This is a genomic window from Streptomyces sp. NPDC054932 (genome assembly GCF_053610205.1).
Genome location: NZ_JBSGXU010000045.1, coordinates 1 through 49,455 on the forward strand (window position 1 = coordinate 1; position 49,455 = coordinate 49,455).

General features: G+C 73.0%; 40 protein-coding genes and 1 pseudogene. 27 read left to right on the top strand and 14 right to left on the bottom strand.

Translation table 11 applies throughout. The annotated features are described in order from the left end of the window. Positions 1 to 364: 364 nt before the first annotated feature. The 4 genes from ACWGE1_RS15240 to ACWGE1_RS15255 are packed head-to-tail and all read left to right on the top strand — an operon-like array spanning position 365 to position 4,647. Positions 365 to 1,228: an NTP transferase domain-containing protein gene (locus ACWGE1_RS15240; protein ID WP_453420968.1), complete on the top strand. Its 864-nt coding sequence runs from the start codon at positions 365 to 367 to the stop codon at positions 1,226 to 1,228. Then, positions 1,225 to 2,535, top strand: coding sequence for a molybdopterin molybdotransferase MoeA (locus tag ACWGE1_RS15245; protein ID WP_453420969.1), 1,311 nt, complete (start codon positions 1,225 to 1,227; stop codon positions 2,533 to 2,535). The genes ACWGE1_RS15240 and ACWGE1_RS15245 overlap by 4 nt, the downstream gene beginning before the upstream one ends. After that, positions 2,523 to 3,623 carry a potassium channel family protein gene (locus tag ACWGE1_RS15250; RefSeq protein ID WP_453420970.1) on the top strand — a complete coding sequence of 367 codons (1,101 nt, stop codon included), beginning with the start codon at positions 2,523 to 2,525 and terminating at the stop codon, positions 3,621 to 3,623. Before ACWGE1_RS15245 ends, ACWGE1_RS15250 begins: the two co-directional genes overlap by 13 nt. Before the next feature lie 46 nt (positions 3,624 to 3,669). Then, positions 3,670 to 4,647, top strand: coding sequence for an NAD(P)H-quinone oxidoreductase (locus tag ACWGE1_RS15255; protein WP_453420971.1), 978 nt, complete (start codon positions 3,670 to 3,672; stop codon positions 4,645 to 4,647). A gap of 164 nt (positions 4,648 to 4,811) precedes the next feature. Here ACWGE1_RS15255 and ACWGE1_RS15260 read toward each other — a convergent pair whose 3' ends face one another. The 3 genes from ACWGE1_RS15260 to pdhA are packed head-to-tail and all read right to left on the bottom strand — an operon-like array spanning position 4,812 to position 8,310. After that, complete coding sequence (locus ACWGE1_RS15260; protein WP_453420972.1) at positions 4,812 to 6,158, bottom strand: dihydrolipoamide acetyltransferase family protein; 1,347 nt, start codon at positions 6,156 to 6,158, stop codon at positions 4,812 to 4,814. Continuing rightward, positions 6,158 to 7,126, bottom strand: a complete 969-nt coding sequence (locus ACWGE1_RS15265) for an alpha-ketoacid dehydrogenase subunit beta (protein WP_327388540.1) — start codon at positions 7,124 to 7,126, stop codon at positions 6,158 to 6,160. The genes ACWGE1_RS15260 and ACWGE1_RS15265 overlap by 1 nt, the downstream gene beginning before the upstream one ends. Positions 7,127 to 7,173: 47 nt before the next feature. Continuing rightward, complete coding sequence (gene pdhA, locus ACWGE1_RS15270) at positions 7,174 to 8,310, bottom strand: pyruvate dehydrogenase (acetyl-transferring) E1 component subunit alpha (protein WP_453420973.1); 1,137 nt, start codon at positions 8,308 to 8,310, stop codon at positions 7,174 to 7,176. A 178-nt stretch (positions 8,311 to 8,488) separates the two neighbouring features. Between pdhA and ACWGE1_RS15275 the strand changes: the two genes are divergently transcribed. Then, positions 8,489 to 9,067 (top strand): Lrp/AsnC family transcriptional regulator, encoded by a 579-nt coding sequence (locus tag ACWGE1_RS15275; RefSeq protein WP_453420974.1) that lies wholly within the window; start codon positions 8,489 to 8,491, stop codon positions 9,065 to 9,067. A gap of 72 nt (positions 9,068 to 9,139) precedes the next feature. Here the strand turns inward: ACWGE1_RS15275 and ACWGE1_RS15280 are convergent, their stop codons facing one another. Next, on the bottom strand, positions 9,140 to 9,727 hold the full coding sequence (locus tag ACWGE1_RS15280; RefSeq protein WP_453420975.1) for a TetR/AcrR family transcriptional regulator: 588 nt from the start codon (positions 9,725 to 9,727) through the stop codon (positions 9,140 to 9,142). Then, positions 9,724 to 11,235, bottom strand: a complete 1,512-nt coding sequence (locus tag ACWGE1_RS15285) for a 3-hydroxyacyl-CoA dehydrogenase (RefSeq protein WP_453420976.1) — start codon at positions 11,233 to 11,235, stop codon at positions 9,724 to 9,726. Before ACWGE1_RS15285 ends, ACWGE1_RS15280 begins: the two co-directional genes overlap by 4 nt. 124 nt (positions 11,236 to 11,359) lie before the next feature. Here ACWGE1_RS15285 and paaN point away from each other — a divergent pair, with 124 nt between their 5' ends. Beyond that, complete coding sequence (gene paaN / locus ACWGE1_RS15290; RefSeq protein ID WP_453420977.1) at positions 11,360 to 13,042, top strand: phenylacetic acid degradation protein PaaN; 1,683 nt, start codon at positions 11,360 to 11,362, stop codon at positions 13,040 to 13,042. Positions 13,043 to 13,048: 6 nt separating this feature from the next. Here paaN and ACWGE1_RS15295 read toward each other — a convergent pair whose 3' ends face one another. Beyond that, the gene (locus tag ACWGE1_RS15295; RefSeq protein WP_453420978.1) at positions 13,049 to 13,699 is read right to left on the bottom strand and encodes a MerR family transcriptional regulator; all 651 of its coding nucleotides are present in this window, start codon (positions 13,697 to 13,699) and stop codon (positions 13,049 to 13,051) included. A gap of 108 nt (positions 13,700 to 13,807) precedes the next feature. Between ACWGE1_RS15295 and ACWGE1_RS15300 the strand changes: the two are divergent. Then, positions 13,808 to 14,728 (top strand): annotated as a pseudogene (locus tag ACWGE1_RS15300) (hypothetical protein); the annotation flags it as partial. Here ACWGE1_RS15300 and ACWGE1_RS15305 read toward each other — a convergent pair. From ACWGE1_RS15305 to ACWGE1_RS15315, 3 genes are all read right to left on the bottom strand, one after another. After that, the gene (locus ACWGE1_RS15305; protein WP_453420979.1) at positions 14,708 to 15,478 is read right to left on the bottom strand and encodes a TrmH family RNA methyltransferase; all 771 of its coding nucleotides are present in this window, start codon (positions 15,476 to 15,478) and stop codon (positions 14,708 to 14,710) included. The pseudogene ACWGE1_RS15300 and the gene ACWGE1_RS15305 overlap by 21 nt on opposite strands. 86 nt (positions 15,479 to 15,564) lie before the next feature. Further along, on the bottom strand, positions 15,565 to 16,710 hold the full coding sequence (locus tag ACWGE1_RS15310) for an HTTM domain-containing protein (RefSeq protein WP_453421003.1): 1,146 nt from the start codon (positions 16,708 to 16,710) through the stop codon (positions 15,565 to 15,567). Positions 16,711 to 16,736: 26 nt separating this feature from the next. Next, a complete protein-coding gene (locus ACWGE1_RS15315; protein ID WP_453420980.1) occupies positions 16,737 to 17,399 on the bottom strand; it encodes a DUF5819 family protein in 663 nt (220 codons plus the stop codon). A 135-nt stretch (positions 17,400 to 17,534) separates the two neighbouring features. Here ACWGE1_RS15315 and paaA point away from each other — a divergent pair, with 135 nt between their 5' ends. From paaA to ACWGE1_RS15345, 6 genes are all read left to right on the top strand, one after another. Further along, entirely contained in the window at positions 17,535 to 18,596 is a 1,062-nt protein-coding gene (gene paaA, locus ACWGE1_RS15320) for a 1,2-phenylacetyl-CoA epoxidase subunit PaaA (protein ID WP_453420981.1), read from the top strand. Beyond that, complete coding sequence (gene paaB, locus ACWGE1_RS15325; RefSeq protein WP_030009045.1) at positions 18,593 to 18,877, top strand: 1,2-phenylacetyl-CoA epoxidase subunit PaaB; 285 nt, start codon at positions 18,593 to 18,595, stop codon at positions 18,875 to 18,877. Before paaA ends, paaB begins: the two co-directional genes overlap by 4 nt. Then, positions 18,874 to 19,617, top strand: coding sequence for a 1,2-phenylacetyl-CoA epoxidase subunit PaaC (gene paaC, locus ACWGE1_RS15330; protein ID WP_453420982.1), 744 nt, complete (start codon positions 18,874 to 18,876; stop codon positions 19,615 to 19,617). The genes paaB and paaC overlap by 4 nt, the downstream gene beginning before the upstream one ends. Then, positions 19,611 to 20,117: a 1,2-phenylacetyl-CoA epoxidase subunit PaaD gene (paaD, locus tag ACWGE1_RS15335; RefSeq protein ID WP_453420983.1), complete on the top strand. Its 507-nt coding sequence runs from the start codon at positions 19,611 to 19,613 to the stop codon at positions 20,115 to 20,117. Before paaC ends, paaD begins: the two co-directional genes overlap by 7 nt. After that, positions 20,118 to 21,221, top strand: a complete 1,104-nt coding sequence (locus ACWGE1_RS15340) for a 2Fe-2S iron-sulfur cluster-binding protein (RefSeq protein WP_453420984.1) — start codon at positions 20,118 to 20,120, stop codon at positions 21,219 to 21,221. Positions 21,222 to 21,328: 107 nt separating this feature from the next. Continuing rightward, the gene (locus tag ACWGE1_RS15345; RefSeq protein ID WP_453420985.1) at positions 21,329 to 22,471 is read left to right on the top strand and encodes an acyl-CoA dehydrogenase family protein; all 1,143 of its coding nucleotides are present in this window, start codon (positions 21,329 to 21,331) and stop codon (positions 22,469 to 22,471) included. Positions 22,472 to 22,522: 51 nt separating this feature from the next. Here ACWGE1_RS15345 and ACWGE1_RS15350 read toward each other — a convergent pair whose 3' ends face one another. The 5 genes from ACWGE1_RS15350 to ACWGE1_RS15370 all read right to left on the bottom strand — a co-directional run bounded on the left by ACWGE1_RS15350 (position 22,523) and on the right by ACWGE1_RS15370 (position 27,751). After that, positions 22,523 to 22,867 (bottom strand): rhodanese-like domain-containing protein, encoded by a 345-nt coding sequence (locus ACWGE1_RS15350; RefSeq protein WP_327263469.1) that lies wholly within the window; start codon positions 22,865 to 22,867, stop codon positions 22,523 to 22,525. 69 nt (positions 22,868 to 22,936) lie between these two features. Beyond that, the gene (locus tag ACWGE1_RS15355; RefSeq protein ID WP_453421004.1) at positions 22,937 to 23,698 is read right to left on the bottom strand and encodes a hypothetical protein; all 762 of its coding nucleotides are present in this window, start codon (positions 23,696 to 23,698) and stop codon (positions 22,937 to 22,939) included. A 225-nt stretch (positions 23,699 to 23,923) separates the two neighbouring features. Beyond that, entirely contained in the window at positions 23,924 to 25,324 is a 1,401-nt protein-coding gene (locus ACWGE1_RS15360) for a DUF2252 domain-containing protein (RefSeq protein WP_453420986.1), read from the bottom strand. 57 nt (positions 25,325 to 25,381) lie between these two features. Next, positions 25,382 to 26,041, bottom strand: coding sequence for a response regulator (locus ACWGE1_RS15365; RefSeq protein WP_453420987.1), 660 nt, complete (start codon positions 26,039 to 26,041; stop codon positions 25,382 to 25,384). A 9-nt stretch (positions 26,042 to 26,050) separates the two neighbouring features. After that, complete coding sequence (locus ACWGE1_RS15370) at positions 26,051 to 27,751, bottom strand: histidine kinase (RefSeq protein WP_453420988.1); 1,701 nt, start codon at positions 27,749 to 27,751, stop codon at positions 26,051 to 26,053. 246 nt (positions 27,752 to 27,997) lie between these two features. On the opposite strand from ACWGE1_RS15370, the gene ACWGE1_RS15375 reads away from it, so the two are divergent. The 14 genes from ACWGE1_RS15375 to ACWGE1_RS15440 all read left to right on the top strand — a co-directional run. Further along, positions 27,998 to 28,408, top strand: coding sequence for a hypothetical protein (locus ACWGE1_RS15375; RefSeq protein ID WP_453420989.1), 411 nt, complete (start codon positions 27,998 to 28,000; stop codon positions 28,406 to 28,408). A 101-nt stretch (positions 28,409 to 28,509) separates the two neighbouring features. Beyond that, positions 28,510 to 29,691: a sensor histidine kinase gene (locus ACWGE1_RS15380; RefSeq protein ID WP_453420990.1), complete on the top strand. Its 1,182-nt coding sequence runs from the start codon at positions 28,510 to 28,512 to the stop codon at positions 29,689 to 29,691. A 77-nt stretch (positions 29,692 to 29,768) separates the two neighbouring features. Further along, positions 29,769 to 30,479, top strand: coding sequence for a response regulator (locus tag ACWGE1_RS15385; RefSeq protein WP_453420991.1), 711 nt, complete (start codon positions 29,769 to 29,771; stop codon positions 30,477 to 30,479). Positions 30,480 to 30,690: 211 nt separating this feature from the next. After that, positions 30,691 to 32,496, top strand: coding sequence for a fatty acyl-AMP ligase (locus tag ACWGE1_RS15390; RefSeq protein WP_453420992.1), 1,806 nt, complete (start codon positions 30,691 to 30,693; stop codon positions 32,494 to 32,496). Beyond that, on the top strand, positions 32,493 to 34,364 hold the full coding sequence (locus tag ACWGE1_RS15395; protein ID WP_453420993.1) for an acyl-CoA dehydrogenase family protein: 1,872 nt from the start codon (positions 32,493 to 32,495) through the stop codon (positions 34,362 to 34,364). The genes ACWGE1_RS15390 and ACWGE1_RS15395 overlap by 4 nt, the downstream gene beginning before the upstream one ends. Beyond that, positions 34,361 to 36,085: an acyl-CoA dehydrogenase family protein gene (locus tag ACWGE1_RS15400; protein ID WP_453420994.1), complete on the top strand. Its 1,725-nt coding sequence runs from the start codon at positions 34,361 to 34,363 to the stop codon at positions 36,083 to 36,085. The genes ACWGE1_RS15395 and ACWGE1_RS15400 overlap by 4 nt, the downstream gene beginning before the upstream one ends. Before the next feature lie 131 nt (positions 36,086 to 36,216). Beyond that, entirely contained in the window at positions 36,217 to 36,486 is a 270-nt protein-coding gene (locus ACWGE1_RS15405) for an acyl carrier protein (protein WP_453420995.1), read from the top strand. Continuing rightward, positions 36,483 to 37,814 carry a condensation domain-containing protein gene (locus tag ACWGE1_RS15410; protein ID WP_453420996.1) on the top strand — a complete coding sequence of 444 codons (1,332 nt, stop codon included), beginning with the start codon at positions 36,483 to 36,485 and terminating at the stop codon, positions 37,812 to 37,814. Before ACWGE1_RS15405 ends, ACWGE1_RS15410 begins: the two co-directional genes overlap by 4 nt. A 70-nt stretch (positions 37,815 to 37,884) precedes the next feature. Next, positions 37,885 to 40,146 (top strand): MMPL family transporter, encoded by a 2,262-nt coding sequence (locus tag ACWGE1_RS15415; protein WP_453420997.1) that lies wholly within the window; start codon positions 37,885 to 37,887, stop codon positions 40,144 to 40,146. A gap of 257 nt (positions 40,147 to 40,403) precedes the next feature. Beyond that, the gene (gene sbnA, locus ACWGE1_RS15420) at positions 40,404 to 41,387 is read left to right on the top strand and encodes a 2,3-diaminopropionate biosynthesis protein SbnA (RefSeq protein WP_453420998.1); all 984 of its coding nucleotides are present in this window, start codon (positions 40,404 to 40,406) and stop codon (positions 41,385 to 41,387) included. Positions 41,388 to 41,389: 2 nt separating this feature from the next. Further along, positions 41,390 to 42,379, top strand: coding sequence for a 2,3-diaminopropionate biosynthesis protein SbnB (sbnB, locus tag ACWGE1_RS15425; RefSeq protein ID WP_453420999.1), 990 nt, complete (start codon positions 41,390 to 41,392; stop codon positions 42,377 to 42,379). An 80-nt stretch (positions 42,380 to 42,459) separates the two neighbouring features. Further along, entirely contained in the window at positions 42,460 to 42,678 is a 219-nt protein-coding gene (locus tag ACWGE1_RS15430; RefSeq protein ID WP_453421000.1) for an MbtH family protein, read from the top strand. A gap of 47 nt (positions 42,679 to 42,725) precedes the next feature. After that, positions 42,726 to 47,777, top strand: a complete 5,052-nt coding sequence (locus tag ACWGE1_RS15435; protein ID WP_453421001.1) for an amino acid adenylation domain-containing protein — start codon at positions 42,726 to 42,728, stop codon at positions 47,775 to 47,777. Continuing rightward, positions 47,774 to 49,455: condensation domain-containing protein (locus ACWGE1_RS15440; protein WP_453421002.1), on the top strand; the 1,682-nt coding region annotated here is incomplete at its 3' end. The genes ACWGE1_RS15435 and ACWGE1_RS15440, both read left to right, overlap by 4 nt.

A 49,455-nucleotide genomic window follows, 5' to 3' on the forward strand; every position in this document is an offset into this window, starting at 1 on the left:
CGCGGCAAGCGTGCGTGCCAGGCCCCGCCGAGCAGACGGGACTTTGCGGACACGACCTAGCCACCGGCGGACAGCGGAGGAAGCGGGTCCGGCTCACGCCCCACCGGCGCGGCCCGGACCCGCTTCCACGTTCCCTCAGCCCGCCGGCGTTCGAGACGCCCCTTCAGCCGCCCCCTCAGCCCCGCCGGCGTTTGAGGCACCCCCTCAGCCCCGCCGGCGTTTGAGGCGCGGGGGTTCGGGGGCAGCGCCCCCGGCAACGGCGCCGCACCCGGCACATGACACACGGCACATGGCGCACGGCGGGAGTAAGTCCCCGGTAAGTGCGGCTCCCCGCGGGGGACATGGTCACCGCATACTCAAGGGCATGAGCTACGACGCGATCGTGCTGGCCGGCGGCGCCGCGCGGCGACTCGGCGGGGCCGACAAGCCCGCGCTGAGCGTCGGCGGCCGCGCACTCCTCGACCGCGTCCTCGACGCCTGCCCGGACGCCCGGACCACCGTCGTGGTCGGCGGCCGGCGGCCCACCGCCCGCCCGGTCGACTGGACCCGCGAGGACCCGCCCGGCGGCGGCCCCGTGGCCGCGCTGGACGCCGGGCTGCGCCGGACCACCGCCGAGCGGGTCCTCGTCCTCTCCGCCGACCTGCCGTTCCTCGACCGGGAGACCGTACGGGCCCTGCTCGACGCCCCCGGCGCGGACGGGGCGATGCTGCGCGACCCCGACGGCCGGGACCAGCCGCTGGTCGCCGCGTACCGGGCCGAGCCCCTGCGCCGCGAGATCGCCCTGCTCGCCGCCGAACACGGCAGCCTCACCGGGCTCCCGCTGCGCGCGCTCACCGCCGAACTGGACCTCGCCCGGGTCACGTCCCGGCCACTCGCCTCCTTCGACTGCGACACCTGGGAGGATCTCGCCGCCGCCCGCGCACGGATCAGGGAGCATGGAAGCGTGCTGGAGCAATGGATCACCGCCGTCAAGAACGAGCTGGGCATCGACCTCGCCGTCGACACCAACACCCTGCTCGACCTCGCCCGGGACGCCGCCCACGGCGTCGCCCGGCCCGCCGCCCCGCTGACCACCTTCCTGGTCGGCTACGCGGCCGCCCACGCCGCCGCCACCGGCGCCGACCCCGCCCAGGCCGTCGCCGAGGCCTCCCGCAAGGCGGCCGACCTGGCGCTGCGCTGGGCCGACGAGGCAGCGGCCGACGCCGCCGAACAGAACGGCTCGGGATGACCCCCACGAACTCCGCCGAGCAGGCCCTCGACGAGGCCCTGGCCCTGGTCAGCCGGGCGGCCCCCGAGGGCGGCGGCGCGGGCGGCCACCGCGCCGCCGCCTGGCAGCGGGCCCGGGACACCGCCGCCCACGCCGGGAGCCGGGTGCGGCCCCGTACCCACCGCGTGCCGCTCGCGGACGCCCTCGGCGAGGTCCTGGCCGACGCCCTGGAGGCGCTGACCGACCTGCCGTCCTTCGACACCTCCGCCATGGACGGCTGGGCCGTCGCGGGCCCCGGCCCCTGGAGCGTGCGGGCCGGCGGCGGCGTCCTGGCCGGCTCCGACCGCCCGGAGCCCCTCACGGACGGCGAGGCCGTACGGATCGCCACCGGTGCCCGGATCCCCGCCGACACCACCGCCGTCGTCCGCAGCGAGCACTGCCGCGAGGCCGGCACCCAGCTCTTCGCCGACCGGCCCGTCCTCACCGGCCAGGACATCCGCCCGCGGGGCCAGGAGTGCCGCTCCGGCGACCTGCTGCTGCCCGCGGGTTCGCTGGTCACCCCGGCCGTGCTGGGGCTCGCCGCGGCCGCCGGATACGACGAGCTGACCACCCGGCCCCGTCCGCGCGTGGAGATCCTGGTGCTCGGCGACGAGCTCCTCACCTCGGGCCGCCCGCACGAGGGGCTGGTCCGCGACGCCCTCAGCCCCATGCTCGGTCCCTGGATCGACCGACTCGGCGCCGAGGTCATCGGCACACGGCGGCTCGGCGACGACCCGGCGGGGGCCGCGGCCCTGCTGGAGGCCGTCACCACGAGCACCGCCGACGTCCTCGTCACCACGGGCGGCACCGCCTCCGGGCCCGTCGACCACGTCCACCCCGTGCTGCGGGAGGCGGGCGCCGAACTGCTGGTCGACGGGGTGGCGGTCCGCCCCGGGCACCCCATGCTGCTGGCCCGCCTCGGATCCGGCACGCCCGAGGGGGAACCGGTGCGCCACCTGGTCGGGCTGCCCGGGAACCCGCTGGCCGCCGTCTCCGGGCTGCTGACCCTCGCCGAACCCCTGCTGCGCGCCCTCGCCGGCCGCCGGGGGCGCCCCCGCTACACCGCGCCGGTGCAGGGCGAGGTACCCGGCCACCCGTACGACACCCGGCTGGTGCCGGTCCTGCTGAGCGACGAGCACGCGGTGCCGCTGCGCTACCACGGCCCCGCGATGCTGCGCGGTGTGGCGGCCGCCGACGCGCTGGCCGTCGTACCGCCGAAGGGCGCGCGGTCCGGGCAGGAACTGGAGATTCTCGATCTGCCCTGGGCTTCTGGAGGATGTTTCACGTGAAACTGCACGGCCAGGACTCCATGGCCCGCGGCGCCGACGAGAAACTCGTCTCCCGGCGCATCAAGCTGCCCAAACGCGTCGTCGAGAACCCGCTGAGGCAGGTCACCAAGCGCCTGCTGATGGCCTTGTTCGTGCTCTTCCTGACGGTCTTCATCGTGTGGCTGGACCGCGACGGCTACCACGACAACGCCAACGAGCAGGTCGATCTCCTCGACTGCTTCTACTACGCCACGGTGACGCTGTCCACGACGGGCTACGGCGACATCGTGCCGTACAGCGACAGCGCACGACTGATCAACATCCTGCTGATCACCCCGCTGCGCGTGCTGTTCCTGATCATCCTGGTCGGCACCACCCTGGAAGTCCTGACGGAACGGACGAGGGAAGAGTGGCGGCTGAAGAGCTGGAGGAAGAACTTGCGTGAGCACACGGTCGTCGTCGGCTTCGGAACGAAGGGCCGCTCGGCCCTGCAGACGCTGCTGGCCACCGGCCTCTCCAAGGAGCAGGTCGTCATCGTCGACCCCAGCGCCAAGGTGATCGACACGGCGAACGCGGAGGGATTCACGGGCGTGGTCGGCGACGCCACCCGCTCCGACGTCCTGCTCCGCGCCGAACTGCAGAAGGCCCGTCAGATCGTCATCGCGACCCAGCGGGACGACACGGCGGTCCTGGTCACCCTGACCGCCCGGCAGCTCAACCGCGGGGCGAAGATCGTCGCGGCGGTGCGCGAGGAGGAGAACGCCCCGCTGCTGCGCCAGTCCGGCGCGGACGCGGTCATCACGAGCGCGAGCGCGGCCGGCCGGCTGCTGGGCCTCTCGGTGCTCAGCCCGAGCGCGGGCACCGTGATGGAGGACCTGATCCAGCAGGGCAGCGGCCTCGACCTCCTCGAACGACCCGCCCGCAAGGCCGAGGTCGGCAAGTCGGTACGGGACACCGAGGACCTGGTGGTGAGCGTTCTGCGCGGGCACCGGCTGCTCCCGTACGACGATCCGCACGCGAGCCCGATCCAGCTGACGGACCGTCTCATCACCATCGTGCGGGCGACGCCGCCCGCCTCGCCGCAGGTGAAGTTCGGACCTGCCGATTAGGACGTCTCCTTCGGATCCTGCCGGGCCGTGGCGTAGCCTCCGGGCCATGCATGCGATCACCATCGAGCAGCCCGGCGGCCCCGATGCCCTCGTCTGGGCCGACGTACCCGATCCGGTGCCGGGCGAGGGCGAGGTACTCGTCGAGGTCGCGGCGAGCGCCGTGAACCGCGCCGACGTGCTCCAGCGGCAGGGGTTCTACGATCCGCCGCCCGGCGCCTCGCGCCATCCGGGGCTGGAGTGTTCCGGACGGATCGCCTCGATCGGACCGGGGGTGTCCGGCTGGTCCGTGGGCGACGAGGTGTGCGCCCTGCTGGCCGGCGGCGGATACGCCGAGCGGGTGGCCGTGCCCGCGGGCCAGCTGCTGCCGGTCCCGGGGGGCGTGGACCTGGTGACGGCGGCCGCGCTGCCCGAGGTCGTCACGACCGTGTGGTCCAACGTGTTCATGGTGGCGGGCCTCCGCCCCGGGGAGACCCTGCTGGTGCACGGCGGGTCCAGCGGGATCGGGACGATGGCGATCCAGCTGGCGAAGGCGGTCGGCGCGACCGTCGCCGTGACGGCGGGCGGCCCGGAGAAGCTGGCGCGCTGCAAGGAGCTGGGCGCGGACATCCTGATCGACTACCGCGAACAGGACTTCGTGGCCGAGCTGCGCGCGGCGACGGGCGGGGCCGGGGCCGACGTGATCCTGGACATCATGGGGGCGAAGTACCTCGCCCGGAACGTGGACGCGCTGGCCGTGAACGGGCGGCTCGCGGTGATCGGGCTCCAGGGCGGGGTGAAGGCCGAGCTGAACCTCGGCGCGCTGCTGGCCAAGCGGGCGGCCATCACCGCCACCTCACTGCGGACCCGCCCGCTGGAGGAGAAGGCGGCCATCGTCGCGGCCGTACGCGAGCACGTGTGGCCGCTGGTGGCAGCGGGGCGGGTGCGGCCGGTGGTGCACGCGGCCTTCCCGATGCGGGATGCGGCCGAGGCCCACCGGGTGCTGGAATCCAGCGCCCACGTGGGCAAACTCCTGCTCACGGTCTGAACCGGGGCGGGGTTCCCGCTGCGCGGAGCCTGCCCCGCCCCGCCCTTTCTCCGTTTCCCGGGCTCTTCCCGGACCCGGTCCTCAGACGCAGGACGGCTGGAGGATCCAGCCTTGCCGGCGTTTGAGGCGCGGGGTCCGGGGCGGCGCCCCGGGAAGCGGAACGGCTACAGGCTGCGCAGCAGGACCGCCGGGGACTCCACGCAGTCGGCGACGTGGCGGAGGAAGCCGCCCGCCGTGCCGCCGTCGCAGACCCGGTGGTCGAAGGTCAGCGACAGCTGGACGACCTTGCGGACCGCCAACTGACCCTCGTGGACCCAGGGCTTGTCGATGATCCGGCCCACGCCGAGCATCGCCGCCTCGGGGTGGTTGATGATCGGTGTGGAGCCGTCGACACCGAACACCCCGTAGTTGTTCAGGGTGAAGGTGCCGCCCGTCAGGTCCGACGGGGCCAGCTTCCCGGCCCGGGCCAGCTCGGTCAGCCGGGCGAACTCCGCCGACAGGGACTCCGGGTTGCGGTGCTGCGCGTCCCGGACCACCGGAACCACCAGGCCCCGCTCGGTCTGCGCGGCGAAGCCCAGGTGCACCGACGGGAGCCGGACGATCTCCTTGGCCGCGAGGTCCACGGTGGAGTTGAGCTCCGGGTACCGGGCCAGGGCGGCCGTGCAGATCCGGGCCAGCAGTGCGAGCACCGAGATCTTGGGCCCGCCCACGGCGTTCATCGCGGCGCGGGCCGCCATCAGCTCGGTGGCGTCCGCGTCGACCCAGCAGGTGGCGTCCGGGATCTCCCGGCGGCTGCGCGACAGCTTCTCGGCGACCGCCCCGCGCACGCCCTTGAGCGGGATCCGCTCGCCCTGCACCGCAACGGCCGGGGCCGCGGCGGGGGCCGGTTCGGGCGCCCGCAGCGCGGCCAGTGCCGCCTCGACGTCCGCCCGCAGGATCAGTCCGTCGGGCCCGGACCCGCGCAGCGCGCGCAGGTCGACCCCGCCGTCCTTGGCCAGCTTGCGCACGAGCGGCGAGATCACGGGGACCGGACCGGCCGGGACGGCCGCGACAGCCGCGACGGCCGCCACGGGTGCGACGGGCGCCGCCGCCGGCACGGTGACCGGCGCTGCGGCCTGCGCCGAGACCGCGGCGGTGACGGGTCGCACCCGTCGCCGACGCGCCGGGCGCGAGTGGTCCTCGCCGTAACCGATCAGGGGCCGGGGCCCGCTGCCGGAGCCCTCGGCACCGGCCGCCGGCGCCGCCGGGGCCTCCGGGAGCGACGACGCCCCCACCGCCACGGTGATCAGCGGTGCTCCGACGGGCAGTTCCGTGCCCTCCTCCCCGAAACGGGCGGTGACCACACCGCCGTAGGGGCACGGAACCTCCACCATCGCCTTGGCCGTCTCGACCTCGACCACCGGCTGGTCGATGGCGACGACATCGCCCACCGCGACCAGCCAGCGGACGATCTCTGCCTCGGTCAGGCCCTCCCCGAGATCGGGAAGCTTGAATTCCATTACCTGCGGCATCAGTTCTCCCACTGCAGGCGGGCCACGGTGTCCAGGATCCGGTCGACGCCCGGCAGGTGGTGCTTCTCCAGCATCGGCGGCGGATACGGGATGTCGAAGCCCGTCACCCGCAGCACCGGCGCCTCGAGGTGGTGGAAGCAGCGCTCCGTGACGCGGGCGGCGATCTCCGCGCCCGGGCCGCCGAAGCCGTTCGCCTCGTGGACGACCACCGCGCGCCCGGTGCGGCGTACGGACTCCACGACCGTGTCCTCGTCGAAGGGGACGAGCGAGCGCAGGTCCACGACCTCCAGGTCCCAGCCCTCCTCGCGCGCCGCCTCGGCCGCCTCCAGACAGACCGGCAGCGAAGGACCGTAGGTGATCAGCGTGGCGCTCGTGCCGGTCCGTCGGACCAGTGCCTTCCCGATGCCCGGCACGGCCGCCGGCGCCTCGGGCCGCCAGTCGGCCTTCGACCAGTAGAGCCGCTTCGGCTCCAGGAAGACCACCGGGTCGTCGCTCGCGATCGACGCGCGCAGCAGCCCGTACGCGTCCTCGACGGTCGCCGGGGTCACCACGTGCAGGCCGGGGGTGGCCACGTAGTACGCCTCGGAGGAGTCGCAGTGGTGCTCCACACCGCCGATCCCGCCGCCGTACGGCACCCGGATGGTGATCGGCAGGGGCATCGCGCCGCGGGTGCGGTTGCGCATCTTCGCCACGTGCGAGATGAGCTGCTCGAACGCCGGGTACGCGAAGGCGTCGAACTGCATCTCCACCACGGGCCGCAGCCCGTACATGGCCATGCCGACCGCCGCGCCCAGGATGCCCGCCTCGGCGAGCGGGGTGTCCGTGCAGCGCTCCTCGCCGAACTCCTTCGCGAGCCCGTCCGTGATCCGGAAGACCCCGCCGAGCGTCCCGACGTCCTCACCCATGACGTGGACCGTCGGGTCCTCGGCCATCGCGTCGCGCATCGCCCGGGTCAGGGCCTGCGCCATCGTCGAGGGCTTGGCCCCCGACTTCGCGGACTTCGCCGCCACCGTCGTCACGCCTGGTCCTCGGCTTCCAGCTCTGCGCGCAGCATGGCCGCCTGCTCACGCAGTCGGTCGGTCTGCTCCGCGTACACGTGCGCGAACAAGTCCATCGGGTCCACCACCGGGTCCGCGTTCATCCCCTCGCGGAGCGCCGCGGCCATCACCTCGGCCTCGTCGCGCGCCGCCTGGACGGCTGCTTCGTCGATGATCCCGCGCGCGGTCAGTTCGCGCTCCAGCAGATCGATCGGGTCGTGCGCCTTCCATGCCTCGACCTCGGCGTCACCGCGGTAGCGGGTCGCGTCGTCCGCGTTGGTGTGGGCCTCCATGCGGTAGGTGACGGCCTCGATCAGGGTCGGACCACCACCGGCCCGGGCCCGGCGGACCGCCTCGGACAGCACCTCGTGCATCGCGGCGATGTCGTTGCCGTCGACCAGCCGGCCGGGCATTCCGTACCCCACGGCCTTGTGGGCCAGCGTCGGGGCGGCGGTCTGCTTGGCGAGCGGGACGGATATCGCGAAGCCGTTGTTCTGCACGAGGAAGACCACCGGGGCCTGCCAGACCGCGGCGAAGTTCAGTGCCTCGTGGAAGTCGCCCTCGCTGGTGCCGCCGTCGCCGACCATGGCGAGCGCGACGACCTCGTCGCCGCGCAGGCGGGCGGCGTGCGCCAGGCCCACCGCGTGCGGCAGCTGGGTGGCGAGCGGGGTCGAGAGCGGGGCTATGCGGTGCTCACGCGGGTCGTATCCGGTGTGCCAGTCGCCGCGCAGCAGGGTCAGTGCCTGTACGGGGTCCAGTCCGCGCGCCACGGCCGCCAGGGTGTCGCGGTAGCTCGGGAACAGCCAGTCCTGGTCCTCCAGGACCATGGCGGCCGCGATCTCGCAGGCCTCCTGGCCGACGGTGGAGGGGTAGACGGCGAGCCGGCCCTGCTTGGTGAGCGCCGTGGCCTGGGCGTTGTAGCGGCGGCCGCGCACCAGCTCGGCGTAGCAGCGGCGCATCAGCTCCGGGTCGAGCCGGTCCGCCGCCTCGGTGCCCAGCACCCGGTAGGGCTCGGGGTCCGGCAGCAGCGGCGCGGCGTCCGTACGGGGGCTCCAGGCGGGCGGCGGGGTGGAACGGTGGGACGCACCGGCACCGGGCAGCTCTTGGACCGTCATGGCGGCGTACACCTCCTCGTGGGAAGCGGGCAGGGGGTGCCCCGGGTGTGAGGCCCCTCACCTACCGATTGTTCGGTTGTCTGCGCAATTTGGCTACAGGCGGCTTCAGGCTGTGGACAAACTGGCGTCGGGGCCCTGGGATGGATGCAGGACGTCCAGGAGAGGGAGGCATCGGGCAATGCCGGATGAACAAATGGCCGGAACGGGTTCCGCACCGACCGTGCCGGGGGGCGCACCGGGCGCCCCGGGAGTCCCTCCTGTCGCACCCCGTCCCCTGGATCCGATCGACCGGTCGATCATGCGGCTGCTCCAGGCGGACGGCCGCGCGTCGATACGGTCGGTGGCGGAACAGGTGCACGTCTCGCGGGCGAACGCCTACGCCCGGATCAACCGGCTCATCGACGACGGGGTGATCCGCGGGTTCACGGCCCGCGTCAACCACGAACGCGCAGGCCAGGGCGCATCCGCCTATATCACCCTGAAGATCGTCCAGAACTCGTGGCGGACGGTCCGCGAGCAGCTGCGCGAGCTGCCGGGCGCCGCGCACATCGCGCTGGTCAGCGGGGATTTCGACGTCCTGCTGCTGGTGCACACCCCGGACAACCGGACCCTGCGCGAGCTGGTCCTGACCCGGCTCCAGGCCATTCCCGAGGTCCTCTCGACGCGGACGCTGCTGGTCTTCGAGGAAACGGATCTCCTGGACACGGGCCCGGGCCCGGGCCCGGTCGGCGGCGCCCCGGCGATCGCCGAGGAGTAGCCCGTCCGGGCAGGACAACGCCCCCGGTGCGGCCCGTACGGCCGTTCCGGGGGCGGTCGGTGCCCGGAGGGGTCAGCGGACGGTGCGCAGGCCGTCGAAGGCCATGTGGACGACCGCGTCCGCGAGCTGGTCGGGGCCCGTGCCCGAGTGCGGGCGGTACCACTCGACCAGGGAGTTCACCATGCCGAAGAGCAGGCGGGTGGCGAGGCGGATGTCCACGTCCGCCCGGAGGTCTCCGTCCGCCGCGGCGGCCTTGAGCAGGTCGGCGACCTGGTGGTCGAACTCGCGGCGGCGTTCCAGCGCCCACCGCTCGGTGCGGGTGTTGCCGCGCACGCGCAGCAGCAGCGTCACGTACGGCAGCTCCCCGACCAGCACCTCGACCGTGCGGCGCGTGACGTACTCGACGCGTTCGACCGCCCGGCCCCGTACCGCGCCCGGCTCCTCCAGGATCGCGAAGAGCCCGTCGAGGGCGCGGCTGACGGCCCGCCGCAGCAGCTCCTCCTTGCCCGCGACGTGGTGGTAGATCGAGGACTTCGAGATGCCCGCGGCCTTGGAGAGGTGCTCCATGGAGGTGCCGTCGTAGCCGCGCTCGTTGAAGACCTGGACGGCGACCGTGAGGAGTGTCTCGGGGGTGTAGGTGTCCCGCTTGGCCGTCGTCACTCGGCCCCCTCCTCGTCGTCCGCGGCGTAGCCCAGCTTGAACAGGGCCAGGGAGGGCGCGTACCGGCCCCCGGGACAGCGCTCGTCGAGGTGGTGCAGCAGGTCGTAGGCCCAGTCCCGGCCGAGCCGCTCGTGCCATTCGACGGGGCCCAGCGGGTAGTTGACGCCGAGCCGCATCGCCGTGTCGATGTCCTCGGCCGAGGCCGCGCCGCGGGCGACGGCGTCGGCCGTGAGGTCGATCAGCATCGCGACGGTCCGCGCGACGATCATGCCGGGGACGTCGCCGATCACGGAGACCTTCTTGCCCAGCTTCTGGAAGAGGCCGATCGCCTCGGCGAGGGTCCGCTCGCTGGTGTCCTCGCTGGCGGAGAGCGCGATCCGGGTGGCACCTCGGTAGTCGAGCGCGAGGTCGAAGTAGACGACGTCCGCGAACTCGACGGAGGTCTTGCCGTCCGCGAGGACCAGCTGGCCCTCGCCGGGCAGCTGGATGTACGGGCCCCCCTGCTCGGTGGCCGCGACCGCGATCCCGGCCTCCTCCAGCAGGTCCACGAGGTCGGCGGCCGGGCCGAGGTCACCGACGACGGTGACCTTCGCCGGGGCCTCCTCGGGCGCCGCGGTGTGCGGGAGCGCCGGCTCGGCGTCCGGGCCGTACGGGTACCACCCGTGCCCGGACTTGCGGCCGAGGCGGCCCGACTGGACGAGGCGGCGCTGGGCGAGGGAGGGGGTGAACTTGGGGCTGCGGAAGAAGGACTCCCAGACCGAGCGGGTCACGGCCTCGTTGACGTCCTGGCCGATCAGGTCGGTCAGCTGGAAGGGGCCCATCTTGAAGCCGCCGCTCTCGCGGAGCACGGCGTCGATGGTGGCCGGGTCGGCGCCCTGCTCCTCGTACACCGCGAAGGCCTCGGCGTAGAAGGGGCGGGCGATCCGGTTGACGATGAAACCGGGGGTGTCTGCGCAGCGGACCGGCGTCTTCCCCCAGCCGAGGACGGTGCGGTACGCGCGCTCGGCGCAGGCCGGGTCGGTCGCGAAACCGCTGACCACCTCGACGAGCGGAAGCAGCGGGGCCGGGTTGAAGAAGTGCAGGCCGAGGAAGCGGCCGGGGTGCGCGAGGCCGGCGGCGAGCTCGGTGACGGAGAGGGAGGAGGTGTTGGTGGCCAGCAGCGCGTCCGGGGACACCACCTCTTCGAGCGCGGCGAAGAGCGTCTGCTTCACGGTGACGTTCTCGACCACCGCCTCGATGACGAGGGCGGCCCCGGCGAGGTCCGCGAGGTCGCCGGCCGAAACGATCCGGCCGATCGCCTCCTCGGCCTCGGCGCGGTCCAGACGGCCCTTGGCGGCCATCCGCTCGACCCTGTCCTGGACGATTCCGACGCCGTCGGCGGCGAGGCCGGCATTGATGTCGTAGATCAGCACGCGGTGGCCTGCGAGAAGGGCGACCTGGGCGATGCCCTGGCCCATGGTGCCCGCGCCGACGACCGCCACAGTGCGGGACCGCTCGATTGCTGTCATGTCCTGATCCTCCCGCACACACTTATCCACAGGTCCGCCGGGCCCTCTTGTCCCGACCGATCGTTCGGTTACTCTAACTCCAGTCTGCTCTCCTTCGCCCGGCTCAACGAGGAGTTGGTCCCTGATGGCCGCCGAGCTCACCGTCCCCCAGCTGTCCGCCAAGCACCGGCCCACTCTGGACCAGGCCCTGTCGGCGATCCGCAGCCGCGCCTACTGGTCCCCGCATCCCGAACACCCCAAGGCGTACGGCGAGACCGCGCCCGCCGACGGGCTCGCCGCCTTCGAGGCCGTCCGCGGCACGCGGCTGGACCTGGGCCAGCCCGGCACCGACGGCTGGACGGGCGCCGAGGTGTCCCCGTTCGGCCCGGAGCTGGGTGTCGAGTACCCCCACGTCGACCCGGACGTGCTGCTGCCCGCGATGAAGGCCGGCATGGGTGCCTGGCGCGACGCGGGACCCGAGGCGCGCGCCCTGGTCTGCATCGAGATCCTGGCCCGCATCTCCGCCCGGACCCACGAGTTCGCGCACGCGGTCATGCACACCAGCGGCCAGGCCTTCATGATGGCGTTCCAGGCCGGCGGCCCGCACGCGCAGGACCGCGGCCTGGAGGCCGTGGCCTACGCGTACGAGGAGCAGACCCGGGTCCCCGGCCAGGCCGACTGGTCGAAGCCGCAGGGCAAGAAGGACCCGCTGGAGCTCGGCAAGACCTTCACCGCCGTCCCGCGCGGCATCGCCCTCATGATCGGCTGCAACACCTTCCCGACCTGGAACGGCTACCCCGGTCTGTTCGCCTCCCTCGCCACCGGCAACGCGGTGCTGGTCAAGCCGCACCCGCGGGCCGTGCTGCCGCTCGCACTGACCGTCCAGGTCGCGCGGGAGGTGCTCGCGGAAGCGGGCTTCGACCCGAACCTGGTCGCGCTCGCGGTCGAGCGCCCGGGTGAGGGCATCGCCAAGGCCCTCGCGGTCCGCCCGGAGATCAAGCTGATCGACTACACCGGGTCCACGGAGTTCGGGGACTGGCTGGAGACCAACGCCCGCCAGGCGCAGGTCTACACGGAGAAGGCCGGCGTCAACACCGTCGTCCTGGACTCCACCGACAACTACAAGGGCATGCTGTCCAACCTGGCGTTCTCGCTGTCCCTGTACAGCGGCCAGATGTGCACCACCCCGCAGAACCTGCTGATCCCGCGCGACGGCATCGCGACGGACGCCGGCCACAAGACCTACGACGAGGTCGTCGCCGACCTCGCCGCCTCGGTCGGCGGCCTGCTGGGCGACGACGCCCGGGCCAACGCGCTGCTCGGCGCGCTCGTCAACCCGGACGTCAGGACCCGGCTGGAGGCCGCGGCCGCGCTGGGCGAGGTCGCGCTGGCCTCCCGGGAGGTCGTGAACCCCGAATTCCCCGACGCGGTGGTCCGCACGCCCGTCATGGTCAAGCTGGACGCCGCCAAGCCGGACCCGGAGGCGCCCTACCTCTCCGAGTGCTTCGGCCCGGTCTCCTTCGCGGTGGCCGTGGACACCACCGCCGACGCCCTCGACCTGCTGCGCCGCACGGTGCGGGAGAAGGGCGCCATGACGGTGGGCGCGTACACGACGTCGGCGGACACCGAGCGGGCGATCGAGGAGGTCTGCCTGGAGGAGTCCGCGCAGCTCTCCCTGAACCTGACCGGTGGGGTGTTCGTCAACCAGACCGCCGCGTTCTCGGACTTCCACGGCTCCGGCGGCAACCCGGCGGCCAACGCCGCCCTGTGCGACGGCGCCTTCGTCGCGAACCGGTTCCGCGTGGTGGAGGTCCGCCGCCAGGCGTAGCCCCGCTCAGGCTTCGGACGCCTCCTCCCCGAAAATGCGGGCGGAGGCGTCCACCTGGGCCATCCTGCGCAGGGCGGCGAAGATCGCGTCGCCCACCACCGTGCCGACGACCACCGCCTCCACGAGGTCCTCACGGGCCACTCGGCGGGCGGTGTAGTCCAGGTCCGCGCGGCCCACCCGCTCGGCCGCCTCCGCGTAGTCGTCGAGCATGTCGACGAGGTCGCCGTGCCCCACCCGCTCCAGCGAGGCGAGCGCGGCCACCAGGGCCTCGGATGCCTTGTTGCCGGGCTCGACGCGCCAGCCGCGCGTCTCGATCAGCCGCGCCACCCGCTCCCGGGCCAGCACCGTCTCCGCGTCCTGCGCGCCGCCGCTGCCGCCGTATTCCGGCACCAGACTCCGGGCCGCCGCGCCCAGCACCTTGTGCACCGGCCGCTCCTTGTCGTCCACGGCCGTGAGCACCTCGCCGATGGCCGCCACCGAGAGCCCGCCGACCTCCAGCAGCGCCCGGACCAGCCGTAGCCGCCGCTCGTGCACGTCCGCGTAGCTGGCCTGGTTGGGACTCGTCAGCTCCCCCGCGGGGAGCAGCCCCTCCCGCAGGTAGTACTTGATCGTCGGTACCGGCACTCCGGTCCGCCGGCTCAACTCTCCGATGCGCACGCCGCGTTCACCTTTTTCCTCTTGCCCTGTCCGCCTCCATCATAGATAGTGGCGCTATCAGATAGCAGAGAGTGTCGCTATCCATTCATGACGGGGGTATGAATGACGATGGGTTCCTGGCGCGCCCGGCACCGTCCGCTGGTGGTGTTCGCCCTGGTGATGGCCGTGTGGGCGCTCGGCTCCGCCGTCGGTCTCCTGGTCGACGACCGCGTGCTCACGGGGGCGCCGATCTGGGCCAAGCCCTTCAAGTTCGCGGTCTCGTTCGTCGCCTACTGCCTCAGCCTGGCCTGGATGATCTCGCTGCTGGGCGAGACCCGGCCGCGGCTGCGCCGGACCGCCTGGTGGGCGGGCACGGTCGTGGTCGCCGCGAGCGCCGGGGAGATGGTGCTGATCACCCTGCAGGTCTTCCGCGGGGTGCGCAGCCACTTCAACGGCGCGACGCCCTTCGACGCCCGGATCTACTCCCTCATGGGCAACACGGTGGTCGTCCTGTGGCTCGCCACGCTCGTCGTCGCCGCCCTGCTCTGGCGCGCCGAGGTCGCCGACCGGGCCGCGGCCTGGTCGATCCGGATCTCCACCGTCCTGGCGCTGACCGGTGCCGGACTCGCCGTCCTGATGACCCTGCCCACTGCCGAGCAGCAGCGCCTCGACGCGGCCGGCGCCGAGGTCCCGGAGAGCGGCGGGCACAGCGTGGGAGTGCCCGACGGCGGCCCCGGAATGTTCCTCACCGGCTGGTCCACCACCGGCGGGGACCTGCGCATCCCGCACTTCTTCGGCATGCACGCCCTGCAGCTGCTGCCGCTCCTCGTGCTCGTCCTGGCCGCGCTCGCCCCGCGCTTCGCCCGGCTGCGCGACGAACGGGTGCGGGTACGGCTGGTCCTCGTGGCCGGCGCGGTGTACGCGGCGGTGCTCGCCCTGCTGACCTGGCAGGCGCTGCGCGGCCAGTCGCTGGTCCACCCGGACGGGGCGACGCTCGGCGCGGCCGCGGCGATCCTGATCGGGGGAGGGCTAGGGGGTGTCGCCGCCCTGTTCGCCGGCCGGAGGGGCCGGGGGGCCGCCCCAGTGGAAGAGGGTCATGGCGACGCTGGTGGCGAGGTTGTAGCTGGAGACCTGCGGGCGCATCGGCAGGGAGACCAGGTGGTCGGCCCGGGCGCGGAGCTCCGGTGAGATCCCGTGGCGCTCCGAGCCGAAGGCGAGCAGGGCGTCGTCCGGGAGGGTGAGGGCACGGATGTCCTCGCCCTCCGGGTCGAGGGCGTAGAGCGGCCCGGGCGGCAGCTCGTCCAGGGCGAGGCGCTCGACGGTGGTGGCGTAGTGCAGCCCGGCCCCGGCCCGGACCACGTTCGGGTGCCAGGGGTCGAGATCGCCGCAGGTCACCACGCCGGTGGCACCGAAACCGGCGGCGAGCCGGACGACGGCTCCGACGTTGCCGAGGTTGCGGGGGTTGTCGAGGACGACGACGGGCGCGGGCCTGGGCAGCCGTCCCAGCCCCTCGATGCCCGCCGCCCGGTCGGGCCGTACCGCGAGGGCCGCGACCCCGGTGGGATGCACCCGGGGCAGGACGTCCTTGAGGTCGGCCCGCCGCGCGAGGCGCCCCACGGCGGCCTCGACGTCCGGAGCCAGCTCGCGGGCCAGCGCCCGTACCGCGTCGGGGTCCTCGGCGATGACCATCCGCACGTCGGCCCCGAACCGCAGCGCGTGCTTCAGCGCGTGGAACCCGTCGAGCACGACGAGGCCCCCCGCCTGCTCGGCCTCCCGCCATCCCCGCACCGTCTCGTCCATACCCCGACCCTAAGGTCCCTGCGGGCCGTCTCCGCCGCGCGGGGTCCGGGGCGGAGCCCCGGGAGGCGGCGCGCCGCAGAGCACCCTCAGCGTGGCGCGGGCACCGGCGCCGGCTCCGGCTCCGGCTCCGGCTCGGCGGGTTCCGACACCGGCTCCACCGCACGCCACCGCAGGCCGGCGGCCCGCGCACCCGCCCACACCAGGAACCCGGTGGGCAGGAACACCGCGTCCGCGGCGATCATCGCCAGGGAGAAGAACGGCAGTCCCAGCAGCACCGCGATCCCCGCGTGCTCCAGCATCATCACCGCGAGCAGCACGTTCTTGATCCGCCGGTTGAACAGGGTGAACGGAAACGCCACCTGGACCGCCACCGTCCCGTACGACAGCAGCATGACCAGCGTCCCGCTGCCCGCCACCAGAGCGGACAGCGCCGGCCACGGGGTGAAGTAGTCCAGCCCCAGCGGGTAGTACAGGGCCGTCCCGTCCTGCCACCGGGAGCCCTGGATCTTGTACCAGCCCGCCGTCGCGTAGATCAGGCAGACCTCCGCCATGATCACCAGCATGCCCGCGTTGTGCAGCAGGTTGGCCAGGACGTCCAGGACCGCCCGCCCCTCGCCGTCCGGCTCGTAGCGGTCGACCGTCCACCACAGCGCGCAGACCACCCACACCGCAGCGAAGGCCGCCAGCCAGCCGTAGCCGAACCGCCCGGTCACCGCGCCGAAGGCGAACAGCACGCCCAGCACGCCCCACAGCACCGGCCCGGCCGCCCCGGCCGTCGCCGAGCCGCGCGTACGGGCCCTGCGCGCGTCCAGTGACCACACCTGCGCGCACCGGGTCAGCACGAGGTAGATCGCCATCAGGTGGATGACGTTGTCGCCGCCGTCGCCCATGAACACGCTGCGGTTCTGCAGCGACAGCACGCCGATCATGAAGACCACGGACGTCGCCCGGGTGCGCCAGCCGAGCAGCAGTCCCAGGCTCGCCAGCACGGACACCGCGTAGACGATCTCGAACCACAGCGTGGAGTCCGACCACATCAGCACCGTGAAGGCGTGGTTGGACTCGATCAGCCGCTCCGCCAGGCGCCAGCTCCACGGCCCGTCCGGGCCGTACAGCTCGGCGCGGTTCGGGAACTCGCGCAGCAGGAAGAAGAGCCAGGTCGCGGCGAAGCCGATGCGGACGACGGCGCTCTGGTACGGGCCCAGTGCCTGCCCGGTGACCTGCACGGCCATCCGCCCCGCCGCCGCGCGGGCGCGCTTCACACCGTCCACCACGGCAGCTCCCGGTAGTAGGTCTGGGTGTCGGTGGTCTCGGTGCTCCACTTCGGCGCGGGCACCGCCGTGGTCGCCGAGCGCAGCTGGATCCGCACGATGATCCCGTCCCGGGACTGCGGGGAGAGCCGGTTCACCGCGATCCGCTGCAGGTACTCCTCGGACAGCAGGCCGCGCTCGCCGTTCGGTTTGTTGTCGTCGTCGTGGGAGCCGGTGAAGAAGTCCCAGGCCCGGCGGAGCTCGTTCTGCCGGGTGTGGCTCGGCAGCAGGCTGTGCCGGATGGCCTCGCCGTCCTCGGCGCTGAGGTCGCGCCACGGGGTGGTGATCACTTCGCCGTCGGCGGCCTTGACCTCCGCGCGCGCCTCCACCGCAATGTTCTGCTGCAGCGGGTTGGGGGCGAAGAGCTTCCAGTTCTGCTCGAACTCGGGGTAGATCCAGCCGTCGATCGTCTGCGCGTGCTGCTTGCTCAGGGTGTTCGCCGGCGCCACGTGCAGGAAGACGAGGGCGAGGTGCGTGCAGGCGGCCACCGCGATCGCCCCCAGGGCCAGGGCGGTCACGACCCGGTAGGGGGTGGAAAGACCGGCTATTCCGGGCGCCCGCGGGGGTGGCGGAGCGGCCCCTTCGGCGGGCTCGTGCTCGTTCGAATCCATCCCCACCCGATCGTCCGGCGTCCACAGGGTTGACCTCAGAGGTTGACACCCTACGGGCCGCCGTCTCACCATTGAAGCGAATGAACCGAACGATCGGTCGGTCGGGCGGACGGCGGACTCTCACAGGGAGCCGGAATGGTGGCAGTGACCCCGGAAACGGGGCCGGACACGGCCCCCGGGACAGACGGGACGGACGGGACAGGCATGACTGCTGACCTGGGCGCGCAGCTCGCGGCGGCATTCGACGCGGCCGTGGCGGCCGACGAGCGCGTGGAGCCGCGCGACTGGATGCCCGACGAGTACCGCGCCTCCCTGGTGCGCCAGATGGCCCAGCACGCCCATTCCGAGATCATCGGCATGCAGCCCGAGGCCAACTGGATCACCCGTGCGCCCTCGCTGCGCCGCAAGGCGATCCTGATGGCCAAGGTCCAGGACGAGGCCGGCCACGGGCTGTACCTCTACAGCGCGGCCGAGACCCTCGGCACCAGCCGCGACGAGCTGCTCGACAAGCTCCACTCGGGCAAGCAGAAGTACTCCTCGATCTTCAACTACCCCACCCTGACCTGGGCGGACGTCGGCGCGATCGGCTGGCTCGTGGACGGCGCGGCGATCACCAACCAGGTGCCGATCTGCCGCTGCTCCTACGGGCCCTACGCGCGCGCCATGGTCCGCATCTGCAAGGAGGAGTCCTTCCACCAGCGCCAGGGGTACGAGCTGCTCCTCGCCCTCTCGCAGGGCACCGAGGCCCAGCACGCGATGGCCCAGGACGCGGTCGACCGCTGGTGGTGGCCGTCGCTGATGATGTTCGGCCCGCCGGACGACGAATCGGCCCACTCGGCGCAGTCGATGGCCTGGCGCATCAAGCGGCACTCGAACGACGAGCTGCGCCAGCGGTTCGTCGACATCGCCGTCCCGCAGGCCGAGTCCCTCGGCCTGACCCTGCCCGACCCCGACCTGAAGTGGAACGAGGAGCGGGGTCACCACGACTTCGGCGCCATCGACTGGTCGGAGTTCTGGAACGTGCTCAAGGGCAACGGCCCCTGCAACGAGCAGCGGATCGGCCAGCGGCGCAGGGCCCACGAGGAAGGCACCTGGGTGCGCGACGCAGCCGCGGCGTACGCACGGAAGCAGACGGCACAGCAGGTGGCACAGCAGGCGGCGAAGCCCGCCGCACAGAACGAGGAGGCACGGGTATGACGCAGAACTGGCCCCTGTGGGAGGTGTTCGTGCGCTCGCGCCGCGGTCTCTCGCACACGCACGCGGGAAGCCTGCACGCCCCCGACGCGGAGATGGCCCTGCGCAACGCCCGCGACCTCTACACCCGGCGCGGCGAGGGCATCTCGATCTGGGTGGTGCCCTCCACGGAGATCACGGCCTCCTCGCCGGACGAGCGCGACCCCTTCTTCGCGCCGTCCGCCGACAAGCCGTACCGGCACCCGACCTTCTACGACATCCCGGAGGGGGTGAGCCACCTGTGACCAGCACCGACACCACGCGCCTCACCGGCGCCGGCGCCGCGGCGGCACTCGCGCTCGGCGACGACGCGCTGATCCTCTCCCACCGCCTCGGCGAGTGGGCCGGGCACGCCCCCGTCCTGGAGGAGGAGGTCGCCCTCGCCAACATCGCCCTCGACCTGCTCGGCCAGGCCCGGATCCTGCTGTCCATGGTCGGCGACGAGGACGAGCTGGCGTACCTGCGCGAGGAGCGGTCCTTCCGCAACCTCCAGCTGGTCGAGCAGCCGAACGGCGACTTCGCCCACACCATCGCCCGCCAGCTGTACTTCTCCTTCTACCAGCACGAGGTCTACGGGGAGCTCGCGGCCGGGGACGGCCCGTTCGCACCCCTGGCGGCCAAGGCCGTCAAGGAGACCGCCTACCACCGCGACCACGCCGAGCAGTGGACACTGCGGCTCGGTGACGGCACCGAGGAGAGCCGCAGCCGCATGCGGGCCGCCCTCGACGCCCTGTGGAAGTTCACCGGCGAGATGTTCCAGCCGGTGGACGGTCTCGACGGTCTGGACTGGACCGCCTTGGAGGAGCGCTGGCTGGCCGCGCTGACCGGCGTACTGGAGCAGGCCGGTCTCGACCTGCCGCAGGGGCCGCGCACCGGCGCCTGGGCGGCCGGCGCCGGACGGCAGGGCCTGCACACCGAGTCCTTCGGCCGGATGCTCGCAGAGATGCAGCACCTGCACCGCAGCCACCCGGGGGCCTCATGGTGACGACCGACGCCGGTATGACCCGCCTGGAGGCCGAGCTGGCCGAGCTGGCCGGCGCCGTCCCGGACCCGGAGCTGCCCGTGCTCACCCTCGGCGAGCTCGGCGTGGTGCGCGGGGTGCGGATGCACGAGGACGGCCATGCCGAGGTGACCCTCACCCCCACCTACACCGGCTGCCCTGCCATCGAGGCCATGTCCGCCGACATCGAGCGGGCCCTGACCGGCCACGGCATACCCGAGGTGCGGGTGACCACGGTGCTGGCCCCCGCCTGGTCGACCGACGACATCAGCGCCGAGGGCCGCCGCAAGCTGGCCGAGTTCGGCATCGCCCCGCCCCGCCCGCACTCGGCGGGCGGGCCGGTCCCGCTGACCCTGTCGGTCCGCTGCCCGCACTGCGGATCGACCGACACCGAACTGCTCAGCCGCTTCTCCTCCACCGCGTGCAAGGCTCTGCGCCGCTGCATCTCCTGCCGCGAACCGTTCGACCACTTCAAGGAGCTGTAGATGGCCGCCCCCCGCCACGGCGCGTTTCACCCGCTGACGGTGGCGGCAGTCGACCGGCTCACCGACGACTCGGTGGCCCTGACCCTGCGCGTTCCCGAGGAGCTGCGCGAGGACTACCGGCACGCCCCGGGCCAGCACCTGACGCTGCGACGTGCCGCCCCCGAGGGCGGCGCGGAGGTCCGCCGCACCTACTCGATCTGCTCGCCCGCTCCGGCGCCGGACGGCGCGGGCCCGGCGCAGCTGCGGGTCGGGGTGCGGCTGGTGGAGGGCGGCGAGTTCTCCACCTTCGCCCACAAGGAGATCGCCGCCGGGGACGTCCTGGACGTCATGGTCCCGGCCGGCCGTTTCGTGCTGGAGCCCGGCGCCGCCCCGGCCTCGGGGCACTATGCGGCGATCGTGGGCGGCAGCGGGATCACGCCGGTGCTGTCGATCGCCGCGAGCCTGCTGGCCGCCCGGCCGGACGCCCGTTTCTGCCTCGTGCGCAGCGACCGTACGGCGGCGTCGACGATGTTCCTGGAGGAGGTCGCCGACCTCAAGGACCGGTATCCGGCGCGGTTCCAGCTGGTGACGGTCCTCTCCCGGGAGGAGCAGGAGTCCGGGCTGCCCTCCGGGCGGCTGGACGAGGAGCGGCTGGCGGCCCTGCTGCCCGCGCTGCTGCCCGTGGCGGAGGTGACCGGCTGGTTCCTGTGCGGGCCGTACGGCCTGGTGCAGGGCGCGGAGCGGGCCCTGGGCTCCCTCGGGGTCCTGCGGACCCGGGTGCACGAGGAGATCTTCCACGTCGAGGACACCGCCCCGGCGGCCCGCGCCTCGGCTTCGGCGACTGCCGCGCACGGGCGGGTCACCGCGCGGCTCGACGGCCGCTCGGGCACCTGGCCGGTCCAGGACGGGGAGTCGCTGCTGGACGCGGTGCTCCGCAACCGCGCGGACGCCCCGTACGCCTGCAAGGGCGGGGTCTGCGGCACCTGCCGGGCGTTCGTGGTGTCGGGCGAGGTCCGGATGGACCGGAACTTCGCGCTGGAGGCCGAGGAGACGGACGCCGGGTTCGTGCTGGCCTGCCAGTCGCACCCGGTGACGGAGGAAGTGGAGATCGACTTCGACCGCTGAGCGGACGACGTCCGGTCAGGCCCCTGTCCCACGACAGGGGCCTGTCCATTTTCAAGAACCTGTTCTATCTTGACGCACCGTCAGACGCGAACCCGGGAGGACAGGCAGTGGACTTCACCTTCACCGAGGAGCAGCAGGCCGCCGTCGAGGCGGCCAGGGCCGTCTTCGCGGATGTCGCGGCCGACGGCGTGCCCAGCCCCGCGCTGACCCCTGGGGCGGTCGCCGACGACTTCGACCGTCCGCTGTGGGCCAGGCTCGCCGGGTCGGACCTGCTGAGCCTGGTCCTCGCCGAGGAACACGGGGGAGCGGGCCTGGACGCGATCGCCCTGTGCCTGGTGCTCCGCGAGGCCTCCAGGGTGCTGGCGCGGGTCCCGCTGCTGGAGCACTGCGCCACCGCCATGGCCGTGCAGGCGCACGGCAGCCCCGAGCTGGCCGCCGCCCTGCTGCCCGGCGCGGGTCGCGGCACGCTCGTGCTCACCGTCGCCGCCCACGGCCGTTCCGGTCACGACCCGGCCGAGCTCGCCGTCATCGCCCGCCGCGACGGCGAGGCCTGGATCCTGGAGGGCACGCAGACCGCCGTCCCCTGGGCGCACAGCGCGGACTGGATCGCCGTACCCGCCCACACCGGCGAGGGCGAGGCCGTTCTCGCGCTCGTCCCGCGCGGCGCCGAGGGACTCGCCCTGGCCGAGCAGGTCTCCACCAGCGGGGAGCGGCTCGCCGAGCTCGCCCTCGACGGCGTACGGGTGGACGCGGCCCACCTCATCGAGACCCCGGGGGCCTGGGAGCGGCTGCGCCAGCTCCTCGCCACCGGGACCTGCGCGCTGGCGCTCGGACTCGGTGAGAACGTCCTGAGCATGACCAGTGAGTACACCGGCAAGCGCGAGCAGTTCGGCTTCCCGGTGGCCACCTTCCAGGCGGTCGCCGTCCAGGCCGCCGACCGGTACATCGACCTGCGGGCCATGGAGGTCACCCTGTGGCAGGCCGCCTGGCGGCTCGATGCCGCGACCGGCGGCGCCGGCGGTCCGCTGCCGAGCTCCGGTGATGTGGCCGTCGCGAAGATCTGGGCCTCGGAGGGTGTGCGCCGGGTCGTGCAGACCGCCCAGCACCTGCACGGCGGCTTCGGCGCCGACACCGACTACCCGCTGCACCGCTACCACGCCTGGGCCAAGCAGCTGGAGCTGCAGCTCGGTCCGGCCGCCGCGTACGAGGAGGCCCTGGGCGACCTGCTGGCCGCCCACCCCCTCGCCTGAGCCCCGGTCCCAGCTCCGGCTCCGGTCCCCGCTCCGGCTCCGGCTCCGGCTCTAGAGCACGAAGGCCGGGTTCCCGTTGTCCGTCACCATCGGGCGCCCGGCGCCGTCCCAGGCCTGCATCCCGCCGTCGACGTTCACGGCGTCGATCTCCTGGCGCACCAGGTACTGGGTGACCTGCGCGGAACGCCCGCCGACCCGGCACATCACGTACACCCGGCGGCCGTCGTCCACGGCTTCGGTCAGCTCGCCGAAGCGGGCCACGAAGTCGCTCATCGGGATGTGCAGGGCCCCCTCGACATGACCGGCCGCCCATTCGTCGTCCTCACGGACGTCGAGGACAAAGCCTTCGGAGGGCACCGCGGCAGCGTCCACCGAGGGAAGCGGTCCGAAGTTCATAGCTGTCGCCTTCTCTCTTCACGAATCTGCTGCCAACCTATCCGACCACCCGGTACGGGCGGAGCGGGCTCACTCGGCGGCGAGCGCAGCCGCCAGCTCCGCCTCGCGCTCGGAGACCTGCGCGAGCAGCTGCTCCGCGATCTCCTCCAGCAGGCGGTCGGGGTCCTCGGGCGCCATCCTCAGCATCGACCCGATCGCGCTGTCCTCCAGCTCCTTGGCGACGAGCGAGAGCAGCTCCTTGCGGCGCGCCAGCCACTCCAGCCGGGCGTACAGCTCCTCGCTCTCGCCCGGCCCCGACGCCTCGGGCGCGGGTCCGGCCGCCCACTCCTCGGCCAGCTCGCGCAGCAGCAGCTCGTCGCCGCGCCCGTAGGCCGCATTGACCCGCGAGATGAACGCGTCGCGGCGCTCCCGCTCGGCCTCCTCCTGGGCGAGGTCGGGGTGGGCCTGACGCACCAGCTCACGGTAGAGGCGGCGCACCTCCTCGGAGGGCCGCACCCGCTCCGGCGGCCGCACGGGCCGGTCGGTCAGCATCGCGGAAGCGTCGTCGGAGATCCCGTCCGAGCTCAGCCAGTCGTGGAACAGCTCGTCCACCCCGGGCATCGGCATGACCAGCGAGCGCGCTTCCTTCGCCCGCCGCAGGTCCTCGGGGTCGCCGCTGCGGGACGCCTTCGCCTCGGCGATCAGCGCGTCCAGTTCGTCGAGCCGCGTGTACATGGGGCCGAGCTTCTGGTGGTGCAGGCGGGAGAAGTTCTCCACCTCCACCCGGAAGGTCTCCACCGCGATCTCGAACTCGATCAGCGCCTGCTCGGCGGCCCGCACGGCCCGCTCCAGGCGCGCCTCGGGGCGCTCCTCGCCGGTGACGGAGGAGTCGCCGGAATCACCGGGGACTGTCTGCTCAGGCTGCTCGGTCTGCTCGCTCACCCGGCCAGCCTACGGCCCGCCCGCGCGGGCGATGTTTCACGTGAAACATCGCCCGCCGCGACACGGCCCGCCGACCCGCCCGCCGGACCGGTCAAACCCCGTGCCGGACTCCCGTCCGACCTGGCCGGACGCGGCTCAGACCCCGGTCTCCGCCGCGATCCGGCCGGCCCGCACCGCCGCCACCAGGTCGGCGTGATCGGCCTCGGTGCGGTCGGCGTAGGCCACGGCGAAGGCCGCCATCGCCTCGTCCAGCTCGTCGTTCTTCCCGCAGTAGCCGGCCAGCAGGCGCGGATCGACGCTGTGCGCGTGCGCCCGGGCCAGCAGGGCGCCGGTCATCCGCCCGTAGTCGTCGATCTGGTCCACGGCCAGCGCCGCCGGGTCCACGCTGCCCTTGCGGTTGCGGAACTGCCGCACCTGGAAGGGACGGCCCTCGACCGTGGTCCAGCCGAGCATGATGTCGGAGACCACCTGCATCCGCTTCTGCCCGGCCACCACGCGGCGCCCCTCGTGTTCCTCCGGCGCCGAGGTGAAGCCCAGCCCGGGCAGGTGCGGCAGCAGCACCGAGGGCCGCGCCTCCTTGACCTGGAGCACCAGCGGTTCGCCCCGGTGGTCCAGCAGCAGGACCACGTACGAGCGGGTGCCGACGCTCCCGGTGCCCACCACGCGGAAGGCCACGTCCTGGATCGCGTACCGGGCCAGCAGCGGCAGCCGGTCGCCCTGGAGCGTCTGGAGGTAGGGGCCGAGCGAGGCCGCCACGGCCGCCGCCTCCTCGTCCCCGACGCGGCGCAGCACGGGGAGCGCGTCGACGAAGCGGCGTCCGCCGTCGGGCCCTATCTGCGTCGACTTGGCGGCGAACCGGGCCGAGGTGTTGTTGCGGGCCTTCTCGGAGACCCGCTCCAGCGTGCCCAGCAGATCGCGGGCGTCGGCGTGCGAGACGAGCTCCTCGTCCGCGATGGCGTTCCACGCGTCGATGGCGGGCAGCTTCGACAGGAGCCGCATGGTGCGCCGGTAGGCGCCCACCGCGTCCAGGGCGGCCGCCCGGCAGGTGTCCTCGTCCGCGCCGGCCACCCGGCCGGCCAGCACCAGCGAGGCGGCCAGCCGCTTCACGTCCCACTCCCACGGGCCGAACACGGTCTCGTCGAAGTCGTTGAGGTCGATGACGAGCCGCCCGCGCTCGTCCCCGTACAGACCGAAGTTCGCCGCGTGCGCGTCGCCGCAGATCTGCGCGCCGACCCCGGTCACCGGGCCGCCGGACAGGTCGTGGGCCATCAGCCCGGCCGCCCCGCGCAGGAACGCGAACGGGTTCGCGGCCATCCGGCCCACCCTTATCGGAGTCAGCTCGGCGACCCGCCCGGCGTTGGACTCCTCCACCGCGCGCACGGCGTCCGGCCGCCCGGCCGGCGCCACGAAGGCGGCATGCGCCGCCCTCGGCAGGCGGGCGCGCAGCGCCTTGCCCGCCTCCTTCGGAGAGTCGGCCGCCACCCTCGGCGCGAACCCCGCCACGTCCGGAATCCGCTGACCCGCTACCGCCGCCATCGACGCCGCCCCCACCCGTTCACTTCATTGATCGCTTCCCGAACGGGCTGACCGTATCTACAGCCCGGCGTCCCTGGCCAGCAGCGCGGCCTGTACGCGGTTCTCGCAGCCCAGCTTCGCCAGGATGCGGCTGACGTACGTCTTCACGGTCGCCTCGCTCATGTGCAGCCGCCGGCCCGCGTCCGCGTTGGACAGCCCCTCACCGAGCAGCGCCAGCACACCGCGTTCCCGGTCGCTGAGCTCCGCCACCTGACGCCGGGCCACCTCACCGCGCACGGCGGCCTTCCCGGACGCCAGCTGGTCCACCACGTGCCGGGTCGCCCCCGGCGAGAGGTAGGCGTCCCCGGCCGACGCCGCCCGGACCGCCCCGATCAGCTCGCCCGGGGCCGAGTCCTTCAGCAGGAACCCCGCACCGCCCTCGCCCAGCGCCCGCAGCACGTTCTCCTTCTCCCCGAAGGTGGTCAGGATCAGCGCCCGCACCTCCGGCACGGCCCGGCGCAGTTCTCCCAGCGCGGTCAGCCCGTCCATCACCGGCATCTGGATGTCCAGCAGCACCACGTCGGGTGCGTGCGAGCGCGCCAGTTCCACTGCCTCCCTGCCATTGGCCGCCTCCGCGACGACCTCGATGTCCGGCGCCGAGGTCAGGATCATCCTGATCCCGGCCCGGATCAGTGGCTCGTCATCGGCGATCACCACTCTGATCACTTCGGCTGTCACCCCGCGCTCCTACTGCTTGACCTCGTACTCCTGCTTCTCCACGAGCTTGCCGTCCTGGAAGCAGAACCGGAAGATCCGGTCCGTTCCCAGGGCGCTCGGCTGGTTCTCGGCCAGCAGGGCCAGACAGTCCGAGCCCGCCGGCCTCGGCGGCCCCTTGCGGGCGGCCCCGGCGGTCATGAAGTTCTCCCCGGTCGGCAGCCGGTCGCGGACGGACTGCTCCGACTGGCCCACGTGCACGGCGTCGAACTCGTCCCGGTCGATCATCGCGTCACTCGCCGAGTCCAGCATCAGCACCACTCCGGCGCCGAACACGATCACCAGCAGCACCACCGCCGCGAAGGCGATCCCGCAGCCCACCGCGACACCACCGGAGCGGCTGGGCACGCGCACGGCCAGCTCCCGGTCCACCGCCGCCCAGTCCATCGGCTGCTCGCCGCCGGGCCCCGGCAGCGGACCGCGCGTGTACGCGTGCGCCTGCTGCCCGAAGTCGTCGGCCACGTCCACCACGCCCGCCGGCTCCGCCCCGTACGGCAGGACGCCGGCCACCCGGAACCCGCCGCCCTCGGCGGGACCCGCGTGCACCATCCCGCCCACCAGCCGGGCCCGCTCGCGCAGCCCCGTCAGGCCCTGCCCGCCCGAGACCACCTCGTCGGGCGCCGGGCCGGGCGTCGGCCCGTTGGCGATCTCCACCACCAGCGAGTCGTCCTCGAACCGCAGCTCCACGGCGATCGACGCCCCCGGAGCGTGCTTGTACGCGTTCGTCAGGGCCTCCTGCACGATCCGGTAGGCGGCGTGGTCGCACGCCGCGACCAGCGGCCTCGGCCGACCCGACGTGGTCAGCCGTACGTCGGTGCCCGAGCCCCGCGCCGCCTCCACGACCCCCGCGATTCCGGCCACCCCGCGCGCCGCGGGCTGGGCCTCCTCCACGGGAGCGGGCGCCTCCACCCCGTCGCGCAGGATGCCGACGACCTCGCGCAGCTCGTGCATCGCGGCCACCGAGGCCTGTCGCAGCACCCCCACCGCCTCGCGCTGACGGTCCGTGAGCTGCGGATCCACCTCCAGCGCCCCGGTGTGCACGGAGATCAGGGCCAGCTGGTGACCCAGGCTGTCGTGCATGTCCTGGGCGATGCGCTGACGCTCGCGCAGCCTCGCCTGCCCGGCGACCATGGCCCGCTCGCGCAGCAGTTGACCGTTGCGCTCCTGGAGCGCGCGCAGCAGCGTGCGGCGCTGCGACCAGTACCGGCTGGCCAGACCCGGCATCACGGTCGTCGCCAGGAACATCAGCGTGGAGAACACGATCACCAGCAGCGGTTGCATCTGTGACCACTGGTCCACCACGCCGCAGCCGATCGCCACCACGAAGGCCAGCGTGAAGGCGGCCAGGGCCCGGCCGACCCCGACGATCCGCCGCCCGGCCGACCAGCCCAGGAGGGGCAGGACGAAGAAGGCCCCGGGCAGGAAGGTGACCACGCCCGAGGCGACCACCAGCGTGCTCCCCGGCAGTCTGCGGCGCATCAGCGTCAACACCACCACGGCCACGGCGCCGAGCAGCATGCGCCGCCCGGAGGCGTTGCTGACCTCCTCGACGCCCAGGCCGAGTATGGCCAGTACGCCGCCGAGTGCCAGGTCCCCGGCCAGCATCCGCCGGGTCCAGGGCTCCGGGCCCTTCAGCCAGTCCCAGCCGGCACGCGTCTTCGCCTTCGCATCCACGCGCCCGACCCTATGCACCCGCGCCAAGTGCCGGCCGCCCTCTTTCGTCGCGTCCCCTTCAACGAAAGTCGGAGGACCGGCGGACCCGCCCCGTCGCCCCATCGCCTCATCCCCGGCACTACCTCGTGCGAGCGAGTGCAGACCGGGAAGATCGCTCCGGTGAGCGATGTGGTGCCCCGTGCCCCGCGGGCAATCTGTGATCACGCCGAACACCGGAAGTCCCGGGCGGCGGTCAGGAGGACTGTCATGAAGCGTCGTCTCGCCTTCGTACTCGCCACCACCATCGTCCTGGGCGCCGGCGCCGTGGGAGCCGGCTGGGCCGTGGGCGAGGTCGTCAGCCTGACGGCCGGCCCGTGGCCGTGCGGCGAGTCCGGTGTGCTCACCGGCTCGGACCGGCTGACCGCCGACCCCGTCGAGGACCCCGCCGAATTCCTGCGCCAGGCCAAGGGCCTGTCCACCGAGATCAAGGAGCTCGCGGACAACACCAAGGACCCCGAGGTGAAGGCCGGTCTGGAGAAGACCTCCGAGGACTACGACCGCATGATCAACCGCTTCGACGGCGAGGGCCTGAAGCTGTCGGACGTGCCGGCCCTGACCGCGGACATGATCCGCCTCGACCGTGACTCGGAGGCCCTGGACGACGCCTGCAACGGGTGAACGCGAGCCGAACGAACGGCCCTTCCCGCCAGTAGATCTTGCGCGACCTCCTGTCTTCGATCACGCTTCTCCCCAGCTCAGCCCGCCAGGAGGCCCTGACCGTGTCCCAGATCCAGCAGCCGCCGACGGCATGGCACCGCACCCTGTACCGGGCCGCCGCCGACAACCCGTACCTGCTCGACACCCTGCTGGCGCTGACCGCCGCGACCGTGTCGGTGCGACTCCTGCTCGCCAGCCGGCAGCCCGACGGGAGCGCCTGGCCGTGGTGGATGTACCTGCTGGCCACGGCCACCGCCCTGCCGCTGCCGTGGCGCCGCCGGTACCCCGTGACCTGCATGGTGCTGGTGTGGGTGGCGCTCGCCCCGTACAGCCACCTCGCCCACGCGATCCAGCCGCAATTCCAGTTCGCCGCGCTCATCGCCCTCTACACGGCCGCCGCCTACAGCCCGCCCCGGACCCGGGCCGTGATCGGCGCGGCGACCGTCGTCATCGTCCTGCTCGGCACGAACTCCCTGGGCGGGGCCTTCGGTTCGATCCTGACCTTCGGCTGCGCACTGATGCTCGGCTCCCTGGTGTGGACCCAGCGCCGGCTCAACGAGCAGCTGGTGCGGCGCGCGGAGCAGCTGGAGCGTGCGCAGGCGGCCGAGGCCGAGAAGGCCGCCGCGCAGGAACGGACCCGGATCGCCCGCGAGATGCACGACGTACTGACGCACTCGGTCAGCCTGATGGTGGTGCAGGCCGAGGCGGGCCCCGTCGTGGTGCACAGCTCCCCGGAGAAGGCCGAGGAGGTCTTCGACTCCATCGCGGAGGCGGGCCGGGGCACCCTGGTGCAGCTGCGCGGGCTCCTCGGGGTGCTCCGGGACGAGGACGGCACCGCGGAACGGGCCCCGCAGCCCGGCCTCGCGGACCTGCCCGAACTGGTGGCGGGCGTCCGGCGGGCCGGGATCGACGTCTCGGTCCAGGACACCGGCGAGGCGGTGACGCTGCCGGTGGTCGTGGACTCGGCGGCGTACCGGATCGTCCAGGAGGCGCTGACCAACGTGCTCAAGCACTCCACCGCACGCTCCGTACGGGTACGGCTGGAACGCGAACCGGACTGCGTACGGCTGGAGATCACCGACGATGGAAGTGAACACCGGGGCGCTATAGGGTCTGCCGTCAAGAGCGGCCGGGGACTCGTGGGCATCCGCGAGCGGGCCGCGGCCTGCGGGGGCAGCGCCGAGACGGGCCGTGGACCCGGTGGGCGGGGCTTCCGCGTGGCGGCCCTGCTGCCGCTGGGCTGATCCGGTCCGCCGGACGTCCCGGAAACGCCGCAGACCCGCAATGCCGCAACGCCGCAACGCCGCAAGGGAGATGTGACGTGCCGATTCGTGTCGTGGTGGCCGACGACCAGGACCTGGTCCGGGGCGGCTTCGCGATGATCCTGGGGGCCCAGCCGGACATCGAGGTGGTGGCCGAGGCCGCCAACGGTGCGGAGGCCGTCGCCGCCGTCCGCGAGCACCGCCCCGACCTGGCGCTCCTCGACGTGCGTATGCCGGTGATGGACGGCCTGGACGCGGCCCGCATCGTCTGCCGGGAGAGCGACTGCAAGGTCATCATGCTGACCACCTTCGACCTGGACGAGTACGTGCACGCCGCGCTCCAGGCCGGGGTCAGCGGCTTCCTGCTCAAGGACGTGCGCAGGGACGAACTGGTCAACGCGGTGCGGGTGGTGATGGCCGGTGACGCGCTGCTGGCCCCTTCGATCACCCGCCGGCTGATCGCCGACTACGCCCGTACGGGAGCCCGTACCACCCCGCCCGCCGCCGGGGAATCCGCGGAGCACCGGCCCGGAGCACCGGCCTGCGACCCCGGGGAGCACCCCCTGCTGGCGCAGCTCACCGCCCGCGAGGAGGAGACCCTGCGCCTGATCGCGCAGGGCATGTCCAATGCGGAGATCGCCGCCTCGCTGGTGGTCAGCGAGCACACGGTGAAGACCCACGTCCGCAACCTGCTGGCCAAGCTCCAGCTGCGCGACCGCATCCACGCGGTGGTCTTCGCCTACGAGTCCGGGCTGGTCGCCCCCGGCTGACGGCCGTCCCGCGGGGCGCCCCTCCACCCCGGGCGCGGCCCCGCCCCACCGGATCGAAGTGCAGTCTCCGGCCGTTGCAAGTTGCTGTCGCCGCCAGTTGTGGCGGCCCGGTCGGCGGATCGCCAGGATCGAGGGAGTCGGCGCGCAGCTGCGTGCCGCCCTTTCCCCGCGCTTCTGGTCGCACCTCTTCGATTTGTTCTGGGGCGGAATCTTGTCTCACTCGGAATTCTTTCCGGATTTCATTGTTCGGCATGCCCGGAACCAACCGGAGCGGCCGGCGGCGGTCTTCGCCCGCCACGGTCTGCCGGACGAACGGCTCACCTACGCCGAACTGGACACGGCGGCGCGCCGCGTGGCCGTCCGGCTCACCGGCCTGGGCGTGCTCCCGGGCAGCCGGGTACTGCTCCTGCTGCCCACCGGCCTCGACTTCGTGAAGGCCTTCCTCGGCTGCATGTACGCGGGGGCCGTACCGGTACCGGCCCCGCAGCCCGGCGGACAGCGCCACCACCTCGCACGCACCGCGGGCATCGCCAGGGACGCCGGGGTCACGGCGGTCCTCACCGACGGCGCCGACCTCGATGAGATCACCGCGTGGCTGCGCGAGGACGGTCTCGACGGGGTGGTCTGCGAGACGGTCGCCACCACCGAGGCCGCGGGCGACGCAGCCGCGTGGTCGCGTCCGGTCCACACGGACGGCGACGCGGGCGGCGAGGCGGGCGGCGAGGCGCTCGCCTTCCTCCAGTACACCTCGGGCTCGACCAGCGAGCCCAAGGGCGTGATGGTCAGCCACCGCAACCTGCTGCACAACATCGACCTGATCAGGACCCGGCTGCGGATCGACTCCTCGGACTCGGTCTGCTCCTGGCTGCCCATGTACCACGACATGGGGCTCATCGGACTGCTGCTGATGCCGCTGCGCCTGGGCCTCACCACGACGCTGATGTCCGCCGTGGACTTCCTCAAGCGGCCGTTCATGTGGCTGGAGGTCGTCGCCCGGCAGCAGGTCACCATCACCTCGGCGCCGAGCTTCGCCTACGACCTGTGCGCGCGCCGGCTGACCGACGAGCAGGTGGCCGGGCTGGACCTGTCGCGCTGGCGGGTCGCCTGCAACGGCGCCGAGCCCATCGACCCGGCCGTCCTCGACCGGTTCGCGAAGCGGTTCGCCCCGTCCGGCTTCCGCTCCGAGTTCTTCCTGCCCTGCTACGGCATGGCCGAGACCACCTTGTTCATCTCCGGCCGGGAGCCGCAGGACGAGCCGCTCGTGCTGAGTGTCGACGCGGCCGCGCTGGAGCGCGACGCGCTGGTCCCCGTCGCTCCCGACCGGCCCGGATCCCCGCTGGTCAGCTGTGGAACGGTGTCCGACCTGGAGGCCCGGATCGTCGATCCGAAGACCGCCGAGGCGCTCCCCGACGGCCTGGTCGGTGAGATCTGGGTGCGCGGCGGCAGCGTCGCCCGCGGCTACTGGGCCAAGGAGGAGCAGACCCGGGAGACCTTCCGGGCGCGCATCGCGGGCTCTTCCGAGGAGGACGGGGCGGGCTTCCTGCGCACCGGCGACCTCGGGGCCTTCCTGGACGGCGAGCTGTACGTGACCGGCCGCCTGAAGGAAATGATGATCGTCAACGGCCGGAACCTGTACCCGCAGGACATCGAGCGCGACGTGCGCACCGTCCACCCCTCGCTGGCCTCCCTCGCCACCGCCGTCTTCTCGGTCCCGGCGCCGCAGGAGCAGCTCGTCATCGTGCAGGAGGTGCGCCCGGCCGGTCTCGACGGCGTCACCCCGGCCGAACTCGCCGCCTCGATCCGGTCGCTGATCGGCGAGCGGCTCGGCGCGCGCGTCTCCAATGTGGTGCTGGTGCGCCCGGGCCGCGTGGAGAAGACCACCAGCGGCAAGATCCGCCGCGGGCTGATGCGCGAGCGGTTCATGCGCAGCGGCATCGAGGTGCTCCACGAGGTCCTGGACCCGGCCGTGCGCGACGCCTTCCGCGCCGCCGCCCTCCCGGACGGAGCCGTGGCATGAGCGCCGGACCGTACCGCGGCGCCGCGGTCATCGCCGGGCCGGCGCCGGCCGACGACGCCGGCGGGCCGGGGCCCGCTCCGGCGCCGGTCCACCCGCCGCACGCGCTGGCCCGGCAGTTCGACCGGCTGCTGGGCGACCCGGCCGATCCGGCCGCGGTGTTCTCGTACGAGCGGTGCGCGGCCCTCGACGAGCGCGAGGAGTTCCCGGCCGACATCTGCCGGCTGCTGGACTCCCTGGACCTGCCGTCCTACTACGTGCCGGTGGAGCACGGCGGACGGCTGCGCAGCTACGAGGACGTCCTGCAGCTCATCCGCGTCGTGGCCCGCCGCGACCTGACCGTCGCCATCGGCCACGGCAAGACCTTCCTGGGCGCGGTGTGCGTCTGGGTGGCGGGCTCGGCCGAACAGGCCCGCGCGCTCGGCCGGGAGATCTCCGGCGGGGCGATCGTCTCCTGGGGCCTGACCGAGCGCGAACACGGCAGCGACCTGCTGGCGGGCGAACTGACGGCCACGCCCACCGAGAACGGATTCACCGTCCACGGCGAGAAGTGGCTGATCAACAATGCCACCCGGGGACGGCTCATCTCGCTGCTCGCCCGCACCGACGCGGACGGCGGGGCGCGCGGACTGAGCCTGCTCCTGGTCGACAAGGAGGCGATCGGCCCGGACGCCTACCGCTGCCTGCCCGCCGCCCGTACGCACGGCATCCGCGGCGCGGACATCAGCGGGATCGCCCTGACCGGCGCCCACCTGCCGCGTACCGCGCTGATCGGCGAGGAGGGCACGGGACTGGAGACGGTGCTCGGCAGCCTGCAGCTGACCCGCACGCTGTGCGCGGCGCTGTCGCTGGGCGCCGCCGACCACGCCCTGCGCCTCGGCTTGGAGTTCGCATTGGAGCACCGTCTCTACGGCAGCCTGCTGATCGACCTGCCGCAGACCCGGCGGGTCCTGGGCGAGTCGTACGCGGACCTGCTGGTCGCGGAGGCCACCGCGCTGGTGGCGAGCCGGTCCATCCACGCGGTCACCGGTGAGATGAGCGTGATCTCGGCGGCCGCGAAGTTCGCCGTGCCGACCGGGATGGAGCAGCTGATCGGACGGCTGGGGCAGCTGCTGGGCGCCCGCGCCTTCCTGACGGACGGATACCGGCAGGGGCAGTTCCAGAAGCTGGAGCGCGACCACCGCATCGTCAGCATTTTCGACGGGAACACGCTGGTGAACCTCAACATGCTCGTCAACCAGTTCACCCTGCTGGCGCGCGGCTACCGCGACGGCCGGGTGGACGAGGCCGGGCTGGCGGCCGCGGTGACCCTCTCCGATCCGCTGCCCGCCTTCGACCGGGACGGGCTCGCCCTGCTGTCCCGGCACGGCTGCAGCGTGGTGCAGAGCATCCCGGCGGCCACCGACGAGCTGCTGCTGCTCGCCGCGGACGGGGTGCTGCCGGTCTCGCTCGGCGTGCTGGCCGGGCGCCTGCGCGCCGCCGCCGACGAGATCCACGAGCAGATGGCCGACCACCGGCCGACCGCCCGCACCGTGCCCGCCGAGGCCTTCGCCGTGGCCAAGCGGTACACGCTGCTGTTCGAGGCGGCCTGCTGCATACAGCTGTGGCTGCGCAACCGGCCGCAGGAACGGGGGGTCCCCGGCACGGTCTGGGAGCACCCGGACTGGCTGGAGGCCTGCCTGGTCCGGCTCACCGAGCAGCTCGGGCCCACGGGTGAAGAGGACTTCACGGCCTACGACCGGCTGATCGCGCGGCTGACCGAGCAGCACCGCGACGGCCTCGCGCCGTCGCTGCTGCACGGCGGCGACGGCGACGGCGACGGCGACAACGGGAGCAGCAGCGGCAGTGGCGACGGCGAGGAGGGGCGATGAGCACCGCACTGGAGCGCGTGGCCGAGCTGGAGGCCCTGTTCGGCGACCCGTACGACACCGCCAACCCCCTCGGCCACGAGGCGGTACTGGCCTCGGACGAGCGCCTCGAGATCCTCGCCGAGGGCGAGCGGATGCTCGACGCGTTCTGCCTCAACGCCGAGTTCGTGCCCCGGGCGCTGGGCGGACGGCTGGTCCAGGCGGACGGCATGGTGCAGGTCCTGCGCAGCGTCTTCCGCCGCGACGGCACGCTGGGCCTGGGCTACGGGGTCACCAACTACATCGCCGCGGCCCCCGTCTGGGCATCGGGCAGCGCCGCGCAGCAGCTGTGGATGGCCGACCTGCTGCTGGCGGGCGGCAAGGTCGCGGCCGGCTACAACGAGCTGGCGCACGGCAACGACTTCACCCGCGTCGAGCTGACCGCCTCGGGCGAGGGCCTGGCCGGGGACGGCACCGGCCCGCTGGTGCTCGACGGCGGCAAGCAGGTCGTCAACAACCTCGCCCGCGCCGACGCCGTGGTCTTCCTCGCCCGGACCTCGGACGCTCCGGGCCCGCGCAGTCACTCCCACGTGATGGTCGACATGCGCGGGCTGTCCGACGACTCCCGCACCCACCTGCCGCGCTTCGGCACGGCCGGGGTACGGGGCTGCAGGATCGGCGGCGTGCAGTTCGACGGGTGCGAGGTCGCGCAGGACAGCATCACCGGCATCGTCGGCGATGCCGGAGGGGCCATGGAGACCGTCCTCAAGGCCTTCCAGACCACGCGGGGCGTGCTGCCGGGCATCGCGATCGGCGGGGCGGACACCCAGTTGCGCGTCGTCCTGCGCTTCGCGCTGGAGCGCCGGCTCTACGGGATGCCGATCGCCGAGCTGCCGTACACCCGGGCCACGCTGGTGGGCGCCTACCTGGATCTGCTGGCGGGCGACTGCCTGGCCCTGACGGCGGCTCGGGCGCTGCACGTGCTGCCGGGCCAGACCAGCGTGTACACGGCCGCCGCGAAGTTCCTGGTGCCCAAGCTGATCCAGGAGGTCAGCCACAGCCTGGCCACGCTGCTCGGCGCGCGGTCGTACCTGCGGGACGGGCCGTACGGCATCTTCCAGAAGAACCTGCGCGACCTGCCCGCGGCGACCTTCGGGCACGCCAACAGCACGGTCTGCCTGGCGACGATCATCCCCCAGCTGGCGCAGCTGGCCGGGCGCAGCTGGGGCGGTACGCAGCCCGCGGCACCCGAGCTGTTCCGCTTCGGCGGGGATCTGCCGGACCTTGACTTCGGCCGGCTCGCGATGAACGCCCGGGGAGTCGACGGTCTCAGCGGGGAACTGCTGGACGCGGCCGCCGAGTTCGCCGGTGACCCGCTGCTCGGGCCGCTGTGCACGGCGTTCACGGACGAGCTGGCCGAGCTGCGCCGGCTGTGTGCCGGGCTGCGGCCCAGGGACCGGACGGTGACGGCGGGCCCCGGCTCCTTCGCGCTGGCCGAGCGGTACACGGCCGTCCTGGCCGCCGCCTCCTGCCTGGGCCACTGGCGGCACGGCGTACGGCCCGGGGCCGCGGTGGACGGGCCGCCGGCCTGGCTGCTCGGTGCGCTGCACCGGCTGGCGGGGCGGCTGGGCCGCTCGGGCGGGCCGCTCGCGGCCGGTGTCGAGGACCGGGTGTGGGCCGAGCTGCTCGCGCGGTTCGAGGACCGGCGCAGCTTCGACACGGCTGCCGTCCCCATGGCCGGCTGACCCGGGCCGCCGCCGCTGAGCCCTGCTCCAGACCGACCCGGCCGACCCGGCCGACCGGACGACCTCGGCCTGACCCGCCACGCCCACCGATATCCCTTTCATCCACATTTGCTCATATTTGGAGTTCACTCATGTCCCACCCCAACGCCACCACCACCGGCCCGCAGGAGATCCAGGACTGGCTCGTCGAGCGCGTCGCGTTCTACCTGGAGCGCCCCGCCGACGAGATCGACACCGCCGGGCGGCTCGTCGAGATCGGTCTCGACTCCGTCTACGCCCTGACCCTGTGCGGCGACGTCGAGGACCGCTTCGGCCTGCTCGTCGAGCCGACCCTGGCCTGGGACCACCCCACCGTCGACGCGCTCACCGCCCATCTCGCCGAAGAACTGGCCAAGCGGTGAGCGAGCTCCGCGAACTCCCGCTCTCCGCAGGCCAGGAGGCGATGTGGTTCCTGCACCGGCTCGCCCCCGACAGCGACGCCTACAACGTGCTCGTCGCCGTCCGGGTCCGCACCGCACTGGACGAGTCCGCCCTGCGCCGGGCCGTCGCCGCGCTGGCCCGCCGGCACGAGCCGCTGCACTGCGTCTTCGCCGAGCGGGGCGGCCGCGCCCATGGCGTGCCGCGCCCGGACGGCTCCGTACCGCTCGACGTGCACGACGTCGGAGAGGTCACGGACACCCGGCTGGAGGAGCTGGCGCGGACCGCCGGGGCGGCGCCCTTCCGCCTCGCGCGGGAGTGGCCGTTCCGTGTGACGCTGCTGCGCCGCACCCCGGACGACGCCGCCCTCGTGCTGTCCGCGCACCACATCGTCACCGACGCCACCAGCCAGTGGCTGATGCTGCGCGACCTGCTCGACGCCTACGCCGGGACGCCGCGCGCCGCGCTGCGCACCACCTACGCCGACCAGGTCGAGGCCGAGCTGGAGCTCGCGGACAGCCCGTCGCGGGAACGGGCCGAACAGCACTGGCACCGGACCCAGTCGGGCGCCGCCGCGGCCGCCCTCACCCCCGACCACCCCCGTCCGGACGCGCCGGTGCTGCGCGGGGCCTCATACACGCGGGCACTGTCCAGCGAGCGTGCGCGCCGGCTGAACGCCACGGCGGCACGCACCGGGGTCACGCCCTTCGGACTGCTGCTGGGCACCTTCCAGGCCGCCGTGCACCGGGCCACCGCGCTGGACGACTTCGTCATCGGCTGCCCCGCCTCCACACGGGTCGGCGGCAGCACGGCCGAACTCGTCGGTTACCTGGTCAACTCCATCCCCCTGCGGGCCCGGTTCACCCCGCGGACCACGGTCGGCGAGGCCGTCCGGGCCGCCCACGAGGGGCTCCTCGGCGGCCTGCGGCACCTGCGCCACCCGGTGCGCACCCCGCAGTTCAGGCTCGCGGCCACCCTGGTGGCCGTCGACCGGCTGCCCGTGCCCGGCCTGGTCTCCCCGGCCGGGACCGAGTACGCGGGCCTGCGCCTGTCGCTGATGGACCTCCCCCACATGGAGGGCCAGTTCGACCTGAACCTCGAACTGCGCGGCGGAGCGGAGGAGATCACCATCGTCTTCCGCTACGCCAGCGACCTGTACGACCCGGCCACCGTCGAGCGGTTCGCCGACAGCTACCTGCGGATGATCGACACCGCCCTCGACGCCCCGGACACCGCCGTGTCCGACGTGGCCATCGTCGACGGCTCCCAGCTCTCGGAGCTGCTGAGCCTGGGCGCCGGAGACGACTGGTGACCCCGTTCCCGGCACCCACCGAAGCCCCCACGACCCCTCCTGCCCTTCTCCCCACGATTGAGGAAGCAGCATGAAACCCGCACCCGGATCCCCCAAGCGGCCCCTGGTCGACCGGATCACGAGCTGGAGCATCCACCACCGCAAACGCGCCGTACTGAGCTGGCTCGGACTCGTCGTCCTCGCCATCGCGCTCGGCGCGGGCCTCGGCAGCACGGCCAGGACCGAGCACGCACCGGGTGACACCGGCCGCGCGCAGCAGATGCTCGACGAGGCGATGGTCTACTCGCCGCCGCAGGAGAGCATCCTGATCGAGGCCAAGCCCGGAGACGGGGCCTACGCCGACAACCCGGCGATGGCCAAGGCCGCCAAGGAGATCGCGGAGGCACTGCGCGGGCTCGGCAAGGACGTCACCGGCGCGGAGTCCGTCTCGGACGTGAAGTCGCCGACCGACAGCGCGGCCGCCGCCTCCCGCTTCGTCTCGCCCGACGGCCGCTCCGCGATCGTCAAGTTCTCGGTGACCGGCCGGACCATGGAGCCCATCCAGCGGGCCGTGCTGGCCCAGCAGCAGGCGCACCCGGACGTGACCGTCACCGAGACGGGCGCGGCGAGCGTCAGCCTGGCCATCAACGACATCAAGAAGAAGGACTTCCAGCGGGCCGAGATCCTCTCGATCCCGCTGACCCTGATCATCCTCGCGGTGGTCTTCGGCTCCCTCATCTCGGCCGGCCTGCCGGTGCTGCTCTCCCTGGTGTCGGTCCTGACCGGCATGGCCCTGCTGATGTTCGCGGGCAGGTGGATCGCCATCGGTGACAGCACGCCCTCGGTGGTGCTGCTGATCGGCATGGCGGTCGGCGTCGACTACACCCTGTTCTACCTGCGCCGGGCCCGCGAGGAGCGCTCGGTGGGCCAGGACGTGGACACGGCCCTGCTGACGGCGGGCCGCACCTCCGGCAAGGCCGTGGTGGTGTCCGGCCTGACCGTCATGGCCTCGGTCGCCGGGCTGTTCTTCACCGGGGTGGAGACCTTCACCGGGATCACGGTCGGCACCATCGCCGTGGTCGGCGTGGCCGTCGTCAGCTCCGTCACCGTGCTGCCCGCGACGCTGTCCTGGCTGGGGGAGCGCGTCGACAACTGGCGGCTGCCCTTCCTCGGCCGCCGTACGGAGGTCCGCGACTCCCGCGTCTGGGGCGGCCTGGTCCGCATGGTCGTACGCCGCCCCCTGCTGTGGGGCGGCAGCGTCGCGATCCTGCTCGCCCTGCTCGCCGTACCGGCCGCCGGCATGAAGCTGTCGGACCCCGACCTCAAGCACCGGCTGCCCACGGACGTGCCCGCGCTCCAGGCGCTGGAGCGGCTCCAGGACGCCTTCCCCATCGACATCAAGCCCGCCGAGATCGTCGTGCGCGGCGAGAACCTCGCCGGACCCGAGGTCACCGGCGCCGTCGAGGCGCTGCGCGAACAGGTCACCCGCAGTGGCGGCAAGCTGCGGACGCCCGTCGACACCTCGCTGATCGCCGACGGCAAGCTGATGGTGATCCGGGTGCCGCTGGCCGGTGACGGCAAGGACGCGGAGTCGGTCGCGGCGCTCACCGAGCTGCGCGAGAACGCGCTGCCGGCCTCGCTCGGCAAGGTCGACGGCCTGGAGTTCGCCGTACAGGGCGACACCGCCAAGCAGGAGGACTTCAACAACACCCTCGCCGACCGCGTCCCGTACGTCTTCGGCTTCGTGGTGCTGCTGTCCTTCCTGCTGCTCGCGGCGGCCTTCCGGTCGCTGGTCATCCCGGTCGTGTCGATCCTGCTGAACCTGCTGTCGATCGGATCGGCGTACGGCGTGCTCACCCTGGTCTTCCAGGACGGCCACCTGTCCGGGCTGCTCGGCTTCCATTCCTACGGCGCGGTGGTGAGCTGGCTGCCGCTCTTCATGTTCGTCACGCTCTTCGGACTGAGCATGGACTACCACGTGTTCATCCTCAGCCGGGTGCGCGAGTACCGCGCGACGGGGCTGAGCACCAAGCAGGCCGTGATCGACGGCATTTCGCGCAGCGCGGGCGTGGTCACCAGTGCGGCAGCCGTCATGGTCGGCGTGTTCGCGGTCTTCGGGACGCTGTCCGCGATCGACTACAAGATGGTCGGCGTGGGCCTCGGCACGGCCGTGCTCATCGACGCCACCGTGGTCCGCGGCATCCTGCTGCCGGCCGCGCTCGCCCTCTTCGGCGAGGCCAGCTGGTCGATGCCGCGCTGGCTCCAGTGGCTGCCCGGCGTGAGCCTGGAGGGCGGCGAGAGCACGCCCGAGCCGGTGGCGAAGCCGGCCGCCGTGCTCGCCGCCGAGCGCTGACGCACGCCTGAGGCAGGTCTGCGGGCAGGCCCGACGCAGGCCTGCCCGCACACCCGACGCCCGCTCCGGGCACTCCTGAAGCATTCCCTCGCACGGCCGGGGCCCGCCGCAGCGCAAAAGGCCGGCCCCGGCCGTCCGGAATGTTTTCCGGTCACGGTGTCTCATAGTCGCCGTATAGAAATACCAACCATAATCAAGAACGTCAGACAGAGTAATCGAAGCAATCGAAGCCTTGTCTTTTCCATGAAGGGGCAGCCATGCCGGACAGGCCGTACAAGGGAATTCTGGCCACCATAGGAAACACTCCCCTGGTGGAACTGGAAGGGCTTCTCCCGAGTTTCGGTTCCAGGATCTTCGCCAAGGTCGAACGATTCAATCCCGGCGGCAGCATCAAGGACCGGTCGGCATTCCGCATGCTGATCGACGCCGTCCGTGACGGGACGCTCGTCCCGGGCCGCTCGGTCGTGGTGGAGTCCAGCTCCGGGAACCTCGCGGTCGGCATGGCGCAAATCTGCCGCTACCTCGGCCTGCGGTTCATCTGCGTGGTCGACGGAAAGACGACCGAGCAGAACCTGGCCATCCTGGCGGCCTACGGGGCCGAGGTGGAGGTGATCACCGAGCGCGACCCGGTCACCTCGGAGTACCTCCCGCTGCGCCTCGCCCGGGTGCGCGAGATCGTGGACTCCCTCCCGAACGCCTTCTGCGCCAACCAGTACGCCAACCTGCTCAACCCCAAGGCGCACGAGACCACCATGCGGGAGATCGAGCTCGCGCTCGACGGCCGCGTGGACTACCTCTTCGCCTCGGTCAGCACCTTCGGCACCCTGCGGGGCTGCACCGAGCACATCCGCCGCCAGGGCCTCGACACCACCGTGGTGGCCGTCGACGCCGAGGGAAGCGCGATCTTCGGCCAGGAGCCGGCGCAGCGGCTGATCCCCGGGCACGGCGCCTCGGTGGTGCCGCCGCTCATGGACCCGAACGCCGCGGACGAGATCGTCCACGTCACCGACCTCGAATGCGTGGTCGCCTGCCGCCGGATCGTCGGCCGGGAGGCCATTCTCGCAGGCGGCTCCTCGGGCGCCACGGTCGCCGCACTGCAGAAACTCCGGGACCGGATCCCGGACGGATCGAATTGTGTACTGATTTTCCCCGACGGCGGCGACCGTTATCTCGACACCATCTATTCCGACGCATGGGTGAGCCGCCATTTCGGCGAAATAAGCCACCTGTGGAAGGACTGAACGTGCTCATCCTCACCCATTCCGACGTCGAGGCCGTTCTCGACGGCCGCGAGCCGGAGAACGTAGCAGCCGTCGCGGACGCCTATCGGCTGCATTCCGCGGGCGACACCGTGGTACCGCACTCGGTGTTCCTGCGCTTCCCGGACCGGCCGCGCGACCGGATCATCGGACTGCCCGCCTTCCGCGGCGGGGACCGCCCGGTGGCCGGCATGAAGTGGATCTCCTCCTTCCCCGGCAACATCGAGCACGGCCTGCAGCGCGCCAGCGCCGCGCTCCTGCTCAACTCGCTGGAGACCGGCCACCCCGAGGCCCTCGTCGAGGGGTCGGTCATCTCCGCCCGGCGTACGGCGGCCAGTGCGGCCCTCGCCGCCCGGCTGCTGACGCAGGACCGCCGCCGCGACGGCGTCGCCCTCATCGGCTGCGGCGTCATCAACCTGGAGATCCTGCGGCACCTGACCGCCACCCTGCCCGAGCTGCGCACGGTCACCCTCTACGACCGGTCCCCGGAGCGGGCCCGGGAGTTCGGAGCCAGGATCGCCGGACTGGACCCGTCCCTCACCGTCGCCCAGGCGCCCACCGTCGAGGCCGCGCTCGGCGCCCACGGACTGGTCTCCTTCGCGACCACCGCGGGCACCCCGCACATCGGCCTGGACGCGGTGACCCCCGGCACGGTGGTCCTGCACATCTCGCTGCGCGACCTGCTGCCCGAGGCCCTGCTCGACGTGCACAACGTCGTCGACGACCCCGACCACGTCTGCCGCGAGAACACCTCGCTGGACCTGGCCGAACGCCTCAGCGGCAACCGCGGGTTCATCGACGCCTCCATCGGCGAACTCCTCCACGACGACGCGCCCCGCTTCGACCCGGCCCGCACCGTCGTCTTCTCCCCCTTCGGCCTGGGCGTGCTGGACCTCGCGCTCGCCGAGGCCGTGGTCACCGCAGCCCGCGACAAGGGCCTGGGCGTTCGGGTCGACGGCTTCCTGCCGGCCTGAGCGCACCCCGCCCCGCTCCACCCCGTTCCGCCCTGTTCCGCAATGTCCCGTCATCCGAAATCCCTTACCAGGAGCCGAAATTGAGCACCGAGCAGACCGACGACCGCACCTACCACGTCGTCCGCAACGACGAGGAGCAGTACTCGATCTGGTGGGCCGACCGTGAGATCCCGGCCGGCTGGCACACCGAGGGCACCACCGGTACCCGCGAGCAGTGCCTCGCCCGCATCGCCGAGGTCTGGACCGACATGCGCCCCCTGAGCCTGCGCGAGCGCATGGCCCAGGCCGACGTGGCCTGACCCCTTTCCGCTTCTCATTGCCCGGGCCTTTGACAGGAGTAGTAACCGTGAACACCGCACTGCTGCCGGAACGCTTCGCCGAGCAGGCGCGCCGGACACCGGACGCCATCGCCGTCGTCGACGGGAAGCGGAAGGTGACTTATCGGGAACTGGACCGCGCCGCCTCCCGGCTGGCGCACCGTCTGCGAGGTCTGGGAGCCGGTCCCGACGTCACCGTCGGCGTCGCCATGGAGCGCGGAGCCGGGCTGGTCACCGCACTCCTGGGCGTCTGGAAGTCCGGCGCCGCCTACGTCCCGCTGGACCCGGGCCACCCGGCCGCGCGGCTCGGCGGACTCGTTCGCGACAGTGGCGCCGCCCTCGTGATCGCCGAGGCCGAGGTGGCCGACGCGGTGCGCGACGGCGGTGCCACACCCCTCCCGCTCACGGAGCCGGACGAGTACGGGGCCGGGGTGGACGCGCACGGGGCCGACGCGCACGGGGCCGGGGCGGACGCGCACGGGGCCGGGGCCGGGGCCACCGATCCCGACTCGCTCGCCTACGTCATCTTCACCTCCGGCTCCACCGGCCGCCCCAAGGCGGTCGCCGTGACCCACGCCGGCATCGCCAACCGGGTCGACTGGACGGCCCGGACCCACGCCCTCTCCCCGGGCGACCGCATCCTCTTCAAGACCTCCGTCGGCTTCGACGCCGCGGGCTGGGAGGTCTTCGCCCCCCTGGTCACCGGAGCCACCGTCGTGATCGCCCCCGCCGGGGCCGAGCGCGACCCCGCCGCCCTGCTGCGCGCCGTCGCCGACCACGGCGTCACGGTCCTCCAGGTCGTCCCCTCCGTCCTGCGCCTGCTCGTCGCCGAGGGCGACTGGAGCGGCTGCTCCGCCCTGCGCCTGCTGTTCTGCGCCGGAGAGCCCCTGTACGGGGAGCTCGTCGCCGCCGCACGGAAGGCGGCCGGACCCGGCACGGCCGTCTGGAACACCTACGGCCCCACCGAGTGCTCCATCGACGTCACCGCGCAGCCCGTCGCCCCCGAGCAGGACTCCGGCCCCGTCCCCATCGGCCGCCCGCTCTCCGGGATGCGTGTCCTCGTACTCGGCCCGACCGGCGAACCGGTCCCCCTCGGCACCCCCGGCGAGCTGTACGCGGGCGGCCCCGGCGTGGCCCGTGGCTACCTCGGCCGGCCCGACCTGACCGCCGAGCGCTTCGTCCCCGACCCGTACGGCCCCGCGGGCTCCCGCCTGTACCGCACCGGCGACCTGGTGCGCTGGCGCTCCGACCGCACCCTGGAGTACATCGGCCGCCTCGACCACCAGGTCAAGATCAACGGTGTCCGGATCGAGCCCGGCGAGATCGAGGCCGTGCTCTCCGCCCACCCGCAGGTCACCGGCGTCGCCGTCACCGCCCACGCCACCGATGCCGGCAAGCGGCTCGCCGCCCACCTCACCGTCGACGGCGCCCTCGGCGCCCCCGGCGCGGACGAACTGCGCCGCTACCTCCGGGACCGGCTGCCCGACAGCCACGTCCCCTCCTTCTTCGCCTTCCCCGACGCCTTCCCCCTCACCCCAAACGGCAAGATCGACCGCGCCGCCCTGGCCCTCCCGGAGCCGCAGCAGAGCACCGGCGACGCCTTCGTCGCCCCCCGCGACGCGGCCGAGGAGCTCGTGGCCGGCGTCTGGGCCGAACTGCTGGGGCGCGAGCGCGTCGGCGCGGACGACAACTTCTTCGCCCTCGGCGGCACCTCCCTCCAGCTGACCCGCCTCGCGGCCCGGCTGCGCGCCGCCTCCGGCGAACAGATATCCCTGCGCGGCCTGTTCTCCGCCACCACCGTCGCCGCCCAGGCCGATCTCGTCCGCCGGACCGGACCGGCCGACCAGCCCGTCGTCCCCGTCCCCCGCGACGGCGAACTGCCGCTCTCCTCCGGCCAGCGCGGCCTGTGGTTCCTCGACCGGATGAACCCCGGCAGCACCGAATGGGTCGCCCCGCTCTTCCTGCGCCTGCCCGCCGACACCACGGCCGACGTCCTCCAGCGCGCCCTGAACGACCTCGCCGTACGCCACGAGGCGCTGCGCACCCGCTACCTGGAGACCGGCGGCCAGCCCTACCAGGTCATCGACCCCGCGACCGGCGTCGAACTGCGCGTCGAGGACACCCGCCGCGAGGACCTCGCCACCCTCTTCGACCAGCAGTTCGCCCGCGGCTTCGACCTCGCCGCCGGCCCGCTGTGGCGGGCCCTGCTGGCCCGCATCGAAGGTGAGGAGCACGTCCTGCTCCTCACGTTCCACCACATCGCCTGCGACGGCTGGTCCACGGTCGTCCTGGAACGCGAACTGCGCGCCCTGTGCGCCGACCACGCCGCCGGCCGCGCGCCGGACGCGCCCCTGCCGCAGGTCCAGTACGCCGACCACGGCACCTGGCAGCACAACCGGCTGACCGACACCTACGCCGCCACCGAACTCGCCCACTGGCGCACCGTCCTGGACGCCATGGCCCCCATCGAACTCCCCACCGACCGTCCGCGCCCCGCCACCCGCGACCCGCGCGGAGCCGTCCTGCCGGTCCGCATCTCCCCCGAGACCTCCGCCCGGCTCGTCGAGCTCGGCCGCGAGCACGGCGCCACCCCCTTCGTCACCCTCCTCACCGGCTTCGCCCTGCTCATGGCCCGCTGGACCGGCCAGTGGGACGTACCCGTCGGCACCCCGGTCGCCGGCCGCCTTCGTCCCGAGGTCGAGGGCACCGTCGGCTTCTTCCTGAACTCCCTGGTGATCCGCTGCGGACTGCACGAGGACATCGGCTTCACCGAGGCCCTGGTCCGGGTCCGCGACACCGCGCAGACCGCCTTCGCCCACCAGGAACTGCCCTTCGAGCGGATCGTGGAGGAGCTCCAGCCCGAGCGCGACCTCTCCCGTACCCCGCTGTACCAGGTCGCCTTCGACCTGCACAGCGAGGGCGTCACCAGCGTGGAGATGGCGGCTGAGGACCTGGACGCCTTCGCGGCCGCCTGGCGGGTCGCCAAGACCGACCTCTCCCTCTTCCTGCGGCAGTGCGCGGACGGCTCCTTCGAAGGCGTCCTCGAGTACGCCACCTCGCTGTTCGACACCGCGACCGTCCGCCGCATGTCCGCCCAGCTCGTCACCCTGCTGGACGCGGTCGCCGCCCGGCCCGGCACACCGCTCGGCGAGGTGCCGCTGCTCGGCGGGGCCGAGCTGGCCGAACTGCGCTGGGACGACACCGCGTACGAGGACCTCGGGGGCCTCGGGGACCGGACCGTCCTGGAACACTTCGAGGACCGGGCGGCCCGCACCCCCGAAGCGACCGCCCTGGTCTTCGACACGGGCACGCTGACCTACGGCGCGCTGGACACCGCCGCCAACCGGCTCGCCCACCGGCTGCTCGCCGGCGGCGCGGGGACCGGCGCACCCGTCGCGGTCCTCCTCGACCGCGGACCCGAGCTGGTCACGGCCCTCCTCGCGGTGTGGAAGGCGGGCGCGGCCTACGTCCCCGTCGACCCCTCCTACCCGGCGCAGCGGATCGCGCAGATCACCGCCACCGCCGGTACGGCGCTCGCGGTGACCGGGACCCGGTACGCGGACCGCTTCACCGGCACGGCCACCACGGCCTCGGCCGACGGCACCGGCACCGGCACCGGCATCCAGCTGGTCCTGGTGGACACGGCGGACGCCGCCGCCGACTTCGGCCCCGACACCGCCCCGGCGCGGACGAACGACCTGGACGGGCTCGCGTACGTCATCTTCACCTCCGGCTCGACCGGCCTGCCCAAGGGCGTCGAGGTACCCCACCGGGGACTCGTCAACCACGTCGCCTGGGCCGTACGGGAGCTGGCCGCGGCCGGCACCGGCGGAGCACCGCTGTTCTCCTCGGTCGCCTTCGACCTCGTCGTCCCCAACCTGTGGGCGCCGCTCGCCTGCGGCCAGCCGCTGACCCTGCTGCCCCAGGACAGCGACCTCTCCGAGCTCGGCAAGCGCCTCGTGGCCGCCGGACCGTTCAGCTTCATCAAGCTCACCCCCGGCCACCTCGACATCCTGACCCACCAGCTCACCCCCACCGAGGCGGGCGACCTCGCCCCGCTGCTCGTCGTCGCCGGCGAGGCCTTCACCGCCACCACGCTCCACCGCTGGCGGGAACTGGCCGCACACACCGGGCTGATCAACGAGTACGGGCCCACCGAGGCATCCGTGGGCACCAGCATCTACCCGGTGCCACAGCACACCGGTGCGGTCGTCCTGCCCATCGGCCGACCGCTGCCGAACATGCGGATGTACGTCCTGGACCCGGCGATGCGGCCCGTACCGACCGGAGCCACCGGGGAGCTGTACGTCGGCGGAACCGGTGTGGCACGCGGCTACGCCGGACGCCCCGACCTGACCGCCGAGCGCTTCCTGCCCGACCCGTTCGGCCCGGCCGGCGCACGCTGCTACCGCACCGGAGACCTGGTCCGCCGCGGCGGCGACGACCAGATCCACTTCCTCGGCCGCACCGACGACCAGGTCAAGATCCGCGGCTACCGAGTCGAGCTCGGCGAGGTGCAGTCCACGCTGACCGGCCACTCCGGCGTCCGCGAGGCCTTCGTCACCACCACCGACGACGGCGAACTCGCCGCGTACGTGGTCACCGCGACCCCGGGCGAGGTCCCCGACGGCCTCGCCGACCACCTGGCGGCCCACCTCCCCGAGTACATGGTCCCGGCGACCTTCACCGCCCTGGAGGCCCTCCCCCTCAACGCCAACGGGAAGGTCGACCGCAAGGCCCTCCCGGCCGCCGGCGACCGGGCCCCGGACTCCGCCTCCACCGCACCGAGCGGGCCCGCCGAGGAACTGATCGCCGAGATCTGGCACGAGCTCCTCGGAGTCCGGGCCGGAGCGCACGACAACTTCTTCCACGTCGGCGGCAACTCCATCCTCGCCATCCGCCTGATCTCGCGCATTCAGGAGGAGTTCGAGATCGACTTCACCGTCCGCGCGGTCTTCGAAGGCCCGACGGTCGCCCGCCTCGCGGTCGCCGTCGAGGAGCGCATCCGCGCCCAGCTCGAAGCCCTCCCCGACGCCCAACTCTTCAACGACGCCTCGCTGACCAAGGAGCACAACGCATGAGCACCGGTGAGATGGAGCAGGCCGTGGTGGCCCGTTCGTCCGGTACGGACGACACCACCGCGGGCGACGCGGCAGCACTGCGCGCCGAACTGCTGCGCCGCCGCCTCGCCGGGCGGGCCGGCGCCGCCCGGCGCACCACCGGGATCGCCCGTGCCGACCGGGAGCAGCCCCTGCCGCTCTCCTACGGCCAGCAGCAGATGTGGTTCCTCAGCCGCCTGGAGCCCGAGTCCGCCGAGTACCACGTCCCGCTCGTCCTGCGGATGCGCGGCCCCCTCGACGCCGACGCCCTCGACACCGGCTGGCAGCGCCTCGTCGCACGCCACGAGATCCTGCGCACCCGCTACGGCCTCGACGGCGACGAGCCCGTCCAGCTGATCGACGCCCCCCGGGCACAGCTGCTGGAGCGCACCGAAGCCGCCGACGAGGCGCAGGCCCGTGCGCTCGTCCGGGCCGACCTGGACCGCCCGTTCGACCTGGCCCGCGAATGGCCCGTCCGGGCCCGGCTCATCCGCCTCGCCGCGGACGAGCACGTCTTCGCCGTCGTCTTCCACCACATCGCCTGCGACGCCTGGTCCATCGGCGTCATCGGCCAGGAGATCGGCGAGCTGTACGCCGGCGCCGAGCCCGCCCCGCTGCCCGTCCAGTACGCCGACTACGCCGCCTGGCAGCGCACCGAGGTGACCGGCCAGGTCCTCGACCGCCACCTCGGCCACTGGAAGGACCGCCTCGCCGGGCTGGCCCCGCTGGAACTGCCCACCGACCGGCCGCGCCCCGCCGTACGCGACGGCGCCGGTGACGCCGTCGCCTTCACCGTCCCCGACGAGCTCGCGGCACGGTTGCGGACGCTGGCCCACCGCCACGACGCCACGCTGTTCATGACCTTCCTCGCCGCCTGGCAGACCCTGCTCTCGAAGTACACCGGCAGCGGCGACATCGCCGTCGGCACGGTCGTCTCCGGCCGCGGCCGGCCCGAGCTCCAGCAGCTCATCGGCTACGGCATCAACAGCCTGGTGCTGCGCGGCAGCCTGGACGGCGACCCCTCCTTCGCGGGCCTGCTCGCCGACACCCGCTCCACCGTGCTCGACGCGTACGACCACCAGGACCTCGCCTTCACCCGCCTGGTGGAGGAGCTCAAGCCGGAGCGCGACCTCTCCCGCACGCCCGTGTTCCAGGTCGCCTTCACCATGCACGGCGAGCGGACGGCCGCCTTCGACCTGCCGGGCATCGCGGTGACCCCGTACGAGGGCACGAGCCGGATCGCCAAGTTCGACCTGGACCTCCAGATCAAGGAGGCCGGCGACGGCACCCTCTCCGGGCACCTGGAGTACGCCACCTCCCTCTTCGACCGCCGCACGATCGAGCGGATGGCCGGGCACCTGCTGCGCCTGCTCACCGGCATCGCGGACGCTCCGCAGTCCCGGCTCTCCTCCATCGGGGTCATCGGCGACGAGGAACTGGCCCTGCTGACCGGTGACGCCGAGACGGTACCGGTGACGCGCCGGGTGCACGAGGTGTTCGAGGAGCAGGTGGCGCGGACACCGGACGGCACCGCGCTCTCCTTCGAAGGTGTCGAGCTGAGCTATGCGGAGCTGAACGCCCGGGCGAACCGGATCGCGCACGTCCTGCGCGCCAAGGGCGCCGGCCCGGAGACCCTGGTCGGCCTGTGCCTGGAACGCTC

What these genes read in the sequence shown, in the direction of transcription:
- ACWGE1_RS15240 (WP_453420968.1), top strand. Translation starts at nt 365, where the DNA reads ATGAGCTACGACGCGATCGTGCTGGCCGGCGGCGCCGCGCGGCGACTC.
- ACWGE1_RS15245 (WP_453420969.1), top strand. Translation starts at nt 1,225, where the DNA reads ATGACCCCCACGAACTCCGCCGAGCAGGCCCTCGACGAGGCCCTGGCC.
- ACWGE1_RS15250 (WP_453420970.1), top strand. Translation starts at nt 2,523, where the DNA reads ATGTTTCACGTGAAACTGCACGGCCAGGACTCCATGGCCCGCGGCGCC.
- ACWGE1_RS15255 (WP_453420971.1), top strand. Translation starts at nt 3,670, where the DNA reads ATGCATGCGATCACCATCGAGCAGCCCGGCGGCCCCGATGCCCTCGTC.
- ACWGE1_RS15260 (WP_453420972.1), bottom strand. Translation starts at nt 6,158, where the DNA reads ATGCCGCAGGTAATGGAATTCAAGCTTCCCGATCTCGGGGAGGGCCTG.
- ACWGE1_RS15265 (WP_327388540.1), bottom strand. Translation starts at nt 7,126, where the DNA reads ATGGCGCAGGCCCTGACCCGGGCGATGCGCGACGCGATGGCCGAGGAC.
- pdhA (WP_453420973.1), bottom strand. Translation starts at nt 8,310, where the DNA reads ATGACGGTCCAAGAGCTGCCCGGTGCCGGTGCGTCCCACCGTTCCACC.
- ACWGE1_RS15275 (WP_453420974.1), top strand. Translation starts at nt 8,489, where the DNA reads ATGCCGGATGAACAAATGGCCGGAACGGGTTCCGCACCGACCGTGCCG.
- ACWGE1_RS15285 (WP_453420976.1), bottom strand. Translation starts at nt 11,235, where the DNA reads ATGACAGCAATCGAGCGGTCCCGCACTGTGGCGGTCGTCGGCGCGGGC.
- paaN (WP_453420977.1), top strand. Translation starts at nt 11,360, where the DNA reads ATGGCCGCCGAGCTCACCGTCCCCCAGCTGTCCGCCAAGCACCGGCCC.
- ACWGE1_RS15305 (WP_453420979.1), bottom strand. Translation starts at nt 15,478, where the DNA reads ATGGACGAGACGGTGCGGGGATGGCGGGAGGCCGAGCAGGCGGGGGGC.
- ACWGE1_RS15310 (WP_453421003.1), bottom strand. Translation starts at nt 16,710, where the DNA reads ATGGCCGTGCAGGTCACCGGGCAGGCACTGGGCCCGTACCAGAGCGCC.
- ACWGE1_RS15315 (WP_453420980.1), bottom strand. Translation starts at nt 17,399, where the DNA reads ATGGATTCGAACGAGCACGAGCCCGCCGAAGGGGCCGCTCCGCCACCC.
- paaA (WP_453420981.1), top strand. Translation starts at nt 17,535, where the DNA reads ATGGTGGCAGTGACCCCGGAAACGGGGCCGGACACGGCCCCCGGGACA.
- paaB (WP_030009045.1), top strand. Translation starts at nt 18,593, where the DNA reads ATGACGCAGAACTGGCCCCTGTGGGAGGTGTTCGTGCGCTCGCGCCGC.
- paaD (WP_453420983.1), top strand. Translation starts at nt 19,611, where the DNA reads ATGGTGACGACCGACGCCGGTATGACCCGCCTGGAGGCCGAGCTGGCC.
- ACWGE1_RS15340 (WP_453420984.1), top strand. Translation starts at nt 20,118, where the DNA reads ATGGCCGCCCCCCGCCACGGCGCGTTTCACCCGCTGACGGTGGCGGCA.
- ACWGE1_RS15350 (WP_327263469.1), bottom strand. Translation starts at nt 22,867, where the DNA reads ATGAACTTCGGACCGCTTCCCTCGGTGGACGCTGCCGCGGTGCCCTCC.
- ACWGE1_RS15360 (WP_453420986.1), bottom strand. Translation starts at nt 25,324, where the DNA reads ATGGCGGCGGTAGCGGGTCAGCGGATTCCGGACGTGGCGGGGTTCGCG.
- ACWGE1_RS15375 (WP_453420989.1), top strand. Translation starts at nt 27,998, where the DNA reads ATGAAGCGTCGTCTCGCCTTCGTACTCGCCACCACCATCGTCCTGGGC.
- ACWGE1_RS15395 (WP_453420993.1), top strand. Translation starts at nt 32,493, where the DNA reads ATGAGCGCCGGACCGTACCGCGGCGCCGCGGTCATCGCCGGGCCGGCG.
- ACWGE1_RS15400 (WP_453420994.1), top strand. Translation starts at nt 34,361, where the DNA reads ATGAGCACCGCACTGGAGCGCGTGGCCGAGCTGGAGGCCCTGTTCGGC.
- ACWGE1_RS15405 (WP_453420995.1), top strand. Translation starts at nt 36,217, where the DNA reads ATGTCCCACCCCAACGCCACCACCACCGGCCCGCAGGAGATCCAGGAC.
- ACWGE1_RS15415 (WP_453420997.1), top strand. Translation starts at nt 37,885, where the DNA reads ATGAAACCCGCACCCGGATCCCCCAAGCGGCCCCTGGTCGACCGGATC.
- sbnA (WP_453420998.1), top strand. Translation starts at nt 40,404, where the DNA reads ATGCCGGACAGGCCGTACAAGGGAATTCTGGCCACCATAGGAAACACT.